Source organism: Nocardia sp. NPDC058666 (genome assembly GCF_042714895.1).
Classification (GTDB): domain Bacteria; phylum Actinomycetota; class Actinomycetes; order Mycobacteriales; family Mycobacteriaceae; genus Nocardia.
Genome location: NZ_JBHXRY010000014.1, coordinates 45568 through 102108 on the forward strand (window position 1 = coordinate 45568; position 56541 = coordinate 102108).

Below are 56541 nucleotides of genomic sequence, written 5' to 3' on the forward strand. Positions count from 1 at the left end.
CCCGGCGGTCGCTAACGCTCCCAGTCAGTCCCCGGCGGTCGCTAACGCTCCCAGTCAGTCCCCGGCGGTCGCTAACGCTCCCAGTCAGTCCCCGGCGGTCGCTAACGCTCCCAGTCAGTCCCCGGTCGGTCGCTGACGCTCCCAGTCGGTCGCCGTACTGGGGGTGCGAACGCCCGGCCCACCCGTTTGCCGTGTGCTCACCCGGACTTCACCTGCCGCTGGCAGGCTGGCGGCGTGGAGCATCAGGCGAGTGTCACCGAGTCGCCGGCCGACCGATTCACCCGATGGTGCGAGGCGGTCGTCGCGCGCCTGCCGTGGGGGCTGGACCGGTATGTGCCCGCGACGTTTCTCGGTTTCGCGCTGATCAACAGCTTCACCTTCGCTGTCGACCTGCTGTTGCTCACGTTTCTGCGCAGTGGCCTCGGGCTGGCCGTCTGGTTGTCGATCACCCTCGCCTACATCGTCGCGTTCGGCCTGGCCTTCGTGCTCAACCGGACCTTCAACTTTCACTCGCACGCCCCGATGGGCAGACAGGCCGCGGTGTACGCGGTCGTGGTGCTGGTGAACTATCTCGCGTTCATCCTCGGCGTCGGCTCGGGCCTCGCCGCGCTCGGACTGCAGTATCACGTGGCCAGGCTGGTCGCGGGCGCGTGTGAGGCTGTCTACATGTACAGCGCGATGCGCTGGATCGTCTTCCGCCGCAAGTCTTCCGTCGCGGCGTGACGTCAGGACCGCAGCACCTCGGTGTGATCACCGTCGACCAGCACCACATCGTTGTCGGTGAGTGCCCAGTGTGGGACGCCTTCGGCCACACAGTGCGCCAGCATCTCAGCGGCGTCACCCTCGGGGTCGGTGGGGGAGTCGAGGTGGACTACCAGTCGACGATCGACCAATCCCAGTCCGTCCCACTGGGGTTCGATGCCGGTGGCGGGTAATACCTCGGCGGGGTCGTCCATGGTTTCCAGCCCGTGTAGGTCGGGTCCGAGCAGACACGCGCCGGCGCTGTACCCGGCGTAGACCAGCGCGTCCTCGCGCAACAAAGCCGACAGCACGGAATCTGCACCACTGCGGGCGAATTGGGCCCGCAGGACGAAAGTGTTGCCGCCACGCACCCAGACCATCGGGAACTGGCGCAGGTGCCGTTCCAGTCGCGCAGGCTGTCCGACGTACTCGCGCAGATCGAGAACCTCCGGCGAATAACCCTGCTGTTCAAGGGGTTTCACATCGCTGATCACCGCCGAAGACCAAGCATCAGGCCACGCGTCGCAAGCGTTGGGAATCACCGCGACCCGCCCCGGCGCACCCACGAGCCTCGCTAGCCGATCCGCGAAACCCCCGAACCTGTACGACGCCAGGAAAAGCCGCATCAGATGGTGAACGCCAAATTACGCACGAGCCGCTCCCCGAGCGCCGCATCGCCCTCGACAACCACCTCGCCGGGGTGCGCGTCGGGAGTGGTCCGCCCACCGCGCAGTCGCGCGAAAAGCCCGGAGTCCAAACGGATTACAGCGGTAGCCTCACGGTCTGCGGTTTCCAGCACCGATCCACGTCCACCGTCCACCGCCAGGTGAACCTGCCTGGTCACCGGCCCGATCAGGTCGAGGGTGATCAGCGAACCGTCCGGCGCCTTCGCCCCCTTCACGACCGCACGACCCAGTCCCAGCGTCAACTCGGTGAACGCCGCCTCGGCCCGCGCCCCGCCTTCGGTCACACTGCGCCCGATCCCGTCGGCGAGGTCCAGTTCGTGCATCCAGCAGTCGAACAGCCGCACCCGCATGAACCGCCCGTAGGGCACCTGGCCGACCGGCGACACGGTCGAGGCCTGCCAGGCGTCGTCGTCCATCGCGGCCAGGGCGGCCCGGCGGCGCTCGGTGGTCTCGTCGAACAGCGCGAGCAGCCGCTTGCCCGACAGCGGCCGCAACCGGTCGACCCAGATCTCGTTCAGCACCGCGACTTCGTTGCGCACATGCGGCAGCGTGCGGACATCGGCCTTGGGGCGCAACGGATCATGCGGCGGCGGTGTCTGACCCAGCAGCCAGGACTCGGTGCCGATCACGTGCGCGACCACGTCGAACAGGGTCCAGCCGGGCAGCGGAGACGGTCGGCGCCAAGCCTTTTCGTCGAGGTCGGCCACCAGCAGGCCGATCATCTCCCACTGCTGGGCCAACAGATCGGTGAGTTGTTCGCGGCCCGGCGTCGGGGTCATCCCTGTGCTCCTTCTGCTGTATTGAATGGCGGGACGGCCGAAGGCCCTGCGTGGTCACGCTTCGCTACCGCCTCCGGGCCCGCCGGCCGCCCCGCTGTATTCGATTGTGGCCCCGCCTGATCCAACGCGGACAGGCCCGCACGGATCGCCGCCGCGGTCGACGTCGGTTCGTGTGGACGACGCAACAGGAACCCCCTGGCGAAGGCGAGCTTGTCCCCGTGTTTGCGCGGAACCACGTGCAAGTGGACGTGCCCCACCGTCTGGAAGGCCGCGGTGCCGTCGTTGAGAATGAGATTGGCGCCGTCACTGGCGAGTCCGCTCACCCGTAGGGCGCGCGCGAGGCGGTGGCCGGTGCGGAACAGTCGCGCGCCCAGGTCGGGGTCGAGATCGTCGAGCTCGGTCGCGTGGACCTTGGGCACGATCAGGGTATGGCCGCGGGTGATGGGGCGGATGTCGAGGAACGCGCAGACGGCGTCATCGGAGTAGATCATGGTCGCCGGAGCGGCACCCGCCACGATCAGACAGAAGGCGCAGTCGTTCACAGCGTCGACCCTACGGTGTGAGCTGGGTCGCGCAATAGCCCGACGGTGCGGGCTTCATGAGGCACATCACGTATCGTCCGATTCGGCGGAGCCCGACCAGGAGTCGGACGTCGAGGTAAGTAACCGACGATGATGTGCGGTCTTGTGCGCCCCTACCAGCGGCGACGAATCTTCAGCGCGGGTGCCGATCGGTGCCCGCCGAGTCGGGAGGCCGTTGTCACGGCTGATCAGGGCAGGGTGTCCGTTTTGTGGTCCTGCGTCCAGTTCTCCGTTGTGACGGGCATCTCGACTAGGCTCACCGCGAGCCGAGTACAGTTGCCGGGATTTCAGTTGAACTTACTCACGGGTAACGTCGGCTGACCTGTTGTTCCCAGGCTCGAAGCCAGCACGAGAAGGAAGTCTGACTAGTGGAGACAACGCAAAACGTGGGCGAGGGTTCGCCGCGCGGAGCGCGTGTCGGAGTCGTTCGCGAGTCCGGCCCGGGTGAGCGGCGAGTCGCCTTGGTGCCCAAGATCATCCCCGCCCTGTCCAAGCAGGGTGTGCAGGTGATCGTGGAAGCCGGTGCGGGTCTCGGCGCGCTCATTCCCGACGCTGCCTATGTAGAGGCGGGCGCGACCATCGGTGACCCGTGGTCGGCCGAAGTCGTGGTCAAGGTCGCCCCGCCCAGCGACGCCGAGGTGGCCAAGCTGTCGTCCGGGCAGACCATGATCGGTTTCCTCGCCCCGCGCAATGCCGAGAACCAGATCGGTGCGCTCAAGGCCGCCGGTGTGCAGGCTTTCGCGGTCGAGGCGATTCCGCGCATCTCGCGCGCGCAGGTGATGGACGCCCTGTCCTCGCAGGCGAACGTGGCCGGTTACAAGGCCGTGCTGCTCGCCGCGTCGGAGTCGACCCGCTTCTTCCCGATGCTCACCACCGCCGCGGGCACCGTGAAGCCGGCCACCGTGCTGGTGCTCGGTGTCGGTGTCGCCGGTCTGCAGGCGCTGGCAACAGCCAAGCGTCTCGGCGGCCGGACCACCGGTTACGACGTGCGTCCCGAGGTCGCCGATCAGGTGCGCTCGGTCGGTGCGCAGTGGCTTGACCTTGGCATCGACGCCGCCGGTGAGGGTGGGTACGCCCGCGAACTCACCGAGGACGAGAAGGCCCAGCAGCAGAAGGCACTCGAAGACGCCATCAAGGGTTTCGATGTCGTGATCACCACCGCGCTGGTGCCGGGTCGTCCCGCGCCGCGCCTGGTCACCGCCGCCGCTGTCGAGGGCATGAAGCCCGGCAGCGTGATCATCGACCTGGCCGGTGAGACCGGCGGTAACTGCGAACTCACCGAGCCCGGCGAGACCGTGGTCAAGCACGAGGTCACCATCGCCTCGCCGCTGAACCTGCCCGCCACGATGCCCGAGCACGCGTCCGAGCTGTACTCGAAGAACATCTCGGCGCTGCTGGAACTGATGCTGGTCGACGGCAAGCTGGCGCCCGATTTCGAAGATCAGGTGCTCGCCGATTCCTGTGTCACCCGTGAGGTGGAAGCCTGATGTACACCGAACTTCTCGCCAATATCGCGATCCTCGTGCTCTCCGGCTTCGTCGGCTTCGCGGTGATCTCCAAGGTCCCCAACACCCTGCACACCCCGCTCATGTCGGGCACCAACGCCATTCACGGCATCGTCGTGCTCGGCGCATTGGTGACCCTGGGCAATGTGAAGGACCCCTCGCTGCTGGTGCAGGTGATCCTGTTCGTCGCCGTGGTGTTCGGAACACTGAACGTCATCGGTGGCTTCGTGGTCACCGACCGCATGCTCGGCATGTTCAAGGGTAAGAAGAAGGCGGCCGAGTGATGCACGCAGTCGACAACATGACCTACCTGGTCAACGGCCTCTACATCGTGGCCTTCTCCATGTTCATCTACGGCCTGATGGGTCTCACCGGCCCGAAGACCGCCGTGCGCGGCAACCAGATCGCCGCTGTCGGTATGGCTTTGGCCGTTGCCGCCACCTTGATCTCGGTGCGCCATGCCGCCCTGCTCAACTGGATTCTGATCGCCGCCGGTCTGATTGTCGGTGTGGCACTGGGTGTTCCGCCCGCCATCCGCACCAAGATGACCGAGATGCCGCAGCTGGTCGCGGCCTTCAACGGTGTCGGTGGTGGCACCGTCGCGTTGATCGCGTGGGCCGAATTCGTCGACAGCGCAGGGTTTTCCGACCTGCACTCCGAGCCCACGATCCACATCATCATCGGTTCGCTGTTCGCCGCGGTGATCGGTTCGATCTCCTTCTGGGGTTCGATCATCGCCTTCGCGAAGCTGCAGGAGATCCTGTCGGGCAAGCCGATCACCGTCGGTCGTTTGCAGCAGCCGCTGAACCTGCTGCTGCTCGTGGGTGCGGTCGTGTGCGCCGTGGTGATCGGCCTGGGCGCCGACAACGGTGGTGTGTCGCAGCTGTGGATGATCGCGCTGTTGCTGTTCGCCGGTGTGCTGGGCCTGATGGTCGTGCTGCCCATCGGTGGCGCGGACATGCCGGTCGTGATCTCGCTGCTCAACGCCCTGACCGGTCTGTCGGCCGCGGCCGCCGGTCTGGCGCTGAACAACACCGCGATGATCGTGGCGGGCATGATCGTCGGCGCGTCCGGCACCATTCTCACCAACCTGATGGCCAAGGCCATGAACCGCTCCATCCCCGCGATCGTGGCCGGTGGCTTCGGTGGCGGCGGCGCGGTCGCGTCCTCGGGTGACGGCGAAGCCAAGACCGCCAAGGCGACCTCGGCCGCCGACGCCGCGATCCAGATGGCCTACGCCAACCAGGTGATCGTGGTCCCCGGCTACGGCATGGCCGTGGCCCAGGCCCAGCACGCGGTCAAGGAGATGGCCCTGCTGCTCGAGGCCAAGGGCGTCGAGGTCAAGTACGCGATCCACCCGGTCGCCGGTCGCATGCCCGGTCACATGAACGTGCTGCTGGCCGAGGCCGAGGTCTCGTACGACGCGATGAAGGAAATGGACGACATCAACGGTGAATTCAACCGCACCGACGTGGTCCTGGTCATCGGCGCCAACGACGTCACCAACCCGGCCGCCCGCGACGACAAGTCCAGCCCGATCTACGGCATGCCGGTCCTGAACGTCGACCAGGCCAAGAGCGTCATCGTGCTCAAGCGCTCGATGAACTCCGGCTTCGCCGGCATCGACAACCCGCTGTTCTACGCCGACCACACCTCGATGCTGTTCGGCGATGCGAAGAAGTCCGTCGGTGCTGTCACCGAGGAACTGAAAGCGCTGTAAGGCAAGGCAATACAGACGAGGCCCTACCGTTCACTCGAACGGTAGGGCCTCGCTGTATTCGCGACTACCGGAATCGCTGCTCGAGCAGATCGAGAGTCGCCATGGCGCCCCGGTAGTCGGGACGCTTGCTTTCCGACGGCAGTTCGTAGAGCTGGCCCGTCCGGAACGCGGGCAGACCGGCCAGCATCGGATCTTGTTTCAGCCCGGCGATGTCGCGGCCACCGTCGAGTTTGATCACGAACACCACCGGGGCATCGACCACGGTGCTCAGCAGTTCAGGGCTGAAGCTCACCCAGTCGGCGGCCGCGGGTCGGGTCGGGTTGCCCGCCTTGGCGAGGATGTCGTTGTCGATGGTGATGCCGACCTCGGCGAGCAGCGTGGTCAACGGGGTGTTGGGGGCGAGCAGGATGGGCTTGCCGTCGGCTTGCGACTGCATCACCGCCGCAGCGCCCTGCGGCGGTTTCAGCCCGGAGCGCACCTTCGCGACCTTGTCGTTGTAGGCGGTGATCATGCCGCCGACCTGCTCCGAGCGGTTCACGATGTCGGCCACCGACTTCAACTGGTCCTGCCAATTGATCGCGTCGGACGGCACCAACGCGGTGGGCGCGATGGCGGTGAGCTTGTCGTAGTCGTTGATCGTCTGCTGGCCGGGGTAGCCGGGTCCGCCGCCGATGATCAGGTCCGGGCGCTGGGCGGCGATGAACTCGAGGTTCAGGGCATCACCGGAGGGCACGGCTTCGGTGCCCTGTGCCTTGGCATCCGCGGCCCAGGACGGCGGGAACTCGCCGGGCTTCAACGTGACACCGAGCAGGCGTGGGTCCGCGGCTGTCACGTCCGCGTCCAGGTCGAACAGGTATCCGGCGAGGGCGCCATTGAGGACCACGACGCGCTGCGGGTCGGCGGGGACGGTGACGAGGCCCTTGGCGGTGTGCACGTCGCGGGTGCCGGAGTTCGCAGGTTGGTCGGTGGTGGTGCTGCCGCAGGCGACTGCCGTCGCGGCGATCGCCACGGCCAGGAGGGTGGCACGCAAACGCGCCGTGATCGGGTGAACTGACATGAAACTGTGTTTCCTTCTTCTAGGGGGTAGCTGATGTCTCAATCCGCGTGGTCGAAGTCGGCGACGCCGCGCTTCCAGTAGCCCGCGATGAGTGAGTCCTCGGGGCCGATGCCCAGGTCGTTGCGGATGATCTTGCGCACCCCGCGCAGGCAGCCCGCCTCACCGGCCGCCCACGCGTAGACACGGTGTCCCGCAGCGACTTTCACCTCGCGTAGGGCCTGTTCGAGGATGTCGCTGGTACCCGGCGGGAGATCGCCACGGTGCAGCCAGCGCACGCTCACACCATCGGGCGGGTCGAGCGGGATCTGCTCGCTCGGTCCGGCCACCTCGATGAACGCCCACCCGGTGGTGTCGCGCGGCATGCGTTCGAGCCAGCGGGCGATGGCCGGTAGCGCGGTGATGTCACCGGCGAGCAGATAGTCGTCGTAGGTCTCCGGAATGACCACGCCACCGGGCGGACCGGCGATGTGCACCGTGGTGCCCGGGGTGACCGCGGCGGCCCAGTCCGAGGCGAGACCGCCGGGATGGAGGACGAAGTCGATGTCGAGTTCGCCGTCTTCGATGCTGTGCCGGCGCACCGTGTACTCGCGCGAGACCGGTCGCGGGTTGCCCCACTCGAGCATCGAACCGTCGCGCTTCGGCAGTCGGAGCACGCCGTCGTCGCTCGGAAAGATCAGGCGCACATGCTCATCGGGCACATAGCTGTGGAACTGCGCGATCTCGGGCCCGCCGAAGGTGACCCGCAGCAGCGCCGAGCCGACGGGCACGACCCGCGACACCCGCACTTCCTGCAGGCCGATCGGGTACGGCACCTTGGCGTAGTGATCCCCGGCGAGCACCTCGGCGATGGTCGCGGCGTAGGCGGTGCGATCCTTCATCCTTGTTCCTTTCTGCGCAGCGGCCCGGCGGCGAGTGCCATCAGGCCGGTGAGTACCAGGACCGCGACGCCGTAGTACACGAGCGCGAGTCCGGGAGCGAAGAGTTGGCCGACGAATCCGGCCACCATGGAGCCGACGGCGGTGCCGGTGACCGACTGCACCATCAGCAGTCCCGACATCCGTCCCCGCATGTCGTCGGGCGCGGCCCGCTGCAGCATCGCGTAGCGCAGCACCATGTTCACCGCTCTGGCCAGGCCGAACCCGGCAAGTCCGAGGAACACCGGCGCCGCGTGCGACCACAACCCGGCCGCGATCACGCCGATCGGCATGATCGCCAGCGAAACCAGCAATGCCCGACCGGTATTCACGCGACTCATCCACCCGCTGGTGAGCGTGCCGAGCACCGCACCGGCACCGGGTGCCGCGTAGAGCAGGCCGAGCGTGCCCGGCCCCGCGTCGAGTTCGACATCGGCGAAGGCAGGCAGCAGCACCAGCGGCCCGCTCACGAGCATCCCGATCAGACCGGTCGCCAGGATGAGCCGGATCGACTCGTGGCGCACCGCGAACGAGATCCCGGAAGCCAACTCGCGCAACGGATTCTGCAAGTCACGCCGCGGTGGTGGCGAGGGCCCGATCGCGGTGATCAACCCGACCGTCGCGGTGGTGGCCAGCGCGCACAGGAAATAGGCCGAGGCCACACCGGTTTTCGCGACGAGCAGACCGGCGATCGCGGGGGTGATCATCGTGCCGAGATCGGTGGTCAGCGAGACCAGCGCGCCCGCGGCGGCCACCTTCTCCCGGCCGACCAGCGCGGGCACCATGGCCATCAGCGCCGAACCGCTCACCCCGCCCGCGAGGCCGTCGACGACACCGGCGAGATAGATCGCGGGCAGCATCGGATCCGGCAGCACGGCGTTCACCCCGAGCATCAAGAAACCGATGCCCGCGGCACTGCGTGCCCACTGGATCACCCCGCGGCGGTCGTACCGGTCGGCGACCACGCCGCCCGCGAGACTGCCGACGAACAACGCCGCCGCGGTCGTGGTGGCCACCCCGGCGACCTGCAGGCTCGAACCGGTCAGCTGATAGCCCTGCAGCGGTAGGGCCACCATGAGCAGGCCGATGCCGAGCACCGACACCAGCCGGGCGGCGAACGCATACCGGAACGGACGCGACGCCCGCAGCGGGCTGAGGTCGATCAGCAGGCCGGATGCGGTCATCGGAGGCGCTCGACGAGTAGGTCGCCCGTGACCGGCGCGACGATCACGGGCGCGGCGTTGTCCGCCAGCGGAATCACCAGTGGGGTACCGGTTTCGGGGTCATCGATGATGCGGCACCGCAGCGAGAACACCTCGTGCACCAGCTCGGCGGTGACGATCTCGGCGGGCCGCCCGGAGGCCACGATTCGCCCGTCGCGCATGGCGATGAGGTGGTCGGCGTAGCGGAAGGCGTGGTTGAGGTCGTGCAGAACCGCCACGACCGTGCGTCCCGAATCGCGCTGCAGCGAGCGGCACAGATCCAGCAGCTGGATCTGATAGGCGATATCGAGAAAGGTCGTCGGCTCGTCGAGCGCGATGATGGGCGTGCACTGAGCCAGCACCATCGAAATCCACACGCGCTGACGCTGACCACCTGACAATTCCTCGACCGGGCGCGCCGACAGGTCGGTGACACCGGTGGCCGCCATCGCCGCCGCGACCGCCTCCTCGTCGGCGCGCGACCACTGTCGCAGCAGCGTCTGATGCGGATAGCGGCCGCGCGCGACCAGATCCGCCACCCGGATGCCGTCGGGCGCGGTCGAGGTCTGGGGCAGCAGGCCGATCTGCCGGGCCAGTTCCTTGGCCGGATAGTCGGTCACCGGCTTGTCGTCGAGCAGCACCTTCCCGGATTGTGGGGTGAGCAGTCGGGCCAGCGCACGCAGCAGCGTGGACTTGCCGCAGGCGTTCGGCCCGATGATCACGGTGAACTTGCCGTCCGGAATATCGACGGACAGTTGATCGCTGACCGTGGTGCCCTGGTAACCGAGCCGGACCTGGTCGGCGCGCAACCGCGCGGAGTGGGAGTTCATGTCGCCCTTCTATTTCCGTCGCGCGTCGACGACGAGCAGATACGCCAGATACAGGCCGCCGATCGAACCGGTGACGAGGCCGACCGGGATGGTGGTCGGCGCGAAAGCATGCTGGGCGATCCAGTCGCAGGTGATCAGCAAGGTCGCACCCAGCACCGCGGCGGGGACCAGCGCGATCGAGGGGGTGCGGGTGAGTGTGCGCGCCAGGTGCGGTGCGGCCAGCGCGACGAAGGCGATCGGCCCGGCGACAGCTGTTGCCACAGAAGTGAATCCGACGCTGAGCGCGATCAGCCAACCGGTCGCCTTACTCGCGTCCAGGCCGAGGGCGCGCGCGGTGTCGTCACCGAGTTCGAGGACGCGCAAGCGGGGCGCGGCCGGGATCACCGCCAGGACCAGCACGGCCAGGATGATCATGGTCGGTGCGACCCGCGGCCACGACAGTCCGTTGAGCGAGCCCGCACCCCAGGCCGCCGCCGACATCGCCGCGTCCAGATCGGCCCGCATGATCAGCCAGGTGTTGACCGAGGCGAGCATGGCACTCACGCCGATGCCGACGATGATCAGTCGGAAGCCGGATACGTTGTGCCGCAGGGCAAGTAGGTGAATCACCAGTGCGGCACCGAGACCACCGATCATCGCGCCCGCCGCGGTCTGGAAGTTCCCGCCGCCCAGCATGAGGATCACCAGCAGCGCGCCGGTGTAGGCGCCGGTGCTGAACCCGATGATGTCGGGACTGCCCAGCGGATTGCGGGTGACCGACTGCAGGATCGCGCCGCTGACACCGAGCGCCGCACCCAGGGCCAGCGCCAACAGGATGCGCGGCAAACGCCAGTCCCACACCACCAGTCGGTCGAAACGCTCGTCACCGATGAACAGCGCGCGCACCACCCGCGTGGCGGGAATCGGAAATTCGCCACTGCCCAGGGCGAATACGGCGGTGGCGACGGCGACGATCAGCGCAATCGCGCACACCACCACGGTGCGCACGCCGATTCTGGCGGTGAGGTTCGGACGGCGCAGTCGTAGCAGGACCGTGGTGCGTCCGAAGTCGATACTTCGCTGACCGCTCATTGCTGTGTCCATTCGGGATGCTCGGGCGCCCTGCGTGGTTACGCAGGCTGCCTCCTCCGGGCGCTGACCGCTCATCCCTGGACCCCCACTCGCGAACGCCGCGCCAGCCAGATCAGCATCGGCGCACCGAGAAACGCCGTGACCAGCCCGGCCGGAACCTCGTCAGGTCGAATGATGATGCGGCCCAACACATCCGCGGTGAGCACCAGAAGTGGCGCCAGCACCAGCGAATACGCGAAGATCCAGCGCTGATCGGTACCGGCCAGCCAGCGCGCGATGTGCGGCACCGCCAGACCCACGAACGCGATCGGGCCGACCGCGGCGGTCGCGGTGCCACACAACAACACCAGCGCCGACGCCGTGAGCAACCGCGTACGCGTGACATGCACCCCCAGCGAACGAGCCAGATCATCGCCGAGGGCAACAGTATTCAGCGATCGCGCGCACACCGCGGCGATCAACAGCCCGACCACGATGAACGGCGCGGCCCCCGCGATGATGTCGAACCCGCGGCCGGACAGCGATCCCGCGTCCCAGTGCCGCATCTGGTCGAAAGCCTTAGGGTCCAGCAACATCAGCCCGCGGGTGAGTCCGCCCAGCACCGCGGTGGCGGCGACCCCGGCCAGCGTCAGGCGGATCGGATCGGTGCCGGTGTTCCCCGCGGTGCCCAGCCGGTACACCACCACCGAAACCGCTGCGGCACCGAAGAATCCGAACCACACATACGACGTGATCTCACTCACCCCGAGCAACCCCACCGCGACTGTGATCGCGAAGGCCGCGCCCGCGTTCACGCCGAGCAGTCCGGGGTCGGCGAGCGGGTTGCGGGTCAGGCCCTGCATCAGGCAGCCCGCGACGCCGAGGGCCAGCCCGGCGAGCAGTCCGAGAACGGTTCGCGGCAGCCGGTATTCGGTGATGGTGACCTGGTCGGGCGTGGTCACCGGCCCGGTCAGCGCAAGCCAGACCTCGCCGAGCGCAATCGATTTCGTGCCGACCAGCAGGCTGAGCACACCGGCCGCAACCAGCAGGAACAGGGCAAGCAGCCACCCGCACCAACGCGGATTTCTCATCAGGGTTCTCTCTCACGGCGAAACTGTGTCGAAAAGTGAGGTTAGCCTAAGCAAGGTCTTGATAGGTAAGGCTCACCTAGCTAGGGTTCGCATCTCATCGAAGAACACGAAAGGTTCACCCCGTGAAAATCACCAAGTTCGCCCTGCTGGCCTCCACCGTCAGCGTCGCCCTCGGCATCGCCGCCGGAACCGGCCACGCTGCCCCCGCCGCGGACGAGCCGATCAACTTCACCGCCGAGACCACCGAGACCGCCACGATCATCGGTACCGACGCGGGCTCGATGGTGGTCGAAGACGGTGTGTTCAAGATCAAGGCGGCCAACGGTGCCACCGTCGCCGGTAGCGAATTGTCCTTCCGTGTCGATGAATTCGTCTTCCCGGTCGCCGCCGACATCTCCGGTCGCACCGCGACGTTGACCCCGCAGTTCGACCTGGCGCACGCCACCTACAAGCCCGTCGCGCTGCCGTACGAGGACAAGGCGCCGTGGAAGAGCGAATATGACCGTGAGCAGGCGGCCTGGAGTCGGCTGGGCAGCACCATCTCGCTCGGTGCGGGTGTCGGCGCCCTGGTCGGTGGCCTCGGCGGCGGCGCTGTCGGTTGTGTGCTGGGCGGCATCGCCGGCGCGACCATCGCCGCGGCGACCATCGTCGGCATGTTCGGCCCGTTCATCCCCGCCGCCGCGGTCGGCTGCCTCGGCGGCATCATGGCCATCGGCTCGCTGGGTGCGCTGGCGGGTCAGCTGTTCATCGCCGCGCCGGTAGCGATCATGGCCGCAGCGCAGTACTTCACCACCATCAACTCGCCGATGCCGAACAACCCGGCTCCGGCTGCCAAGTAGGCCACCGCATTTCGGCCGAGGCCGCCGAAACCGGGTCGCGTGGAGGGGACAACTCGCGCGCGAGGTGCTTCCCGTCCGATTTCGTATCGGGCGGGAATCGCCATGTCCGCGGCCGCACGGTCAGTCCGCGTCGGCGACAGCGTCGGGTTCTTTGGCGTCGGGTGCGGGGATGTGTCGCAGCAGGCCCATCACCAAGGCGGCGGCGATGGCGGTCAGGCCGATGCCGACGACCGAATTCACCTGCAGCGCATGGGTATAGGCCTCGCGGGCGATCGTGGTCAACTCGGCGCCGAGAGCTTCCGGCAGCGCAGCCGCGACGTGCAGGGCGCCTGCCAGGGTGTCCTCGGCGGTGTGCGCGATCTCCGGTGGCAGTCCGGCGGGCAGCTGGTCCGTCATCTGTCCGCGATAGACCGCGGTGCCGATGCTGCCGATCACCGCGACACCCAATGCGGCCGAAAGCTCTTGTCCCGTTTCGGAAATGGCGGAGGCTGCGCCGGCGCGGGCCGGGTCGACCGCGCCCACGATCAGGTCGAGGCCGAGCACGAACATCGGGCTCAAACCCAGCGAGAACACCACCATGCCGGTGACGATCAGCGCGAGGTCGTCGTGGCCGGACAGCTGCGTGAAGATCGCGTACCCGATCATTGCGATCACCAGGCCGACGGCCATCAGGTAGGCGGGCCGGATCTTGGGCGCGAGCGCGCTCACCACACCGGCCGCCACGACCATCGCCAGCGCCTGCGGCACCGTCCACAGCCCGGCCTGGAACGCGGAAAGACCCAGGACCAACTGCAGATACTGCGACAGCAGCAGGAACAGCCCGCCCATCGCGAGCATGGCGACCATCAACGCGACCAGCGACCCACTGAACCGCACATTGCCGAACAGGCGCAGGTCGATCAGCGGATCGGTCAGCCGCTGCTGCCGCAGCACGAACACCGTGCCCAACGCCAGACCGGCGGCCAGGACACCGACGGATTCGATCGAAATGCCGTCCTTGGCCAGTTCCTTGATCCCGTAGATCACCGCCATCACCGACAGCAGCGACAGCAACGCGCTGAGAATGTCGAGCTTGCCCGGGTTGGGGTCCTTGTATTCGGGCAGCAGGAACGGGCCCGTGCCCAGCAGCAACACCATCGCGGGCACGGCGACCAGGAACACCGAACCCCACCAGAAGTTCTCCAGCATCGCGCCACCGACCAGCGGTCCGATCACCATGCCGACCATGAAACTGGTCATCCATACGCTGATCGCGGTGGTGCGCTGGCGGTCGTCGTGGAACATATTGCGGATCAACGCCAGGGTGGACGGCATCAGCGTGGCGCCCGCGATACCGAGCAGCGCGCGGGTGCCGATCAGCATGTTCGCGCTGGTGGAGTACGCGGCGATCACCGATGCCACGCCGAACGCGAGTGCGCCGATCATCAGCAGTTTGCGGCGGCCGATGCGGTCACCGAGGGTGCCCATCGTGATCAGGAAGCCGGCCACCAGGAAGCCGTAGATGTCCAGGATCCACAGCAGCTGCGAACTGCTGGGTTCCAGCGCTTCGCTGATGCGGGGGATGGCCAGGTAGAGCACGCTCAAATCCATCGAGATGAGCAGCGTGGGTAGGGCGAGAACGGCTAGGCCGACCCATTCCTTGAGCCCTGCCTTCGCGTAGGAATCCGGCGGGGTCTGGTCGTGCGCGGTGGACGTCACACTACGACGTTACCGACGAATCGGACCACCGTGCCAGCGAGTTTTCCGACCGGGGGTGTCGCATGGGTCACCGTAAGTCATTGGACATTCCCCGCGGCCGACCACGATGATGGGCGCGGTGTCCACACGTAATGAACAGCTGCGCCTCGTCGACTCCCCGCGCCCGGGGCCGGACCAGGGCGAGTCGTTTCCGTGGTCGGCGACCATCGACTCCACCTATTCCACCCGCGACGCGATCGACGCCCTGGCGCTGGCACCGTTCCTGCGCGGCGATCAGCCGTTCGCCCGTCAGGCACACCTGGACCGGGTGCGTCCGGAGGCGTTGCTGCGTCCCGCCGACTCGCGGATCGTGCGTTCGGTGGTCGACGACGACAGCAGTGCGCTGCTCGCTGCGGGCGAGGGCTGGGCGTTGCGGGCGGTGCGGTGGGCCAGCGGGTCGGCCACCGTCGAAGTGACGGCGGTCAGTGATTCGCTGGCAGTGGAGGTGCTGGCCGCGGCTACCGAGGGGGCGGCGCTGTCACGTGACAGCGAGGCGACGGTGGAGATGGGCTTCTGGCACATGGACGTTCGGCGTCCCGCGCGTCGACGCCGGCAGATCGTGGCACCCGCGTGGGCGGAGATTCGGGGGAACTACACGGCGTCGGTGGCTGCGGGGATGGAACGGTTGATGGGGCTGGGGGTCGACGACATCAAGGGGCGGTTGGTGTTGCTGCACGGTGAGCCGGGGACCGGGAAGACGACGGCGCTTCGCGCTCTGGCGCGGTCGTGGTCGCCGTGGTGTCAGGTCGACTGCGTGGTCGATCCGGAGGAATTGTTCAGCAACCCCGGGTATCTGATGGAGGTCGCGGCGGGGGCTGATGGGGACGACGAGGACGGTCGGTGGCGGCTGCTCGTGCTCGAGGATTGTGATGAGTTGATCCGGGGTGAGGCTAAAGAGGCTGCGGGGCAGAAGCTTTCGCGGTTGCTGAATCTCACCGACGGGATGCTGGGGCAGGGGCGGAAGGTGTTGATCGCGATCACCACCAATGAGGATCTTTCGCGGTTGCATCCTGCCGTCGTTCGGCCGGGGCGTTGTCTGGCTCAGCTCGAGGTCGGGCGATTGTCGGCGACGGAAGCCCACGAGTGGTTGGCCCGCCAGGAGAGTGTCTCGGCTGCGTCGAGTTTCCCGGACGGTGCGACACTCGCCGAACTGGTTGCCCACCGCGATGGCGGAATTCAGATCCGGTCGACGATCGAGCACTCGACCGAGGTGGGGATGTATCTCTGATCGTGTGAATTCGGTTGTGGGAGTTATTTTTTAGGCGTGACCGTGTTGGCTGCGGCAGCGCAGGCCAGGGTGAGAATCAGCGGGATGATCAGGGTGGCGGTGAGCGGGATTATGGCGGCCAGCCAGCCGATTACCGTGGGGCCTGCGAGCAGACCCAGGTAGCCGATCGTGAAGACCCTGGACATATCGGTGGCGGCCTTGCTTCCGCCGAGATTGCCTGCGGTGGTGAAGATTTGAGGGACTCCGCCAGCTAGGCCCAGACCGCACATCGCCCAGCCGAGCAGCGTCAGTGGCAGCCAAGGGGAGGCGATGACTACGACGAATCCTGCTGCGGCGAGCAGACTTCCGTAGCGGACGATAGCTACGGGACCCAGCGCCGCGCTGACTCGGTCGGCGAGGAATCTGCCCAGGGTCATGGTGGCCGAGAAGGCGCCGAAGGCGAGGGCGGCACCGGCCTCGGAGGTGCCGAGGCGTTCGCGAACCTGCAGTGCGCTCCAGTCGGCGGCGACGCCTTCCGCGAGCAGGAGCACGAACGCGATACCCCCGAGTGTCAGCACTGTGCGGGTCCGATCGTGTCGTTCTGTGCGCAGCCGTGATGAGGCGTCAGTCTCGTAATGTTCTGTAGGCGAGGGCGATTCGCTGACAAGCTGCGGCACCAGTGCTGCGGTAATGAGCAACCCGCCGATAGTGGCACAGGTCAGCGTCAGTTCCGGCGCCCACCCCGCGTGCTGGGCAGCCGCGCCCAACAGTGAACCGAGAAACCCACCCGCGGAGAACATCGCGTGGAACGCGGACATGATCGGTCGCCGATACGCCCGTTCCACCTGCACCGCTTGGGCATTCATCGACACGTCCAGCGCGCCGTTGCCGAACCCGAAGCACACCAGCGCGATCGCCAAGGTCACCGGATCGGTCGCCAACCCGGGCCCGAGCACCGTCACCGAAATGACCGTCGCGGCCACCGCGACCAGAGTGCGGCTGCCGAACCGGTCCGCGGCAGGGCCCGCCAACCGCATCCCGACCAGCGCGCCCGCCGCCATCAGCAGCACCAACACGCTGAGCATGGACACCGACACCCCGGTCCGGCCGATGATCGCCGGAATGTGGACCACCCAGAGAGCCAGCAGCACCCCGCTCAGCGTGAAAGCCGCGAACACCGCCGCCCTGGCCCGGCGAAGACGGTGGTCGATCTGCGCTGAACTCACCGCTTCGACGGTACCGGGCGTGCGGTGACCCCAGGTCGGCTCGGAAATTTCAAGATCACCAGGCTTTGGTGCAGATTCCTTCTCGGGCGATGTTTGCGTGAAAGCCTGGTGATCAACGGTCCAACTCGGTTATCGGGGTGTCCAGGCTCCGGTGGCGGCGGTTTCCTTGGCGTAGTCGGTGAAATCGCGTGCCTCGCGGCCCAACGCGCGGCGCACGCCGTCGGCGGTGGCGGTGTTGCGGCCGTCGAGGATGGTGCCGAACAGGTAGTCCAGCAGGCTGATCACGTCGTCGGGGACCTGGTAATCGCTCAGTGTCGCAACGAATTCCGGGCGGGTGACGGGGATGAACGCGATCTCGCGACCGGTGGCCGCGGCGATCTCGCCTACCGCGTCGGCGAAGGACAGGGCGCGTGGGCCGGTGAGTTCGTAGAGTTGGCCTTCGTGGCGGGGGTCGGTGAGGGCGGCGGTCGCCACCTCGGCGATGTCGTCGACGTGCACGAACGGTTCCGGCACATCCCCATTGGGCAGTGCCACCGCGCCGGCGAGAACATCGTCGACGAAGGCGCCTTCGCTGAAGTTGTGGGCGAAGAAGGAGCAGCGCACGATGGTCCAGCGCAGGCCCGAATTCCGCACGATCTCTTCGCATTCCAGCGCTTCGGGTTCGCCGCGACCCGACAGCAACACCACCGAGCGCACGCCCGCGGACCGGGCCGCGGCGGTGAACGCGCGGATGACGTCGGGGGCGCCGGGCACCGCGAGGTCGGGCTGGAAGGCGAGGTAGACCGAGTCGACGCCGGTCAGAGCGGGCGCCCAGGTGCCGCGGTCGGTCCAGTCGAAGGGGATTTCGGCGGTGCGCGAACCACGGCGGACCGGGTGCCCGTCGGCTTCGAGGAGCGCCGCGACCCGGCTACCGGTTTTGCCCGTCGCGCCGGTGATGAGGGAAAGCTGCTGGTGAGAGGCTGTGTTCGTCATGAGATAAGTACACCGCCGCGCGGGCGTCGGCGACATCGCTGTGCCGCTCACGAACATGCGCTGCCGTCTCCGGGTTTCGTCTACTGTGGAACAGGTGGATGCGTTAGCCGGTCTGCTCGAGGGTCCTCGCGCCCGTGGTGCGTTTCTCATGTGTTCGCTGTTGAACCCGCCGTGGTCATTGCGTGTGCAGGACGAGGCGCCGCTCACGGTACTTGCGACGATTCGCGGAAAGGCTTGGGTCAGTACCGATTCCGCGCCGCCGCGGCAGCTCGTTGCGGGCGATGTCGCGGTTTTTCGTGGGCCGCAGCCGTATACGGTGGCTGATGATCCGGGCACCGAACCGCAGATCGTCATCCAGCCGGGGCAGGTGACCACCACACCCGATGGCGAAATCCTGTGCGAGACACTGAATCTCGGGGTTCGGCAATGGGGCACCGATCCCGACGGTGAGACGGTGATGATCACCGGCACCTACGAATCGGCGGGCGCGGTCAGCAGGCGGTTGCTGCGCGCGCTCCCGCAGGTCGCGGTGCTGCCACGCGGTGAGCTCGACGCGCGGCTGCTCGACCTGCTCGTCGACGAGGCGACCAAGGACCTGCCCGCCCAAACCGCCGTCCTCGATCGCCTGCTGGACCTGCTGCTCATCGCCGCACTGCGCGCCTGGTTCGCCCGTGACGACGCCCCCGCCTGGTACCACGCCTACAGCGACCCCCTGGTCGGCAAGGCTTTGCGTCTGCTGCAACACAATCCGGCGCACCCGTGGACGGTGGTCGCGCTGGCCGACGCGGTCGGCATGTCGCGCGCGGCGCTGGCCCGCCGGTTCACCGAACTCGTCGGCGAACCGCCGATGACGTTCCTGACCGAATGGCGGCTGTCGTTGGCCGCAGATCTGCTATCGGAGTCCGATGCGACCGTGGAATCCATCGCCCACCAGGTCGGATACGGCAGCGCCTTCGCCCTGAGCACCGCCTTCAAACGGCACTTCGGGGTGAGCCCGCGCGACCACCGGCACCGCAGCGCGGCATGATGGCCTAGTGAGCGAGCGAAGCGAGAGAACCATGTGGCAGCGCGCGGAGCGCATGCCGCAGCCGAGCGCCAGCGAGGCGGAGGCATGAGCTATCCCGTCCTGTGGCCGATGCCGACCCGGTGGGCCGACAACGACCAATACGGCCACGTGAACAACGTGACCTACTACTCCTACTTCGACACCGCCGTGAACGCCTGGCTGATGCGCGCCACCGGCACCGACATCACCGCGCTGCCCGCGCTGGGCGTGGTCGCGCAGACCTCGTGCAAGTTCGTCGGGTCGATCAGTTTCCCCGATCAGCTGCAGGTGGGCCTGCGCATCGCCCGCCTCGGCAACTCGAGCATCACCTACGACCTCGCGATCTTCCGCGAAGGCGAGGCCGGTCTCGAGCTCGCGGCGACGGGCGAATTCGTCCACGTCTATGTCGACGCCGACACCCGCAAACCGGTGGCGATCCCCGATGTGGTGCGCGCCGCCGCGGCGGAACTTACGAGGTAATAACTCCGACTTCGGGCCAGTCGCTCCCGCGGCGCGCACGCAGGATGATCTGCCCCGCGGGGGAGTACCCGGGCGGGCCGGGGAGTGCGGCGAAAGTGGTTTTGTCGATCACCAGCGACGAGTCGAGTTGTTCTCGACTCGGTCCCCAGACGTATTCGACCTCGGTGAGGTCGTCACGAATCTTCTTGAAGTACATCAGTTGCGCCATCGCCGGATCTCCGCGTAGAACTCCACCGGTCAGCGGGTCGTGACCGATGGCTTCCGACCATGGTGGCAGGAATCGAGCGATCTCGCCGCTACCTCGCCGAACTTTTTCGAGCAAACCGACCGGTTCTCATGTATGCAACCTCCGCTGAACTCGGCGAACGCCGGAATTCCGCCGGTTCTTTACAGGTTGATGAAGAACCGGCGGTCGACGTCGGAATCAGGCGGTCGCCGGCGAGACGGGCTGGGCAGAAGCCGATTCGACCTCGACGGGCGCGGAGGTCTTGGACGCGCGGGCCATGGTGCCCAGACGGGTGTGGTTGAAGACCAGGTTCAGCAGGAAAGCAGTAGCCGCGCCGAGCGTGACGCCGCTGTCGAGCAGGATCTGCGCCGACGTGGGGAACTTGTCGAACATGTCCTTGGTGAACACCGGCAGCAGCCCGACACCGATGGCGGTTGCGGCCACGGTCGCGTTCACCTTGTCCGTCAGATCGGCTTTGAGCAACGTGGTCACACCCACGACCGCGACCGTGGCGAACAGCACCAGCCCCACACCGCCGACCACCGGCTTCGGAATCACCGCCACCACTTCACCGATGCGCGGCACCAGCCCCAACACCACCAGGATCGCGCCACTGACCGCGGTCACATACCGGCTGTACACCCTGGTCGTGGAGACCGCGCCGACGTTCTGGTTGAAGATCGTGTCCACGAACGCGGTGAAGATGCCGCCGAGCACACCCGACAGCCCGTCGCCGACCAGGCCGCGCGCGAGATCGCCTCTGCTGAGCTGCTTTCCGGTGATCTCACTGATCGCCAACATGCTCGCGGTCGACTCGGCGAACACCACCGCCATCACGATGCTCATCGCCACCACGGCGGTCACCGGGAACTGCGGCGACCCGAAGTGGAACGGCTGCGGAATCCCGATCCAGCTGGCGCTACCGACGCCCGCGGTGGTGATCAGACCCATCGGCAGCGCGATCGCAATGCCGGCGACCAGCGCGATCAGCACACCGAGCTGCGAGAACACACCGCGTCCCAGGCACACGAACCCGACCGCGATCAGCACGACCACCGCGGCCAGCGCGATATTCGACGGTGACGCGAAGCTCGGCGACTTCGGGTTGGTCCCGATGATCAGCCCCCCGGCGACCCCGATCAGCGACACACCCACCACGGTCAGCACGGTCCCGGTCACCAGCGGTGGGAAGAACCGCACCACCCGCGCGAACGGCCACGCCAACGCCACACCGACCACACCACCGATCAGCATCGACCCGTACACCGCGTCCAGACCGTATTCCTTGGCGATCAGAATCATCGGATTCAACCCGACGAACGTGGCCCCACACACGATCGGCAACCGCGCACCCGCCAGCTTGCCCACCCCGAGGCTCTGCACCAGCGTGATAATGCCCGCGACCAGCAGATCAGCACTGATCAACAGCCCGATCGTCGCCCGATCCAGCCCCGCGGCCGCACCGAAAACCAGCGGCACGGTGATGCAACCGGTGTACATGATCAGGACGTGCTGAATGCCGAAGGCCAACTGCCGCGCGAACGGCAGCCGGGTGTCGACGGGATGTGCCTCACTCATACAACGAGTTGTAGACCCCGTTTTTTACAGCGCATGAGCATTATGTTTCGTCGCGGTTGCGGGTCGGATATATCACTCAGATGCGGCTGAGCAGGGTCAATGGGTCCTCGAGGAAACCGGCGGTGGTGGCTAGGAAGCGGGCGGCCAGTTCGCCGTCGATCATGCGGTGGTCGAAGCTCAGGCCGAGGGTGGTGATCCAGCGGATGGCGAGTTCGTCGCGGAATATCCAGGGGCGCTTGCGGATCGAGCCGAGGCACAGGATGGCGGCTTCGCCGGGGTTTACCAGGGGGACGCCGGTGTCCACGCCGAAGACGCCGATGTTGGTGAGGGTGAAGGTGCCGCCGCGTAGGTCGTGGGGGGTGGCGTTGCCGGAGCGGGCGGTGTCGGCGGCCCAGCTGATTTCGCGGCACAGTTCGCGCAGGCTCAATGCTTGCGCCTCTTTGATATTGGGGACCATCAGGCCGCGGTCCGAGGCGACCGCGATGCCCAGATTCACAAAGTGTTTGGTGACGATTTCCTGGTTCTGTTCATCCCAGGCGGTGTTGATTCCCGGGAATTCCGCGATCGCCGCGAGTGTCGCCTTGGCGACCAGGGCCAGCGGGGTGAGGGTGAGGTCCTCGAAGGATTTGGTGGTGCGCAGGTGGTCGAGCAGTTCCATCGACGCGGTGCAGTCGACGGTGACGAACGTGCTGGCCTGCGGGATCGTGCGCGCACTGGCCAGCATCGCGGCGGCGGTGCGTTTGCGGATGCCGGTGATGGGGGTGCGTTCTTCGCGGGCGGTCGGTTCGATGAGGCCGTCGGCGTCGGTGACGTGGCCGTTCGAGGGCGCCGGGGCGATCGCGCCGAGGCGGGCGGGGGTGCGCGGTTGTGTCACCGGGACAGCGGACCGCACGTCTTCGACGGTGACCGCTCCTTCGGGACCCGAACCCGCGACGAACCACAGGTCGATGCCCAGTTCCTTGGCCAGTTTGCGGGCTGCGGGAGTCGCGGCGGCGCGGTGGGTGCTCGGTGTGTTCGATGCCATCGACGGCACGGATTTCCTTCTGCGCGAAGTCGTTTCGGCTTCGGGGCCGTAGCCGACCAGCACATCGGTGCGCGGCGCGGTCACCTCGAGGTCGTTGCGCACCCGGATCAGCGGCGCCCCGACCGGCACCGTGTCGCCGGGCTGGGCCAGCAGCTCCACCACCACCCCGGAGAACGGCGACGGCAGCGCGACCACCGCCTTCGCGGTCTCCACCTCGGCGATGGTCTGGTTCAGTTCCACCGTGTCACCGACCGCGACGGCCCAGGACACCAGGTCGCCGTCGGCCAGGCCTTCGCCCAGGTCGGGAAGGCGGAATTCGAGAACGTGACCGTCGTCGGTGGCGGCTGGTTCCTCCGGCACAGGGGCACCTTTCATGCGGCTAGGCAGCGGTCGACCGCCGCCAGAATGCGGTCGGGGTCGGGCAGGTGGTGCTTTTCGAGCTTAGCCGGGGGATAGGGGATGTCGTAGCCGCCCACGCGCAGCACCGGCGCTTCCAGGTGATAGAAGCAGCGCTCGGTGATCCGCGCGGCGATCTCGGCGCCAAGCCCCGCGAATACCGGCGCCTCGTGCACGATGACCAGCCTGCCGGTCTTGTCCACCGACTCCGCGATCGTGTCGACATCGAGAGGGGACAGACTGCGCAGGTCGATCACCTCGAGCGAATGTCCTTCCTCGGCAGCGATTTTGGCCGCAGTGAGCGCGGTGGCGACGGTGCCCCCGTAGGCGACGACAGTGGCGTCGGCACCGCGGGTGCAGACCCTGGCCTTGTGTAATGGCAGATCCGGTTCGCCTTCGAAATCTACGTCGGCTCTGTCCCAATAGCGACGTTTCGGTTCGAAGAAAATAACCGGGTCGTCTAGTGAAATAGCCTGACGGATCATCGAATACGCGTCGGCGGGCGTACTCGGTGATACAACGCGAAGGCCCGCGGTGTGCGCGAAATACACCTCCGGCGATTCCGAATGGTGTTCCACCGCGCCGATCCCGCCGCCGAATGGAATTCGAATGGTCAATGGGGCTTTCACCTTTCCGCCGGTGCGGTAGTGGATCTTGGCGACCTGGGACACGATCTGGTCGAACGCGGGATACACGAATCCGTCGAACTGGATCTCCACCACCGGCCGATACCCGCGTAAGGCCATGCCGAAAGCTGTTCCGACGATGCCGGATTCGGCCAGCGGTGTGTCGATGACCCGGTTGTCGCCGAAATCCTTTTGCAGAGTGTCGGTTACGCGGAAGACGCCACCGAGTCGGCCGATGTCCTCGCCCAGCAGCACGACTTTGGCGTCGTCCTCCATGCTGCGGCGCAGGCCGGTGTTGAGGGCGGCGGCGAAGGTGGTGATCATGACTGCGCTCCTTCGGCGAGGTAGTCCGAAAGCTGTTGCCGCTGTTCGGTCATCAGGGAGTGCTCGGTCGCGTAGACGTTGTCGAACATCCGTTGCGGGTCGGGGTCGGGCATGGATACGGTCGCGGCGCGCAGGCGGGCGGCGACGTCGTCGGCCTGCGCGGTCACCTGCTGGACGAACTCGGGGGACAGGTCGCCTTCGCGTTCGAGCAGCAGGCGCACGCGTTCGATCGGGTCGCGTTGCGCCCAGTACTCGGTGTCGGCGGCGGTGCGATAGCGGGTCGGGTCGTCGGCGGTGGTGTGCGGGCCCATCCGGTAGGTCATCGCCTCGATGAAGGTGGGGCCGCCGCCGGTGCGTGCGCGTTCGACGGCCTGGCGGGTCACGGCCAACACGGCCAGCACATCGTTGCCGTCGACCTGCACGCCCGGAATGCCGTACCCGTCGGCGCGGCGGACCAGCGGGATATGGCTTTGGACGGCGACCGGTTCGCTGATCGCCCACTGGTTGTTCTGGCAGAAGAACACCACCGGCGCGCTCCAGGCCGCGGCGAATCCGAGCGCCTCGGCGATGTCACCCTGGCTGGTCGCGCCGTCGCCGAAGTAGGCGATGGTGGCGATGTCAGCGCCGTCCAAGTGCGCGGCGAAGGCGTAGCCGGTGGCGTGCAAACCCTGCGAGCCCACGACGATGTTGGCATTGGTCATGTTGAACTCGTCGGGGTCCCAGCAGTGGTGGGAAACGCCGCGCCACAGGGCCGTGAGCTGCTCGGGTGGCACGCCGCGGCAGAAGGCGACGGCGGTTTCGCGGTAGGAACAGAAGGCGTAGTCGTCGGGGTGCAAAGCGTGCGCCGAGCCGACCTGCGCGGCCTCCTGCCCCAGCAGCGGCGGCCACAATCCGAGCTGGCCCTGACGTTGCAGGGCGGTGGCCTCGACGTCGATGCGGCGGGTGATCACCATGTCCCGATACAGCTGCCGCAACCGCGGCGCATCGATATCGGCGACCAGGGCGCCGTGCTCTCTGTCGAACACCCGACGACCGTCGGGCTGAACCAGCTGGACCGGGTAGGTCTGCTTCTGCGACATCGTGATCGCCTCCTCGCCACCGTGCCTTGTGAGCCGATGCAGGTACGCCACTCGCTGATGCGACGTGTATCACTCAGCATCCACGATTACGCGAGGTGCGCAAGTGAGGCGCGCGCAGGTGAGCAGAATGCATGGTCTGAAGGGGTGCGGCGCTGGCATACTGCGTTGTATGACCAGTCGCGAACCCGAGGTCACCCTGGACGCCACCGACGCGCGACTGCTGCGTGAGTTGATCGCCAACCCCCGCGCCACCGGGGTGGAACTGGCCGCGCGGCTGGGTTTGTCGCGCAACACGGTGCAGGCGCGCTTGGCCCGCTGGGACACCGGTGGTGTGCTCGGCAGCTTCGAACGTCGAGTGGAACCCCGCGCGCTGGGTTACCCCCTTGCTGCGTTCGTCGCGGTCGTGGTCGATCAACACCAACTCGATGCGGTGGTCGAGCATCTGGCCGACGTTCCCGAGGTCACCGAGGTGTGTGGCATGACCGGCGCCACCGATCTCACCGTCCGGATAGTCGCCCGCGACGCCGACGACCTCTACCGCATCGCGGGCGCGATTTTGAAGATCCCCGGCGTCGAACGCACGAACATGGCCCTGGTCATGCGCGAGTTGGTGGGCCCGCGTACGGGTCCGCTACTGGACAGGTTGGCGGGTCCGAGTTGAGGTAGTCGGGGCGAACTCGACGCCCGCTGCATCGCGCTGAGAGCTGGCACGCGTTGTGCTTCACCGGCCCTTCTCCACAGTGTTGATCGGGTCGATCACCTTGTCGTCTGGAGTCGGATGGTCAGGTGCCGGTGGGAGGACGCGGCGGACGACCAGGCCTGCGATCAGGGCCCAGAAGGCGCCGCCGATGCCGAAGAGGGTGGTGCCTGCGGCGGCTACGAGGAAGGTGACCAGGGCGGCCATGCGGTGGGTGGGGTCGGTGAGAGCGCCGGTCAGGGCCGCGGCGAGGGTGGCCAGTAGCGCCAGACCTGCGACGGTTTCGATGGTGCCCGCGGGGGCGGCCGCGATGAGGGTGACCAGGGCGGCGGAAGCCAGACCCAGGATCAGGTAGGCGGCACCCGCGGTGGCTGCGGCGATCCAGCGACGTTTCGGGTCGGGGCTGGCGGTGGGGGCGGCGGCCAGGGCGGCGCTGATGGCGGCGAGGTTGATCGCGTGCCCGCCCGCTGCCGCGCCCACGATGGTGCCGACGCCAGTGACAAGCATGGCTGGGCGCCAAGGGATCTGGAAGTCGAACGAGCGCATCACCGCCACGCCAGGGATGTTCTGCGAGGCCATGGTGACGATGTAGAGCGGGATGGCGATGCCGATGATGGCTTGCCAATGCCATTGGGGCACAGTCAATTCGACCGTGGGGACCATGGCGGACAGATCCAAGTACTTGCTGTTGACGGCGATATCGATCCCGGTGCCGACAGCTGCGGTCGCGAAGGCGACGAGCACCGCCCATTTGGGTGCGAATCGTTGCAGCACCAGCCACACCAGGATCACCGGAACGACCACCGCCGGCGAGGTGCGCAGTGCCTGAACCGGAGCCAGACAGAGCGGGAGCAGCACGCCCGCCAACATCGCCTGCGCGATCGGCACGGGAATCGCGGCGACCAGCGAACCGAGCCGCTGCCACAGCCCGGTGATCACGATCAGCACGCCGGTCACCGCGAAGGCCGCGACCGCACCGGGCCAACCACCCGCGACCAGTCCGGTGCTGGCGAGCAGGGCGGCACCGGGCGTCGACCAGGCCAGCGTGATCGGGATCCGGTACCGGAAACTCAGCAGCAGAATGCCGATGCCCTGCGTGAAACACAGCACCAGCAACCCCGACGCGGCCTGCGCGGGGGTTGCGCCGACCGCGCGTAAACCGCTCAGCACCACCGCGAACGAACTCGTGAAGCCGACCAGTGCGGTGATCGCGCCCGCGCCCAGCGGCTGCGCGATGCCCGCCGGTTTGTCGGCGACAGCGGGGGAGGGGGTGGAGACCTGCGACATTATGTCGATATTGCCGCACGCGAGGGTGGTCGTCGCCTGCCAGTCGCGCGAAAGTGGACTGATCGGTGGGGGTGCTGAACGGTCCAGTTATCGCACTGGCGGCGCGTAGGGTGTCGGGAACGGTTTCGCAGGTGGGGCAGGCTGGGAGGATGGGTAGTGGGCGAGGTGTTGATTTCTTCGGCGCAGCTGCGAGAAGAGCTGGTGGACAACGATATTCATCTGCTCGATGTGCGGTGGGCGCTGGGTGACCCCAACGGTCCCCAGCACTACCTCGACGGCCACATTCCGGGCGCGGTGTTCGTCGACCTGGAAACCGAGCTGGCCGCCGCGCCCTCGCCCGCTCGTGGCAGGCACCCACTGCCCGACCCTGGCACCTTCGAGAAGTGTGCGCGCAGTTGGGGATTGGGTGATGGACAGCCCGTGGTGGTGTACGACGCGACCGGCGGTATGGCCGCGGCACGAGCATGGTGGCTGTTGCGCTGGGCGGGCGTGGAAAACGTCCGCATCCTCGACGGTGGCCTTCCCGGCTGGATCGCGAAGGGTGGCGAACTCGCGACCGGCGCCGAACCGGACCCGGTGGGTGGCGACCTGGTGGTGCGTCCCGGTGGCCTGCCGGTGATCGACGCGGACGCCGCCGCGAAATGGTCGGGCGTGCTGCTGGACGCGCGGGCCGGGGAGCGGTACCGCGGCGAGGTCGAGCCGATCGACCCGCGTCCCGGACACATCCCCGGCGCGGTCAGTGCACCAACCGCCGAAAACCTCGACGGCACAGGGTATTTCCGCAGTGTCGAAGAACTGCGTGATCGGTTCGCGGGATTCGGCGAAGGCCCGGTCGCGGTGTATTGCGGCTCCGGCGTCACCGCTGCCCATCAAATCGCTGCCCTGGCTGTCGCAGGCATCGATGCCGCCCTCTATCCGGGTTCGTATTCGCAGTGGTCGAACGACCCCAAACGGGCGGTGGCAACCGGGGCATAGCGGGCACTCACGGGCAGCCGCGGGCGATCTCGTGCAGGGTCGCGTTGTCGGCGGCCGTGATAGGTAAGTCGTAGTCGACGGCGACGGTGAGGTACTTGGCCGCGTAGAAGCAGTGGTTGGGGCGGGCGGGCGGCAACCATTCGGAGGGGGTGTCGTCGCCTTTGGATTGGTTGGTGCTGCCGCTGGTGGCCAGCAGATTCACCGAGAGGTCGTTGGCGAGGCGGCGGCGTTTGTCGGGCGTCCAGGTGGCGGCGCCCATGTCCCAGGCGGCAGCCAGGGGGTAGACGTGGTCGATCTGGATGCGGCCCGCGTCGGATTTGGTGAAGGGGATCTCGGTTCCCGTGTACGGGTCGGCCAGGATTCCCTCGACGACCACGCAGCGCCCGCGATGCACCACGTCTCGCAGCTGCATCGCCAGGACGTTGTTGCGGGTGTCGCAACCGTCATGACCGCCTGGGGCGTCGGAATCGTCGGACCAAGCAGGCCCGAACACGCATCCCTGGCCCGGTTTGCACCCTCGTTCGTAGCCGCCTGGCCGGGGGCGTGAGGCGACCACGCGAACCTTGTCGAGCAGCGCGGTCACCTCGACGCGCGTGGGACTACCCGGCGCCGGCGTCACCGGCTCGTCGGCGCGCAGCACCCCGCAACCGGCAAGCGCGAGCACCGCGACCAGCAACAACGCGAGTTTCCCCATACCCGTAGGTGTAGTCGCCGGCACCGACAAGTTCCGCCGGAGATCAAGGTAGGGGCGGTGAGCAGCCCTACAACCAGGCGCGCGCCAGCAGATCGTCGGCCTCCACGTCCGCGGTGCGGGGCGGGAAGCGGGTGGCGGCGATCGAGGACACGTGCGTGCCGTCGTGGCCGATCAGCCAGGACCCGCCGCGGTCTTCGCACTCGGCGATCTTCGCGAACACGGTGAGCAGGAAGGTGATGGATTCTCGGGGATCGATGGTGTTGGCCAGGCGCTGGGATTCGCCGGGCCGCGCGGAATCCAGCCACACGCCGGCTTGGCCGTCCAGGCGCATACCGAGGACCTTGGTGGTGTCGATGAAGGTGAATTTGCGTCGCTCCCACGGGGTCGTGGGTGTGTAGCTCTGCTCGAGAACCTGGAGCAGAATCGTCATGCTGTCCTCCGTGCGAAGACGAGGGTGTCATCGGCCGTATGGAGTTGTCGCCGGTGGGTGTCCCGGCCCGTGACCAGGGGATATTCAAGTATGTTCCGGCAGCGCGCAGAAATCTAGGGGCAATCAAGGGGCCTGAGCGACTTGTCGGTGGCACCTGCTTGGATGGTGTTCATGCTGCACGGTCTGTGGTCCCCCGAATCGGGCCTGCTGCTGTGGCATGACGGGGACCCGGTCGCGGTGGGGTCGGCGCTGGGCGACATCTTGGATCGCGCCAGGTTCCGGCACCGCGCCCAGGTGCTGGTTGTCGATGCCGCGGGGCAGTCCGGCACCGCCGAGGTTCGCGCGCACGCGCTCGCGCCACCGACGGCGGCCGTTGTGCTGCGCAGTCGGCTCCCGCGCGACCACATCTCCGGCGATCTGCGGTTCCTGGCGCACGTCGCGCGGGGGATCGAACGGTGGGTGCGCGCGGGGCGGGTGGTGCCGCAGATCGAGCGGGCCGACGGGCAGTGGTGGGTGCGCTGGCGGCTTGTGGGCGGGCAACGTCAGCGGGCGTGGCTGGCCGAACTGGCCACCGCGATGCCGCCCGCGCTACGAGTCGCGGGTTCGCCCGCCGCCGTGCTCGAGGACCTGTGCACCCATCTCACCGACCCGATCGCGCGCGAATACCTCGCGCACCGCACCCTGACCCACCCGCTGCTGTCCGCGCTGGTCGGTGACACCCCGCTCGACGAGGGCTCCTACCGGCTGTCGGAAACGTTGACGCAGTGGCGCGAAGGCTATGCCGCCGACGAGCCAGAACTCGTGCTGCGCCTGTGCGAACCCGACGGCGAGTTCGGCGCCGTCGACGAATCGGTGGCGCTGTGGCGGTTGCAGGTGTGCTTGCGCCCCGTCGACGACGCACCCAAACCCGTTGCGTTCGACGATGATCCGGTCCTGGTGCGCACGGCGGCGGAAAAGCTGGGCCAGGCGCGAAAAGCTTATCCGCGACTGCGTGACCTGCCCACCGACCCGCGCGGTCTCGACCTGCTACTGCCCACCGAAGTGGTGGCCGACCTGGTCGCGCATGGCGCACATGCGTTGCAGGAGGCGGGAATTCGACTGTTGTTGCCGCGTGCGTGGAATATCGCCGAGCCGAGTATGCGGTTGCGGGTGAGCAGCCCGGCCGCCGCGGAGTCCACCGTCGGTTTGAGTGGATTGCTGTCCTACCGTTGGGAATTGGCGCTGGGTGACCTGGTGCTCACGCAGGCCGAGATGGAACGGCTGATCAGCAGCAAGTCCGATCTGGTGCAGTTGCGCGGCGAGTGGGTGCAGGCCGACCATCGCGCGCTGGCCGCGGCCGCCCGCTATGTCGCCCAGCACGCCGACGACAGCCCGATCACCCTGGCCGACATGATCGGTGAACTCGCGGCCGAGCGGGTCGACAATGTGCCGGTCACCGAGGTCACGGCCGACGGGTGGGCGGCCGAACTGTTCGCCAGGGACATCGAAGCAGAGCCGGTCCCGGTGCCGGTCGGGCTGAAAGCCCAGTTGCGGCCGTATCAGGAACGCGGTCTGAGCTGGTTGGCCACGATGAGCAGGCTGAACTGCGGCGCGATCCTGGCCGACGACATGGGTCTGGGAAAGACCGTTCAAGTGCTGGCACTGCTCGTGCACGAGCGTGAAGCCGATCTGGTCGGCGTGCGGTCCGCACCGCCGGTGCAGTCGCCGCAGCTCGACGCGCCCCCGACTAGTGAGGAACTGCTGACAGCCCCCAGCGGGGCAACGGTCAGCACGGAATCGGTGGCCGACTCTGGAATCGGTCCCACCTTGCTCGTCTGCCCGATGTCGGTGGTCGGCAACTGGCAGCGCGAGACCCAACGCTTCGCCCCCGACCTGCGTGTACTCGTCCATCACGGACCGAACCGCCTCACCGGCACGGAATTCGCTGCCGCGGTAGCGGATTCGGATCTGGTGATCACCACCTACGCATTGCTCGCCCGCGACATCACCCTGCTGAACGAGCAACTGTGGGAACGCATCGTCCTCGACGAAGCCCAGCACATCAAGAACGCGGTGACTCGGCAGGCCCGCGCGGCCAGGGCACTCAAGGCCCGACATCGGTTGGCGCTCACCGGAACTCCGGTGGAGAACCGGCTGGAAGAACTACGTGCCCTGTTCGACTTCGCCATGCCCAAACTGCTCGGCAGCCCGCAATCGTTCCGCGCCAAGTTCGCGGTGCCGATCGAACGCGAACGCGACCAGCAGGCTATCGACCGACTGCGCCTGATCACCGACCCGTTCGTGCTGCGCAGACTCAAAACCGATCCGACCGTCATCAGCGACCTGCCCGAAAAACTGGAGATGACGGTGCGGGCCAACCTCACCGTCGAACAGGCAGCCCTGTACCAGGCGGTCGTGGACGACATGCTCGAGAAACTCAAAGACGCGAAAGGCATGGCCCGCAAGGGCGCGGTGCTCGGCGCGCTGACCCGGCTCAAACAGGTCTGCAATCACCCCGCCCACTACCTCGGCGACGGTTCGCCGATCCTGCGCCGCGGCGGTCACCGCTCCGGCAAACTCGCCCTGGTCGAGGACGTGCTCGACTCGGTCGTCGCCGACGGCGAGAAAGCCCTGCTGTTCACCCAGTTCCGTGAATTCGGCGACTTGATCCTGCCGTATCTCACCGAACGTTTCGGCACCCCGATCCCGTTCCTGCACGGCGGGGTCAGCAAGCAGCGCCGCGACGACATGGTCACCGGTTTTCAGGGCGACAACGGCCCGCCGCTGATGCTGCTGTCGCTCAAAGCGGGCGGCACCGGCCTCAACCTCACTGCCGCCAATCACGTGATCCATCTGGACCGCTGGTGGAATCCGGCCGTGGAGAACCAGGCCACCGACCGCGCGTTCCGGATCGGTCAGCAGCGTGCGGTGCAGGTCCGCAAGCTGGTGTGCGTGGACACGATCGAGGAGCGGATCGACGAGATGATCAACGGCAAGAAGGCATTGGCGGATCTGGCCGTGGGCGCGGGGGAGAACTGGATCACCGAGCTGAGCACCGACGAACTGCGCGAACTGTTCACCCTGGGCGCCGAGGCGGTGGGTGACTGATGGCCGATTTCAGCCAGTTCGGTCCGCGGAAACCGGTGCGCGGCGGTGCGCAGGCGCGCGGCGGATTCGGTCGGACCTGGTGGGGCAAGGCGCTGCTGGACTCGGTGGAGCAGGTGGCCGACGCGGGCAGACTTTCGCGCGGGCGCACCTATGCCAGGGCCGGGCAGGTGGTGAACTACCGGATCGAACGCGGCGCGGTGACCGCGGAGGTGCAGGGCAGTCAACCCAGCCCGTTCACCTCGGTGCTGGCGATCCGGCCCCTGCGCGACGACGAGATCGAACTGCTGCTCGCCCAGATCCGCGAAGCGCCCGGCATGCTCGCCGAAATCGCCTCCGGCGCACTACCTCCGGCGCTGGGCCCGCACCTGCTGCCGACCACCGCCTCGGAACTGGACTTCACCTGCAGTTGCCCGGATATGGGTTGGCCGTGCAAACACGTCGCCGCGGTCTGCTACCTGCTCGCCGAACGCCTCGACGAACAGCCCAGCGACATCCTCACCCTGCGCGGACTGGACCTGGACACGCTCATCGGCGGCGTCGAGAAGTCCGCGCACACCACCGATTCCGATGACCCCTACGGCGACGAACTGGTCCTGCCCGACCTGCCCCGTATCGAATTCCACGCCGTCATCGAGGATCTAGACCCGATCCCGCTACGCCGCGCACTGCGTATGTCCGCCGAAGACGAGCAGACCGCCGCCACTGGCCTTCGCGAATTACGTTCGCTGTACACCGAATTCGACAGCTGAGCGACTGAACTCAGTTCTACAGTGGAGCCGAGCGGCTCAGCCCAGTTCGTATTCGAACCAAATATGGTGCACCCCTTCCGGATCCACATTCAGCGCACCGGTGCCCGTGAGCCCGGCCAGTTCGCCGGTACCGCTACCCGGCACGATATGGAAGAACTCGGCCGTGCGATCAGTGCCCCCGGTGGTGGCCGAGTGGACGAAGTTGAACGCGCCCGACTTCCCGTTGAGCGCCCCCTCGAACGACTCCATCGCGAAATAGGTGCCCGCCCCGGTACTCATATCGAACGCGGCGGTGAACAGGGTGGCCGACACCCCCTCGATCTCGCCCGCGAAGGACTTGGTCATGGTCGAGACGCCCACCGGCATCCCGGTGACGATGGGCGGCTGCGGCGTCAGATCGGTGGGATCGAACGCGGTGACTTCGAATGTGCCGATTGCTTTCATGCGCCGATGCTAAACCCGCCCACCGACAAAAACCGGCGACCCACTCAGTCCGCGGTGTCGATCCGATAGACGCGGGCCGCGTTGCCGCCGAACACCTTCCGCAGATCATCGCGGTCGGCGCCCGCGTCACTCAACCCGGTCGCCACGGCCTCCACCGCTCCGCCCAGGCTGGTGATCGGCTTGTCGATCGGAAAGTTGGATCCCCAGATCAGCCGGTCGGCGCCGAACACCGCCAGCGCGTGCGCCAGCAGGGGACCCACCCGCGAGATCAGTTCGGGCACCGGCGTGACCATGCCGCGCGGCGGCACCGGATGGCCCAGCACCGGCATCATCAGCCCGCTGACCTTGGCCACCACGTTCGGTTGCGCGGCCAGATCGGTGAGATCGTCGCGCCACCGATGAAACAGCACCTCGCGCTGCCGGGCGGTGTGTCCGGTGTCCTTGCCGACCGGGCCGAAGATCCCGGCCGGGGTCCCGAGATGGTCGAGCACGATCGGCACCTCGGGGAACCGCTCGGCAAGCGCGGTCACCTCGGGCAGCTGGCCCGAATACACCCACGCGTCGTACGAGAGTCCCCGCTGCGCGAGCTGCCCGAAACCGTTCAGGAAGGCAGGGGAGGTGAGCACGCCGTCATGGGCGGCGAAGGACTTCACGCCCCGGTCGGGATGGTGCGCGACCATGCTCCTGACGCCGTGGAACAGCGGCGACGCGGACTGATGCGCATCCAGCACCGCCCCGAAGTCGGCGGCGGACGGGTCGGCCGAGCCGACGATGCAGGCCAGCGCGGGGGTGTCCACACCGAACGGCAGGCTCGCCACCCACCGCGTCTCGTCGGGCTGCCAGCCTGCCCATTGCACCTCGATGTGCACCACCGATTCCACCGGCGAACCGCCGCGGTCCGCGCGGTAATCCGCCGGCAGGTAGGGGTGCAGATAGGCGGTCGGATCGCCGACGAATTCACGGTCCGCGCGCGGGGCCAGCTTCGACGCGATATCCACCGGTAAAGGCAGATAGCGCATCAGGCGCGCCAGCTTGCTGAACTCGCGTGGCGTGCCGTGCGGGTCCCACTGGTGCATATGGGCGTCGATGATGTCGAAATCGGTCAGATCCATGCTGTGCGTCCCGTCGCCGCCGCTGGCATTACTCCCGGCGATTGTCACACGCGTACAGCGTCGACGGTCGGATTACGCCGCTCACACCGTGCGCCGATATTGCCCGCCCACCGCGAAGAACGCATCGGTGACCTGCTGCAAGGTGCACACCCGCGCCGCGTCCATGAGCACATCGAAAATGTTGCCGTCGGTATGGGCCACCTCGGCCAGGCGGGCCAGTGCTGCGTGCGATTGTTCGGCGTGCTCGGTCTGGAAACTGTGCAGGCGATCCAGTTGCGAGCGGCGTTCGGTTTCGGTGCCGCGGGCCAATTCCATCGGGGCGCGCTCGGTGTCGTCCTCGCGGCCACGGAAGGTGTTCACGCCCACGATCGGCAGCGAGCCGTCGTGTTTGCGCTGCTCATAGCGCATGGACTCGTCCTGGATGCGACCACGCTGGTAGCCGGTCTCCATCGCGCCAAGCACCCCGCCGCGTTCGCTGATCCGCTCGAATTCCAGCAGCACAGCCTCTTCGACCAGATCGGTCAGTTCGTCGATGATGAAACTGCCCTGCAGCGGATTCTCGTTCACCGCCAGACCCCATTCCTTGGCGATGATCAACTGAATCGCCAGCGCGCGACGCACCGAATCCTCGGTGGGCGTGGTCACCGCTTCGTCGAAAGCGTTGGTGTGCAGACTGTTGCAATTGTCGTAGACCGCGATCAGCGCCTGCAGGGTGGTGCGAATGTCGTTGAACTGCATTTCCTGGGCATGCAGCGAACGGCCCGAGGTCTGCACGTGGTACTTGAGTTTCTGGGCCCGTTCGCCCGCGCCATAGCGGTCGCGCATCGCGATCGCCCAGATCCGTCGCGCCACCCGGCCGATCACCGTGTATTCGGGATCCATCCCATTGGAGAAGAAGAACGACAGGTTGGGGGCGAAATCGTCGATCGCCAGACCGCGCGCGAGATAGGTTTCCACATAGGTGAACCCATTGGACAGCGTGAACGCGAGCTGACTGATCGGGTTCGCGCCCGCTTCGGCGATGTGATATCCCGAAATCGAGACCGAATAGAAATTGCGGACATCGTTGCGCACGAACCATTCCTGCACATCGGCCATCATCCGCAGACTGAACTCGGTGGAGAACAGACAGGTGTTCTGCCCCTGATCCTCCTTGAGAATGTCGGCCTGGACGGTGCCACGCACGGTCGACAGGGTGCGCGCGCGGATCCCGGCGGCCTCCTCGGGTGTCGCGGCACGGCCTTCGGAATCCGAGAAACGGTGCAGTGCTTGGTCGATCGCGGTGTTGAGGAAGAACGCGAGAATGGTAGGAGCCGGGCCGTTGATGGTCATGGAGACCGAGGTGGTCGGGGCGCCGAGGTCGAAACCGTCGAACAGGGTGCGCATGTCGTCGATGGTGGCCACCGACACGCCCGAGGTGCCGACCTTGCCGTAGATGTCGGGGCGTGGGGCCGGATCGTGGCCGTAGAGAGTCACGGAGTCGAAGGCGGTGGACAGGCGGGTGGCTTCGGCATGGGCGGACAGGACTTTGAAGCGACGATTGGTGCGGGCCGGGTCGCCTTCGCCGGCGAACATGCGGGCCGGGTCCTCGTTCTCGCGTTTGAAGGGGAAAACGCCTGCGGTGAACGGGAATCGGCCGGGCAGATTCTCCGCGCGTAGGAAGCGCAGGAGTTCGCCGTCGTCGGTGTAGCGAGGGAGGGCTACGCGGGGAATCATTGTGCCGGACAGGGATTCGCGGCGAAGGACTGTGCGTAGGTCGCGGTCGTGGATCTGGACCACCTGTTCGTCGCCGCGGTAGCTTTCGGCGACGGTGGGCCACTCGGCCAATGCCGTCGTCGAACCCGGGGACAGGGTGGGGCGCGCCTGGGTGAGCAGGTCGGCGACGGCGGTGTCGTCCGGTAGCTCTTCATGAACCAGGGTCAGACGCTGAACGCGTTGGGCAGCAGCGACTTCGCGTGCGGTGTCCGCGTGATAGCCGCGAACCGTGTCGGCGATATCGGCCAGGTAGCGAACTCGTGCGGGCGGCACGAGTTGGGCGAACCGGGTGGAGACCTTCGTATCCACTCGGGGCAGTACGCCCGGCTCCAAGGCTAGGCCGTGCTCGGTGAGCAGGCCCGTCAAGTGCTGGTACAGCGCAGTGACGCCGTCATCGTCGAAAGTGGCTGCGCTGGTGCCGAATACGGGCATATCGGCGGGACTCGCCCCGAATTCCGCACGGTTGCGGATCAATTGGCGGGCCACATCGCGCGCCGCATCGGCCGCACCACGGCGCTCGTACTTGTTGATCGCGACCACATCGGCGTAATCGAGCATGTCGATCTTCTCGAGCTGGGAGGCGGCGCCGAACTCCGGCGTCATCACATACAGCGCCACATCGACGTGGTCGACGATGCCCGCGTCACCCTGGCCGATGCCGGGCGTCTCGAGAATCACCAGGTCGAAGCCCGCGGCCCGGCAGGCGGCGATCATCGTGTCGATGTCGTCGGGCAGTTCGTGATTGCCGCGCGTGGCCAGCGACCGGAAGTAGACGTGGTCGCCGTCCAGCGCGTTCATCCGAATCCGGTCACCCAGCAGTGCCCCGCCCGCACGTCGGCGGGTCGGGTCCACTGCGAGCACGGCGATGCGCAGCTTGTCCTGCTGGTCGGTACGCAACCTGCGCACCAATTCGTCTGTGAGAGAAGACTTTCCGGATCCACCCGTGCCGGTGATGCCCAACACCGGGACCTGCCGTTTGTTCGCCGCCGCCAGGATCGCGGAGCGGTCCGCTTCGGGCAGTGCGCCCTGCTGCAGGCAGGTGATGGTGCGCGCCAACGCATTTCGATCGCCGGTGTAGAGGGCGTCGAGATCGGGGGCGTTGCGGGTGGGGTCGACATCGCACAGCTGGATCAGCTCGTTGATCATTCCGGGCAGGCCGAGGCGCTGACCGTCCTCGGGCGAGAAGATCCGCACCCCGCTCGCCGCCAGGCGCTCGATCTCCTCGGCGACGATCACCCCACCGCCCCCGCCGAAGATCCGCACGTCACCCGCGCCCGCCTCGCGCAACGACTGCGCCAGATATTCGAAGAACTCCAGGTGCCCGCCCTGATACGAGCTGACCGCCACCCCCTGCACGTCCTCCTCGATCACCGCGTCGACGATCTCGCGCACCGACCGGTTGTGCCCGAGATGGATCACCTCCGCACCCTGCGCCTGCAGGATCCTTCGCATGATGTTGATCGCCGCGTCGTGCCCGTCGAACAGGGCCGCCGAGGTCACGAACCGTACGGGATTCGTAGGAACATGCAGGCTCACGACTGCCTCCGCCATTTAGTAGATAGCCCGATACTAGGACATCAAACTAATTCTAGTGTGAACGGCGTCACTCTGCTGCGAAACGGGCCCCTCGGTGCGGGTTCAGCGGATGAGCGTGGTTTCCTGCGCGCGGATCGTGCGGAAGAACCTCGGGCCCACGTCCGCGCCGTCGTGGTTGTAACTGTCGATGATGTCGGCGAGTTCGTCGGCGAGTCGGCGCAGGTCCCTGGTGGCGGTGATGCGGTCGAACTCGTCGGACTCCCAGCCCCAACTGGGCGGGATCTCGGTGATGGTGACCACGATCTGGTCGGCGAACGGGGTGGTGACCGCGACCGCGAGCTCGGCGGGGGCGGCGGCCAGCGGGCTGTGGATTGTGACCTCGCCGGGTGCGCCCGCCGGGGCGAAAGTGCGCGCGAACGCGATGTCCTCGCGCACGAATTCCACGATCGACGCGGTGGTCGCGTGCCTGCCCGCGCGGTGGTGGCGCGACCCGTACACGCGATCCGCGGCAGCGTGAGAAGGGTTGTGGTCCATGGTTTTTCGCAGCAACCGTTGCAGCATCCGCTCGGCGGTGGCGCGTTCGCCCGCGCCGGTGTTCTCATGGTCGATCAGTGCGCGTAGGCGCGTGATGCGCACGAAGTGGTCGCTGCCCATGACCTGATTGTGCCGCACATCGCGCGCCGTGGAATGCGTCACATCCGGCGTGCCACAGTTTCAGATACTCGGACATCCAACTTTATCGTGACGGGCATGAGTGAAGCGGAAGTGCTGTTCGAGGTGCGCGACGCGCTGGGTCTGATCACGTTGAACCGGCCGCGCGCGATCAACGCGCTCAACCACTCGATGAGCCTGGCGATCACCGAGAAACTGCGCGCGTGGGCCCTCGACCCGGCGATTCGGACCGTCGCGGTCGTCGGCGCGGGCGAGCGTGGGCTGTGCGCGGGCGGCGACATCGTGGCCATCCACCGCGACGCGAAGGCGATCAACGACGGCGGCCCCGACGCGCCCGCGCCGCTGGACACCGCGGCGGCCGCGTTCTGGCGCGACGAATACCTGCTCAACGACCTGATCGGCAGTTATCCCAAGCCGTATGTGGCGGTGATGGACGGGATCGTGATGGGCGGCGGGGTCGGGGTGTCCGCGCACGGCAGCCATCGCGTCGTCACCGAGCGGTCGCAGATCGGGATGCCCGAGGCGGGCATCGGCTTCGTGCCCGATGTCGGCGGCACCTACCTGCTGTCGCACACGCCCGGTGAGCTGGGCACGCACGTGGCGTTGACCACCGCGCGGATGGGTGCGGGCGATGCGATCGTGGCGGGGTTCGCCGATTCGTTCGTGCCGTCCGAAGATCTGCCAGCCCTGCTCGACGCGCTGCGGACCGCCTCCGCTGACGAGGCCATCGCCCGATTCTCCACTGCCGCACCGGAATCCGAGCTGAACGCACAACGCGAGTGGATCGACACCTGCTACTCCGCCGACACCGTCGAACAGATCGTGGAAGCTCTGCGCGCCGCCGACTCCCCGGAAGCGACCAAGGCGTGCGAGGACCTGCTGTCCAAATCGCCGATCGCGCTGAAAGCGACCCTGCGCGCGCTGCGCAACGCCCGCGAGCTCACCCTCGCCGGGGCGCTGAACGTCGAATTCCGGATCACCGTGGCCGCGCTGAGCACGCACGATCTGGCCGAGGGCATTCGCGCGCAGGTGATCGACAAGGACCGCACCCCACGCTGGTCGCCCGCGACTCTCGCCGACGTCACCGACGCGCAGGTCGACGCCTACTTCGCCCCGCTCGGCGAGCACGAACTGGGTTTGCCCGCCTAATAGGAAGTCCGCGTGGCTCGGTATCGTCTGCACCATCCATAAACCGTTGATCGACAAGAGGGTGGCCGTGACCGAATTCGAGACGATTCTGCTGGAGCGCAAGGGTGGCACCGACGGTAAAGGTGGGGTCGGCTGGATCACCCTGAACCGGCCGAAGGCGCTCAACGCCCTCAACGCCCAGGTCCTCGACGACGTCATCGCCGCGCTCGACGAACTCGACCGCGACGACTCCATCGGCGCCGTGGTGATCACCGGCTCGGAAAAGGCCTTCGCCGCGGGCGCCGACATCAAGGAGATGGCGCCCAAGTCGTACATGGACATGTTCCTGGCCGACTTCTTCGCCCGCTGGGACCGCCTGGCCAACTTCCGTAAGCCCACCATCGCCGCCGTGTCCGGCTACGCGTTGGGCGGCGGCTGTGAGCTGGCGATGCTGTGCGACATCCTGATCGCCGCCGACACCGCCAAATTCGGGCAGCCCGAGATCACCCTCGGTGTGATCCCCGGCATCGGCGGCTCGCAGCGCCTGACCCGCGCGATCGGCAAGGCCAAGGCCATGGACCTGATCCTGACCGGCCGCATGATGGGTGCCGAGGAAGCCGAACGCTCCGGGCTGGTCTCGCGCGTCGTGCCCGCCGCCGAACTGCTGGACACCGCGCTCGAGGCCGCGCAGACCATCGCGTCGATGTCGCTGCCCGCCGCGATGATCGCCAAGGAAGCGGTGAACCGCTCGTTCGAATCCACGCTGGCCGAGGGTCTGCTGTTCGAACGCCGGGTGTTCCACTCGCTGTTCGCCACCGAGGATCAGAAGGAAGGCATGGCGGCGTTCATGGAGAAGCGTCCGCCGAACTTCACCAACCGCTGATTCGCTTGCGCTAGTTGGGTTTCCAGCTCGGCGCACCATCGATGAACTGCGCGGTACTCGGCGCGGTCCCCGGTTCGGGAGGCCGCGCCGAGTCGTTGCTGAGCAGGCCGGCGATCGTGCCGCCCAGGGTGGCTGTGATCGCGACCGCGATGAGTAGTCTTCGCTGGCCGATGCGCGGTGCGACCGGCGTGGCTCCCGCGCGACGACGCGGCATTCGCAACCGCGCCGAAGGTTTGCGTTCGCACAGCAACACCGCCCCACGTGCCGAAACATATTCCGGCTCAGGGTCATACACGATCGGCAGGCCGATCAGCCGGGCCAGGTCGGCGCGCAGGCTCGGGTTGCGGGTGCAGCCGCCCAGCAGTGCCAGCGCGCCGGGCTGCACGCCGGTTTCCGCGATGATCTGACGCACGAATTCCGCCGAATCACGCAGTCCCGCTTCGCATAACTCGGCCAGGTCGCTGCGGGTCAGCACCGCGCGTCCGCCGGTATCGGCATCGGACGCGGTGACAACGGCGGTGCGGCTCAACGACTCTCGGTGTTCTCGGCTGGTGTGCGCGTCGGTGGAGATACCGCCGCGGGCGAGCTGCCAGCGCAGGAGCGCGTCGTAGCCGTTGCCGCTCAGTGCGGTGCTTCGCCTGCTCGCGAGGATGGTGTCCGTGCGGCAATCCGCGTGTGTGACAGTCAAACCCGAGCAGCCCAGGTCGTAGAGCAGGACCGAATCGGTGGCGGGCAACATGCCGGTGAAGCGCAGGTAGCGCAGCTGGGCCAGTGGTTCGTCGACGATCGCGAAATCGGCCTGCCCCGCGGCCGCCCGGATCGCGTCGGCCTGCAGTTCGCTGCGGCAGGTGACGGCGGTGCCGGAGATGTACTCGTCGCGTTGTGCCGCCGCCGCGCGCATTCGCTCGATCGCGAGGATTACCGATTCCTCCACCGAGCCGCCCGCCCGGCGCGGTACCTGAATCCGGTCGATGGGCGGCATATGCGGCTGATCGGAATGGGTCAGCACCGCTCGGGCACCACCCGCGCCCGCCGACACCCCCAGAATCAGCACCATCGCTTCATCGTGGACCTTTTTCGGCTACCTGCCAAGAGATTCGGTCGAAGATTCCCCGGTCGGTTGCCAGGTCGCGTGGAATGCGAGGTTTTCCGGGTCGTCGGCCTCGAAGTCGCCGGCGTCGTGTCGGAACTGGGCCAGCAGGGCTACCAGGTCGCGGCCCTGGTCCGGCGGTAGGCCGGGCTCGGCGAACACCTCGGTGTTCAACGCCTCCGTCGCCTCGGCAACGGATTTCCTTCCCGCGCTGGTGATTTCGATCAGCGTTGCCCGTCGGTCACTGGGATGCGGGACGCGAACCACCAGACCGGCGGCCTCGAGTCGATCGACGGTATTGGTCACGCTCGTGGGATGCACCTGCAGCCGCGCGCTCGCCTTCGCCATCGGCAGCGCGCCGGTCCGGCTGAAACTGAGCAACTGCAGCAGTTCGTACCGGGAAAACGTCAGCCCCGACGGTTTGAGCGCCTCGTCGACCCGCGCCATCACGATCTGCTGCGCACGCACCAGCGACGTCACCAACGCCATCCCGTCGGCCACCGACTCCCACCCGTGCCCCACCCACTGACGGTAGGCCTCGGCGATGGGGTCCTGGGAAAGCGGTCTGGGCCGTGACATGAAAACGATCATTCCACGACCCAGCCGCTTTCCCACAGAGCGAGCGGCGGGAATTGAACCCGCGTAACCGGCTTTGCAGACCGGTGCCTCAACCACTCAGCCACGCCCGCCTCGCCATTGATACTGCCGAGTTCGGACGGTCGCGGCCAGGGTTGCGATCAGCGTGATCGCAACCGGTCAGTGCTTGTTGGCCGGTGCCGAGCAGATCTTCCAGGTGCCGTCTTCCTTGGCCAGATGCTCCTCGGTGCTGGACTCGGTAGCGGGCTGTTCGCCCTGCACCGACAGCGTCAGCTGGCCGACCACCGTCGCCTTGGCATCGTCGCCGGTGATCACGATGTCCTTCACCTCGTCGATGCTCACCTGCACCGTGGCCTTGTCGAACTGCTCGCGCTGCTCGGTGGTGAGATTGTCGATCTCGGTGCGATCGGCCTGGCAGGCCAGCTGCGCGGCGGCGATGAAACCGTCCGAATCGAGGGTGTCGTAGAAATCGCGCACCGCGACATCGATCTGCTTCTCATCCGACGACAACGGCGTACGCCCCTGCATCGTGAGCACCACACCCGTGACCAACACGCCGATCACCACCAGTGCGACGACACCGAGCGCGACGAACAAACCGGTCCGCTTCTTCTTCGGCGCCTGATCCGAAAACCCTTGCGCCCCATCCGGATACCCCGCCTGCGGATACCCCGGCGGCGGACCTTGGGGCGGCACCCCCTGCGGCGGTGTCCCCTGCGGGAACGGCGGCTGCTCACCGAAAGGAGGCTGTTGCCCCTGCGGCGGATTCGTCATGGCAACGCTCCTGATGTCATCGGGGACAACGCCCCCCAAAACCAGTGGAACCGTGCGAGATCAAACCAGAACACGAAGCTTTCGGCGTACCGTAACGTGCTGCTTCGCCCCAGCGAAATCTGGGGCCGCCCGAGGAGTTGAAAATGCCCCCACGCCTGGACCTCGTCGCAATAACCCTCGATTGCGCCGACCCTCAGAAGCTGGCCGAGTTCTACCACCTGGCAACCGGTTTCGAACCGCACCCCGAGTCCGGCGCCGACTTCGCCGGCCTGAACCGTGCCGACGGACTATTCCTCGGATTCCAGCGAGTAGAGAACTACCGCGCGCCGCAATGGCCCGAACAAACTGTGCCCCAACAGATCCACCTCGACTTCAAGGTAGAAGACCTCGATCCCGCCGAGACCATGCTGCTGAACCTGGGAGCAACCAAACCCGAACACCAGCCCGCCGGCACCAAAGCCCGCGTCCTCCTCGACCCCGCCGGACACCCCTTCTGCATCACCCTCGTCTGAGCTACGAGAACGGCAGCCGGAGAGCTTGGCGGGAACGCCGGTCGCCGTCGCTTCGTATCCGTCAGGACTACGCTCGCCGCCATGACATCAGCTGATGATCCGAACGGCGAAATGACGGCCATGTCGTTGAGCGATGAGGACCAGGAGCTCGTAGACCTCGAAGAGCCTGTGGTCGATGGTCCGACTCCCATGACAGCGAGGGACTTCGTGGCTGACTCCATGGACGGCCAAGCGCAGGACTCGGAGTGGACGGTATCGGGTGAACCTTCGGTCAGCGGTTCCGGGTGGACAGTCGAGCTGCCCGACGACTGAGGGCGTTCAGCACTTCCGACGAGCCTGCTGCAGTGCCGACCACGCGTTCGGTCGCGGGAGCTGGAAGATTCGTTCGCCCGTCGAGAACAAGGTCGGGTGCCGGAAGTGTTTGGGGTGCAAAAGGTTCCGGGTGGGTTTGCCTGAAGTACGCTGGGATCACCTCCAGCTCAGGGGCGGTGCGGACGAAGTTGGTCCGATCCGTATCGCGCCGAGAAAGGAGGTGGTGGGTATGGCGAGACATCGCCGGGGAAAGAGCAAGGCCCCGGTCGATTACGGCATCATCTTGACCTGTGCTGCCGTGATCGCCGGGGCGCTCCTGTTGGTCCGCCGAGTTCGGTTGGCTAGCTGATCCCACCAGGGTAGGGCGTCGTTCCCGCGGCGTCCTACCCGCTCGGCATCACTCACGTGATGGGTCCGATGATACTGCGCCCCTCGGAATGGGTCTAGTGGATCAGTGCGCATCGGCCGGTCGTGTTGTCTGCGGTTGTGACGATCTCGTGTCATCGACGCCAGTTGATCGCCAAACAAAAAAGGCCCCGCCAGCTGAAGTGCTGGTCAGGGGCCTTCTTCGTACTGTGCCCTCGGCAGGAATCGAACCTGCGGCCTTCTGCTCCGGAGGCAGACGCTCTATCCCCTGAGCTACGAGGGCGGGATAGTGGCCGGTCGCGGTGAGGCGATCGGGCGTCGACAGCGTATCGCATGGGGGGCGGTGTGCCAAAAACGGTGGTGGGGTGGTCAGCTCAGGGGGAGGGGGGTGGCGCCTCGGGTGGCCAGCATGGTGGTCATCAACTGGGATTCGCTGGACTGGGTTTTGGACATCGTCGCGGCCAGGGTGCGCACGGCGGTGGTGTCGGCGTGTTCGGCGGCGTAGTCGAGCATGGGGGTGCCGCCCTGGTGGTGGCGCAGCATCAACTGCAGGAACATCGTGTCCAGGGCGGGGCCGGTGGATTGGCGCAGGGCGGTCATTTCCTCCTGGCTGGCCATGCCGGGCATCTGCTGCATCGGGCCGGACATCGCGGGACTGCCGGAGCCGTGGTGGCCGGCACTGCCGTGGTCGTCGGCCATCCAGCCCATGTAACCGTCGACGTTCTGGTTGGACTCGCCCCACAGCTGCAACCAGGCCTGCATGCGGCCGATCTGGTTCTGCTGGGTGGTCAGGATGTCGTAGGCCAGGCGGCGCACGTCGTTGTCGGTGGAGGCGATCAGCGCCACGCCCGCCATGTCGACGGCCTGGGCGTGATGCGCGGACATGTCCTGCGCGAAACCGATGTCGACCGCGCTGGGTGCGGGCTCGGACGCCTTTTCCAGCGGCATCCGCAACAGCACTCCCGCGACCGCGCCCAACAGCAGCAGGCCGATCGCGCCGAGCACGAGCACCGCACCGGCCGGGCGACGCGCGCCCGGCTCGGTGGTGGTGTCGTCGGGTTCGATGGTGCTCACTACTGGCCCGAGGGCAGGCCGCCCGGAACCGGGATGTTCGGCAGGCCGGGGATGCCAGAGCCGGTGCCGCCGCCGCCGAGTTCGGTCGGGTCCTGGGTCAGGCCCTTACCGTCCATCGGGACCGCTTCGGGACCGTAGGGCGAGGAGTCGAACGGCGGCGGGTTGTTCGCGTCGAAGATCGGGTTCGAGCAGCTCGCGCCGACCTCGGGGTAGGCGTACGGGTTCTCGCGCAGCGCGGAGATGAACTGCTTGATCCGCGGGTCGTCAGCGGATTCCAGCTTCAGCTGGTGGCCCCACGACTGCAGCGAGATCGCCGAGTCCAGACCCGGGTACGGCGACATCAGCGAGTACTGACGGCCCTTGACGAAGTTCGCCAGCGTCTCGACACCGGCCGCGTCGACCTTGTCCGGGTTGTAGGCAACCCAGACCGCGCCGTGCTCGAGCGAGTGCACCGCGTTCTCCATGCGGATCGGCTTGGCGTACACGGTGCCCGTGCAGTTGGCCCACGCGCCGTCGTGCGGACCACCGTAGGCGGGGGACTTGTCGTAGGCCACGCGCTGCTGCGGGGTCACGTGCAGCCCGGCCGGGTACTCGGCCTTGACCACACCGTCGATCTTCGACGACGGGTCCTGGTTGTCCTTGGAGGGCACCCATTCCTTCAGATCGGTCTGGGCTTCCCTGATCGCGGCCTGGTCCATGTACTTGGGCACCAGGCTGTAGGCCAGCAGGCCGACCAGCGCGACGATGGCAACGCCCGCGCCGAGAAGGGCCCATGGGGTTTCCCGCTTCTTCCCCGGAAGGTTGCCCTTACCGGGTTTGCGGGACGGAGACGACTTCCCCGCGGCCTTGACGGCCTTGGCTGATGTTGCGCTAGTCCTGCTCGGCATCGCTGCTTGTGCTCTTTCGACGTGTGGATCGGTGGGTTCGTGGCGGGCGGTAGTGGTTGCAAGGGGCCCAGCCAATAGGATAGAGACTCGTGACTCCAGCTGACCTTGCAGATCTCCTTCGTACCACCGCGGCGAAGGTGCTTGTCGAACGCGGACTGGACTCGTCGGTCCTGCCCGAGCAGGTCACAGTAGAGCGTCCGCGCAACCCCGAACACGGCGACTATGCCACGAATGTGGCCATGCAGGTGGCCAAGCGGGTGGGAACCAATCCTCGCGAGCTGGCCGGTTGGCTGGCCGAGGCGCTGTCTGCCAGCGAGGGAATCGATGTGGCGGAGATCGCCGGTCCCGGTTTCTTGAACATCCGACTGGCCGCTTCGGCGCAGGGTGCGATCGTGGGCCAGATCCTGGCCGCGGGCGATGTCTACGGCACCGGCGCCGCGCTGGCCGATACCAAGATCAACCTCGAGTTCGTGTCGGCGAACCCGACCGGTCCGGTGCACCTGGGTGGCACCCGCTGGGCCGCCGTCGGTGACGCGCTGGGGCGCATCCTGGCCGCGCAGGGCGCCGACGTGACCCGCGAGTACTACTTCAACGACCACGGCGCGCAGATCGACCGCTTCGCGAAGTCGCTGGTGGCGGCCGCGCTGGGCGAGCCGACCCCCGAGGACGGGTACGCAGGCGAGTACATCTCGGAGATCAGCGCGGGCATCGTCGCCGCGCATCCCGAGGTGCTCACCCTGTCCGCCGACGAGCGGCACGAGCTGTTCCGCAGCGAGGGCGTGCAGCAGATGTTCGCGCAGATCCGCGCGGATCTGCACGAGTTCGGCACCGACTTCGACGTGTACTTCAACGAGAGCGAACTGTTCGCCTCCGGTGCGGTCGAGCGTGCGGTCGAAGAACTCAAGAACTCGGGCAACCTGTACGAGAAGGACGGTGCCTGGTGGATCGCGTCCACCGAGTACGGCGACGACAAGGACCGCGTGGTCCTCAAGAGCGACGGCAACGCCGCCTACATCGCCGGTGACATCGCCTACTTCCAGAACAAGCGTGGGCGCGGGTTCGACCTGGCCATCTACATGCTGGGCGCGGATCACCACGGCTACATCGGCCGGTTGAAGGCGGCAGCGGCCGCGTTCGGTGACAACCCCGACACCGTCGAGGTGCTGATCGGCCAGATGGTGAACCTGGTCAAGGACGGCGTCGCGGTGAAGATGAGCAAGCGCGCGGGCACCGTGGTCACGCTCAACGACCTGGTCGAGCAGATCGGCGTCGACGCCGCCCGCTACGCGCTGGTGCGGTCCTCGGTGAACTCGAGCATCGACATCGACCTGGACCTGTGGACCAAGGCCAGCAGCGAGAACCCGGTCTACTACGTCCAGTACGCGCACGCCCGGACCAACAACATCATCGGCAATGCCGCGAAGTTCGCCGAATTCGCTTCCATCGCACCGGATTTCGCGTTGATGACGTCCGCGCGCGAAGGCGATCTGATTCGCACGCTCGGTGATTTCCCGCGCGTGGTCGCCACCGCCGCGGACACCCGCGAACCGCACCGCATCGCCCGCTACCTCGAAGAACTGGCCGGTGTCTACCACCCGTTCCAGTCCGACGACGACATGCGCGTGCTGCCCAAGGGCGACGACGTCGTCACCCCGCTCAACGCCGCCCGCCTCGAACTGGTCAAGGCGACCCGTCAGGTGCTGGCCAACGGCCTGGCCCTGCTCGGCGTGACCGCACCGGAGCGCATGTGAACACCGGCAAGCTTTTCAGGAAGGACGCACAACGATGAGTGGTGCACACCCGGCCGGTCCCCGGCACGCAGAAATCGCCCACGCGCCCAGTCTCGCGCAGCGCCCCACCGACCCGCGGGAAATGATCGACCTGCCCGCGAATGTGTGGCCGCGCAACGCTTCTCGCGGTGATGATGGCGTAGTTCGGCTGGCCGGCGTGCCCGTCACCGAGCTCGCGCAGCAGTACGGCACGCCGCTGTTCGTCATCGACGAAGACGACTTCCGGTCGCGCTGCCGCGACATGGTGCAGGCCTTCGGGCCCAATGCTCGCGTGCACTACGCGTCCAAGGCGTTCCTGTGCGGCGAGATCGCGCGCTGGATCCGCGACGAGGGACTGTCGCTCGACGTGTGCTCCGGTGGTGAGCTGGCGGTTGCGTTGAACGCCGGTTTCCCTGCCGAGCGAATTGCCTTGCACGGCAACAACAAATCCGTGATCGAGCTCGAAGCCGCCGTCGCGGCCGGGGTCGGGCACGTGGTGGTGGACTCGCTGTACGAGATCGACCGCCTGGAAGCGGTCGCCGGTGCCGCGGGCGTGGTGCAGGACGTGCTGGTCCGCGTGACCGTCGGCGTCGAAGCCCACACCCACGAGTACATCTCCACCGCCCACGAGGACCAGAAGTTCGGTTTCTCGATCGCCGGTGGCGACGCCATGCAAGCTCTCGCGCGAGTTTTCGAGGCCGACAACCTGCGCCTGGTCGGCCTGCACAGCCACATCGGCTCGCAGATCTTCGAACTGGACGGCTTCGAAATCGCCGCCCGCCGCATGCTCGGCCTGCTGCGCGAGGCCATCGACAAGTTCGGCATCGACCGCACCGCCCAGATCTCGACGCTGGATCTCGGTGGCGGCCTTGGCATTTCATACCTGCCCAGCGACAGCCCGCCCCCGCTGGGCGAGTTCGCCACCAACCTGCGCGCCCTGGTCGCCGCCGAAGCCGCCCGCGCAGGCCTGCCCGAGCCGACCATCGCCGTGGAGCCGGGTCGCGCCATCGCGGGCCCCGGCACGGTCACCCTGTACGAGGTCGGCACCATCAAGGATGTCGAACTCGACGGTGGCGCGCGTCGTCGCTACGTCAGCGTGGACGGCGGGATGAGCGACAATATCCGCCCCGCGCTGTACCAGGCCGACTACGATTGCCGTCTGGTCTCGCGCTCGTCGGACGCCCATGCGGTCGTCGCTCGCGTGGTCGGAAAGCATTGCGAGAGTGGCGATATCGTCATTCGCGACACGTGGATGCCCGCCGACGCGGCACCCGGGGATCTGGTCGCCGTCGCGGCGACCGGCGCCTACTGCTATTCGATGTCCAGTCGCTACAACCTGCTCACTCGACCCGCCGTGGTCGCGGTGCGTGACGGTGCGTCGCGACTGATTCTGCGCCGGGAAACGGTGGCGGACCTGCTCAGCCTGGAGGTGGAACAATGAACGGCACCAAAGACGCGGGACGCCCGCTGGGTGTAGCCGTACTCGGGATGGGCACTGTCGGTACCGAGGTGGTTCGCGTACTGCGCGATCACGCCGACGACCTGGCCTCACGAGTCGGTGCGCCGCTCGTACTGCGCGGCGTGGCCGTGCGCGACATCAGCAAGGACCGCGGTGTGCCCGCCGAATTGCTGACCACCGACGCCGAGGCGTTGCTGGCCCGCGACGATGTCGACCTGGTGGTCGAGGTCATGGGCGGCATCGACCCCGCGCGCAAGCTGATCGGCGACGCACTGGCCGCGGGCAAGTCCGTGGTCACCGCCAACAAGGCGCTGCTGGCCGACTACACCGGTGAACTGGCCGCCGCCGCCGAGGGCAGCCGCGCCGACCTGTACTTCGAAGCCGCCGTCGCCGGTGCGATCCCGGTGGTCCGGCCGCTGATCCAGTCACTGTCGGGTGACCGGGTGAACAAGGTCGTCGGCATCGTCAACGGCACCACCAACTTCATCCTCTCGGCCATGGACGAGACCGGCGCCGCCTACGACGACGTGCTCGCCGAGGCCACCGCGCTCGGCTACGCCGAAGCTGACCCCACCGCCGACGTCGAGGGTTACGACGCCGCCGCCAAGGCCGCGATCCTGGCCTCGCTGGCGTTCCACACGCGGGTGACCGCGGCGGACGTGTACCGCGAAGGCATCACCAAGATCACCGCTGAAGACCTCGAAACCGCCTCGGCGGTGGGCTGCACGGTCAAGCTGCTCGCCATCTGCGAGCGCGTTTCCGCAGGTCCGGGCGAGCCGACCTCGGCGCAGGGCGGCAAGGATCGCGTCTCCGTGCGCGTGTACCCGGCACTCATCCCGCGCAAGCACCCCCTGGCCTCGGTCAACGGCGCGTTCAACGCGGTGGTCGTGGAAGCCGACAACGCCGGTCGCCTGATGTTCTACGGCCAGGGTGCCGGTGGCGCCCCCACCGCGTCGGCCGTGCTCGGCGACCTGGTGATGGCCGCGCGCAACAAGTTCTACGGTGGGCGTGCGCCCGGCGAATCGGTTTATGCTGAACTGCCGATCGCGCCGATCGGCGACACCCCCACCCGCTACCACGTGAACCTGCAGGTAGAGGACCGTCCGGGCGTACTCGCCGCGGTCGCCGACACCTTCGCACAACACGGGGTGAGCATCTCCACGGTGCGTCAGCAGGGCCACGGCGACGGCGCCCGACTCGTGGTCGTCACCCACCATGCGGTGGAATCGTCGCTGGCAGATACTGTCGCAGTACTGGCGGACATGGAATCCGTGACCGCTGTGACCAGCGTTCTAAGACTGGAAGGCACCGAAGAATGAGCTCCACCGGCATCGCCCCCCAGACCGGCGTGCACTCGCGCTGGCCCGGTCTGATCGCTGCCTACCGCGACCGCCTGGCCGGTGCGGCCGACTGGGAGCCGGTGACCCTGTTCGAGGGCGGCACCCCGCTGGTGCCCGCGCCGTACCTGTCCGAACTCACCGGGTGCGAGGTGTACCTCAAGGTCGAGGGCGCCAACCCGACGGGTTCGTTCAAGGACCGCGGCATGACCATGGCCATGACCGACGCCAAGTACCGCGGTCAGAAGGCCGTGCTGTGCGCGTCGACCGGCAACACCTCGGCCTCGGCCGCGGCGTACGCCACCCGCGCCGGCATGGAATGCGCCGTGCTGATCCCGCAGGGCAAGATCGCGATGGGCAAGCTGGCCCAAGCCGTGATGCTGGGCGCCAAGATCATCCAGGTCGAGGGCAACTTCGACGACTGCCTCGAGCTGGCACGCAAGGTCACCGCGGAATTCCCGCAGGTCGGCCTGGTGAACTCGGTGAACCCGGCGCGCATCGAAGGGCAGAAGACCGCCTCGTTCGAGATCTGCGACGTGTTGGGCAAGGCCCCCGATGTGCACGTGCTGCCGGTCGGCAACGCGGGCAACATCACCGCCTACTGGCGCGGCTACCGCGAGTACCACGCCGACGGCATCACCAAGGTGCTGCCGCGCATGCTCGGCGTGCAGGCCGCCGGTGCCGCGCCGCTGGTCCACGGTGCTCCGGTGAAGGACCCCGAGACCATCGCCACCGCCATCCGGATCGGCGCCCCGGCGTCGTGGAACGGTGCGATGGAAGCCAAGGAGCAGTCCGGTGGTGCGTTCCGCGCGGCCACCGACGACGAGATCCTGGCCGCCTACCGCCTCGTCGCCGCGAAGGAGGGCGTCTTCGTGGAGCCCGCCTCCGCCGCGAGCGTTGCCGGACTGCTGGCCGCGCGCAAGGAAGGCTGGCTGGATTCGGGCCTGACCGTGGTCTGCACCGTGACCGGCAACGGTCTCAAGGACCCCGACAACGCCCTGGCCGGAATGCCCGAGGTCAAGCCCGTCGCCGTGGACCCGGTCGCTATCGCCCGCGAACTCGAGCTGGCCTGAGTTGAGCCCCGAGCCCACTCTGATGACAGCGACACTGCCCGCCGGTCTCGAAGTGACCGTGCGTGTTCCCGCCTCCACTGCCAACCTCGGACCCGGATTCGATTGTCTGGGAATGGCATTGGGCATCTACGACGAAATCGTGGTGCGCACAACCGAATCGGGTCTGAACATCCGGGTCGAGGGTGAAGGCGCCGACGACGTGCCATGGGGCCCGACCCATCTGGTGGTCCGCGCGATCGAGCGCGGACTGGAATCGCTGGGTGTGTGGGCCGACGGCCTGGACGTGGTGTGCCGCAACGTGATTCCGCACTCGCGGGGTCTGGGTTCCAGTGCGTCCGCGGTGGTCGGTGGGCTGGCCGCCGGTGCGGGGCTTGCCGCGAAGTTCGATCCCGCGCTGCGCCTGGACGGTGACCGTCTGGTGCAGCTGGCCTCGGAATTCGAAGGCCATCCCGACAATGCCGCGGCCAGCGTGCTCGGCGCAATCGTGGTGTCGTGGACCGAAACCGATGCGGTGTCGGGGCGTGACTACCGGGCCGTGCGGCTGACGCCGTCGCCCGCGTTGCGTCCGGTGGTGCTGATCCCGCAGGAGCGCTCGTCCACCGCGCACACCCGCGGGCTGCTGCCCGAGCAGGTGCCGCACGGCGACGCCGCGTTCAACGTCAGCCGGGCGGCGCTGGCCGTGGTCGCGCTGACCGAACGCCCCGATCTGCTGATGTCGGCCACGCAGGACCGGCTGCACCAGACCCAGCGTGCGCCCGCGCTACCGCTGACCACAAAGTGGATCGCGCGGTTGCGTGACGCGGGAATCGCGGCGACCGTTTCGGGCGCCGGACCGACAATTCTGGCGTTGACCACCGAAGAATTCCCCGATGACCTGCGCGAACAAGCCGAATCGGACGGTTTGCGCGTGCTCGAACCCGGCATTGCCGACGGGGTCGAAACGCACTGACGGCGTGCCTGCCTTGCCGTTGTTCGCAATGGGCAGCTATTCTGGGCAAGTCCGTACATCGTGCGCATCAGACGCCGGTGCTTCATCAGGGCAATCGCTCCCCATCACCACTGTCTTCTGGTGGCGAAGCCTCCGGTCTTCCGCGGCGGGTAGTACGGCACAGGCGTCGAACATGGACGCATAATCCGAGCTCGGCATATGTTGCCGGGTCTACGGAACGGAACCCTCGAATCAGCGCAAGGCATTCGAGGGAAGGAAAGGACTTCCGTGACAGAAACGGACCTGCTCGCGACACCCGGGGTGGATTCCAACCCTACGAACTCGGGCAGCCGCGAAAGTGAATCCGGACAGATTTCGAAAATGAGCGAACACACCGACGTCGCACGATCGGGGCTGACTGGAATGCTGTTGCCGCAGTTGCGCGCACTGGCGGGGGAGCTCGGTATCCGAGGCACCTCCGGAATGCGTAAGGGCGATCTCATCGCCGCTATCAAGGAAAATCAGGCCGGTGCGCCCGCTCGCGGCGACAAGCGCACCGAGACCGCCGCGCCTGTCGTGAACGACGCGCCCGCCAAGTCCGAAGCGCCCAAGGCCGCCAAGGCTGACAAGCCGGTCGAGGCCGTCGAGGTCAAGGCCGCGCAGGCTCCGGTCGAGCAGGTCAAGGCCGAGCCGGCCAAGGCCGAGCCGGCCAAGACCGAGCCTGCCAAGACCGAGCAGGTCAAGACCGATGCCCCCGCCGAAGCCGGTGAGGATTCCGGTCGCGAGAGCGGTCAGCGTGGTCGTGGCAGGCAGCGTCGTGGGCGTGACCAGGGCCGTTCCGGTGGTGGCGACAACGCTTCCGCCGAGAACCGCAACGCGTCCGCCGACAACCGCAACGCGGGCGGCGACAACCGGGCCGACAATCGCGCCGAGGAGCCCAAGCAGGCAGACAAGGCCGAGGGTGGCGACTCCGGCGATCGTCGACGCGAGCGTGGCGACCGCAATGGTGCCGAGCGTGGCGAGCGCAACGACCGTAATGGCAACGATCGCGGCGGCAACAACCGTGGCGAGCGTAATCAGAACGAGCGCAACCAGAATCAGGGCTCCAACGGCAACAACGCCGGCGGCAATCGCGGACCCCGCGACGACCGTGGTGACGACGACGAGGAAGGCGGCCGCGGTCGCCGGGGACGTCGGTTCCGTGAGCGTCGTCGTGGTCGCGACCGCGACGGTGGTCCGGTGGGCAACGGCCCGACCGAGGCCCGCGATTACGACATTCGCGAGGACGACGTCCTGCAGCCGGTCGCCGGCATCCTCGATGTCCTCGACAACTACGCGTTCGTGCGGACGTCGGGCTACCTCGCAGGCCCCAACGACGTGTACGTGTCGATGAACCTGGTGCGCAAGAACGGCCTTCGCCGCGGTGACGCGATCACCGGTGCGGTGCGTGCCCCGCGCGACGGCGAGCAGAACAACCAGCGTCAGAAATTCGACCCGCTGGTTCGACTGGACACCGTCAACGGTGGCGATCTGGATGCGGCGCGTCGACGTCCGGACTTCCAGAAGCTCACCCCGCTGTACCCGAACGAGCGCCTGCGCCTGGAAACCGCGCAGAACAAGCTCACCACGCGCGTGATCGACCTGATCATGCCGATCGGTAAGGGTCAGCGTGCGCTGATCGTGTCCCCGCCCAAGGCGGGTAAGACCACGATCATGCAGGACATCGCCAACGCGATCTCGATCAACAACCCCGAGTGCTACCTCATGGTCGTGCTGGTCGACGAGCGTCCCGAAGAGGTCACCGATATGCAGCGTTCGGTGAAGGGTGAGGTCATCGCCTCCACCTTCGACCGCCCGCCGGGTGACCACACCTCCGTCGCCGAGCTCGCCATCGAGCGCGCCAAGCGTCTGGTGGAAATGGGCAAAGACGTTGTGGTGCTGCTGGATTCGATCACTCGATTGGGTCGTGCGTACAACAACTCGTCGCCTGCCTCGGGCCGCATCCTGTCCGGTGGTGTCGACTCGACCGCGCTGTACCCGCCCAAGCGGTTCCTGGGCGCGGCACGCAACATCGAGAACGGTGGCTCGCTCACCATCATCGCCACGGCGATGGTGGAGACCGGTTCCACCGGCGACACGGTGATCTTCGAGGAGTTCAAGGGCACCGGCAACGCCGAGCTCAAGCTCGACCGCAAGATCGCCGAACGTCGCGTGTTCCCCGCGGTGGACATCAACCCGTCGAGCACCCGGCACGATGAACTGCTGCTGTCGCCCGACGAGATGGCCGTGGTGCACAAGCTGCGTCGCGTGCTGTCGGGTCTGGATTCGCACCAGGCGATCGATCTGCTGATGGATCGTCTGCGCAAGTCCAAGAACAACCTCGAGTTCTTGATGACGGTCTCCAAGACCGCACCGAGCGCTCTGGACGAGTGATCGTCTAGAACTACGACAAGGGCTCCGCTTCGGCGGGGCCCTTGCTGTATTTCGGGGAACAAAGCTGAGGTGGGGGGTGTTCTCAGTGGGTGCGGCCTGATCTGGCATACTGGACCGCTGTGTGTCTGCGAGGTTTCGCAGACTCCCGCCTAGTCGGTTCCGGTTCACGTACCCCACTTCTTGGGGATACGACCCGGCGACCATTATCGAGAGGACGCCCATGAAGGCAGGAATCCACCCCACGTATGTCGAGACCACCGTTGTGTGTGGTTGCGGCAACACCTTCCAGACGCACTCCACCAAGGAGTCCGGCCAGATCTCGGTCGAGGTCTGCTCGCAGTGCCACCCGTTCTACACGGGCAAGCAGAAGATCCTCGACACCGGCGGCCGCGTTGCTCGCTTCGAGGCTCGCTACGGCAAGCGCCCCGGTGCCAAGAAGACCGAAGACGCTTCCTAGTTACCTCCCCCGACGCCCGGTACTGCTTCTGCAGGCCGGGCGTCGGTGGTTTCTCTGCCCGAGGTCATTCGCTTTTTCGCACAAAATAAGGAACTTCACGTGACGCAGCCGTCTGCCATCGACGACATCCTCGCCGAATACGCGGGTCTGGAGATGCAGCTCGCCGATCCGTCGTTGCACAACGACACCGGAGCGGCGCGGCGTGTTGGTAAGCGGTTTGCCGAGTTGGCGCCCGTGATGTCGACCTATCGCAAGCTCGAGGCCGTCCGCGATGATCTCGAGGCCGCTCGTGAGCTGGCTTCCGATGATTCTTCTTTCGCCGCCGAAGTGCCCGGACTCGAGGCGCAACAGGTCGAACTCGAGCAGGCGCTGGCCGATCTGCTCGCCCCGCGTGACCCGCACGACGGTGACGACGTGGTGCTCGAGGTGAAGTCCGGCGAAGGTGGCGAGGAATCGGCGTTGTTCGCCGCCGATCTGGCGCGCATGTACATCCGGTACGCCGAGCGGCACGGGTGGAAGGTGGAGACGCTGGATGTCACCTATTCCGACCTGGGCGGATACAAGGACGCGACGCTGTCGATCAAGAGCAAGGACGCCGCGCGCGACGGTGTGTGGTCGCGATTCAAGTTCGAGGGCGGGGTGCACCGGGTGCAGCGCGTGCCGGTGACCGAATCGCAGGGCCGCATCCATACCTCCGCCGCCGGCGTGCTGATCTACCCGGAGCCCGACGAGGTCGAGCAGGTGCAGATCGACGAAACCGACCTGCGCATCGACGTCTACCGGTCGTCGGGCAAGGGCGGCCAGGGCGTCAACACCACCGACTCCGCCGTTCGCATCACCCACCTGCCCTCGGGCATCGTGGTGACCTGCCAGAACGAGCGTTCGCAGCTGCAGAACAAGGCGCGCGCGATGCAGGTGCTGGCCGCGCGACTGCAGGCGCTGGCCGAGGAACAGGCCGACCAGGAAGCCGCCGCCGGGCGCGCGAGCCAGATCCGCACGGTCGACCGTTCCGAACGCATCCGCACCTACAACTTCCCGGAGAACCGGATCGCCGACCACCGCATCGGCTTCAAATCGCACAATCTCGACGCCGTGCTCGACGGCGAGCT

Annotated in this window: 53 protein-coding genes and 2 tRNA genes (1 of these 55 only partly in view); 24 read left to right on the plus strand and 31 right to left on the minus strand. The window is 67.1% G+C overall.

Annotation, left to right across the window (positions count from 1 at the left end; genetic code table 11):
- Positions 1–234: 234 nt before the first annotated feature.
- Positions 235–723 carry a GtrA family protein gene (locus ACFWVD_RS24275; protein WP_379246451.1) on the plus strand — a complete coding sequence of 163 codons (489 nt, stop codon included), beginning with the start codon at positions 235–237 and terminating at the stop codon, positions 721–723.
- Positions 724–725: 2 nt separating this feature from the next.
- On the opposite strand, the gene ACFWVD_RS24280 is transcribed toward ACFWVD_RS24275, so the two are convergent.
- Genes ACFWVD_RS24280 through ACFWVD_RS24290 form a run of 3 tightly spaced genes read right to left on the minus strand, consistent with a single transcriptional unit; the run spans position 726 to position 2748 of the window.
- Positions 726–1367 carry a Type 1 glutamine amidotransferase-like domain-containing protein gene (locus tag ACFWVD_RS24280; protein WP_379246453.1) on the minus strand — a complete coding sequence of 214 codons (642 nt, stop codon included), beginning with the start codon at positions 1365–1367 and terminating at the stop codon, positions 726–728.
- Entirely contained in the window at positions 1367–2206 is an 840-nt protein-coding gene (locus tag ACFWVD_RS24285) for a maleylpyruvate isomerase N-terminal domain-containing protein (protein ID WP_379246455.1), read from the minus strand. Before ACFWVD_RS24285 ends, ACFWVD_RS24280 begins: the two co-directional genes overlap by 1 nt.
- A complete protein-coding gene (locus tag ACFWVD_RS24290) occupies positions 2203–2748 on the minus strand; it encodes an HIT family protein (RefSeq protein ID WP_379246457.1) in 546 nt (181 codons plus the stop codon). The genes ACFWVD_RS24285 and ACFWVD_RS24290 overlap by 4 nt, the downstream gene beginning before the upstream one ends.
- Before the next feature lie 407 nt (positions 2749–3155).
- Here ACFWVD_RS24290 and ACFWVD_RS24295 point away from each other — a divergent pair, with 407 nt between their 5' ends.
- From ACFWVD_RS24295 to ACFWVD_RS24305, 3 genes are read left to right on the plus strand one after another with little or no spacing between them, the layout of a single operon-like run.
- Positions 3156–4274, plus strand: coding sequence for a Re/Si-specific NAD(P)(+) transhydrogenase subunit alpha (locus tag ACFWVD_RS24295; RefSeq protein WP_379246459.1), 1119 nt, complete (start codon positions 3156–3158; stop codon positions 4272–4274).
- Positions 4274–4576 carry an NAD(P) transhydrogenase subunit alpha gene (locus ACFWVD_RS24300; protein ID WP_056818017.1) on the plus strand — a complete coding sequence of 101 codons (303 nt, stop codon included), beginning with the start codon at positions 4274–4276 and terminating at the stop codon, positions 4574–4576. The genes ACFWVD_RS24295 and ACFWVD_RS24300 overlap by 1 nt, the downstream gene beginning before the upstream one ends.
- A 17-nt stretch (positions 4577–4593) precedes the next feature.
- A complete protein-coding gene (locus ACFWVD_RS24305) occupies positions 4594–6012 on the plus strand; it encodes an NAD(P)(+) transhydrogenase (Re/Si-specific) subunit beta (protein ID WP_379246578.1) in 1419 nt (472 codons plus the stop codon).
- 64 nt (positions 6013–6076) lie between these two features.
- Here ACFWVD_RS24305 and ACFWVD_RS24310 read toward each other — a convergent pair whose 3' ends face one another.
- From ACFWVD_RS24310 to ACFWVD_RS24335, 6 genes are all read right to left on the minus strand, one after another.
- Positions 6077–7069 carry an ABC transporter substrate-binding protein gene (locus ACFWVD_RS24310; protein ID WP_379246461.1) on the minus strand — a complete coding sequence of 331 codons (993 nt, stop codon included), beginning with the start codon at positions 7067–7069 and terminating at the stop codon, positions 6077–6079.
- Between the two features lie 38 nt (positions 7070–7107).
- Positions 7108–7947: a siderophore-interacting protein gene (locus ACFWVD_RS24315; RefSeq protein ID WP_379246463.1), complete on the minus strand. Its 840-nt coding sequence runs from the start codon at positions 7945–7947 to the stop codon at positions 7108–7110.
- Positions 7944–9167 (minus strand): enterobactin transporter EntS, encoded by a 1224-nt coding sequence (gene entS, locus ACFWVD_RS24320; RefSeq protein WP_379246465.1) that lies wholly within the window; start codon positions 9165–9167, stop codon positions 7944–7946. The genes ACFWVD_RS24315 and entS overlap by 4 nt, the downstream gene beginning before the upstream one ends.
- Complete coding sequence (locus tag ACFWVD_RS24325) at positions 9164–10015, minus strand: ABC transporter ATP-binding protein (RefSeq protein ID WP_379246467.1); 852 nt, start codon at positions 10013–10015, stop codon at positions 9164–9166. Before ACFWVD_RS24325 ends, entS begins: the two co-directional genes overlap by 4 nt.
- Positions 10016–10024: 9 nt before the next feature.
- The gene (locus ACFWVD_RS24330) at positions 10025–11086 is read right to left on the minus strand and encodes a FecCD family ABC transporter permease (protein ID WP_379246469.1); all 1062 of its coding nucleotides are present in this window, start codon (positions 11084–11086) and stop codon (positions 10025–10027) included.
- 71 nt (positions 11087–11157) lie between these two features.
- Positions 11158–12156 carry a FecCD family ABC transporter permease gene (locus ACFWVD_RS24335; RefSeq protein WP_379246471.1) on the minus strand — a complete coding sequence of 333 codons (999 nt, stop codon included), beginning with the start codon at positions 12154–12156 and terminating at the stop codon, positions 11158–11160.
- A 122-nt stretch (positions 12157–12278) separates the two neighbouring features.
- On the opposite strand from ACFWVD_RS24335, the gene ACFWVD_RS24340 reads away from it, so the two are divergent.
- Positions 12279–12995: a hypothetical protein gene (locus tag ACFWVD_RS24340; protein WP_379246473.1), complete on the plus strand. Its 717-nt coding sequence runs from the start codon at positions 12279–12281 to the stop codon at positions 12993–12995.
- A 120-nt stretch (positions 12996–13115) separates the two neighbouring features.
- Here the strand turns inward: ACFWVD_RS24340 and ACFWVD_RS24345 are convergent, their stop codons facing one another.
- Positions 13116–14693 carry an MFS transporter gene (locus tag ACFWVD_RS24345; protein WP_379246475.1) on the minus strand — a complete coding sequence of 526 codons (1578 nt, stop codon included), beginning with the start codon at positions 14691–14693 and terminating at the stop codon, positions 13116–13118.
- Positions 14694–14802: 109 nt separating this feature from the next.
- On the opposite strand from ACFWVD_RS24345, the gene ACFWVD_RS24350 reads away from it, so the two are divergent.
- The gene (locus ACFWVD_RS24350) at positions 14803–15960 is read left to right on the plus strand and encodes a DUF5925 domain-containing protein (RefSeq protein WP_379246477.1); all 1158 of its coding nucleotides are present in this window, start codon (positions 14803–14805) and stop codon (positions 15958–15960) included.
- A gap of 23 nt (positions 15961–15983) precedes the next feature.
- Here the strand turns inward: ACFWVD_RS24350 and ACFWVD_RS24355 are convergent, their stop codons facing one another.
- A complete protein-coding gene (locus ACFWVD_RS24355; protein ID WP_379246479.1) occupies positions 15984–17165 on the minus strand; it encodes an MFS transporter in 1182 nt (393 codons plus the stop codon).
- 129 nt (positions 17166–17294) lie between these two features.
- The gene (locus ACFWVD_RS24360; protein WP_379246481.1) at positions 17295–18137 is read right to left on the minus strand and encodes an NAD(P)H-binding protein; all 843 of its coding nucleotides are present in this window, start codon (positions 18135–18137) and stop codon (positions 17295–17297) included.
- Positions 18138–18231: 94 nt separating this feature from the next.
- Between ACFWVD_RS24360 and ACFWVD_RS24365 the strand changes: the two genes are divergently transcribed.
- A complete protein-coding gene (locus ACFWVD_RS24365) occupies positions 18232–19164 on the plus strand; it encodes an AraC family transcriptional regulator (protein ID WP_379246483.1) in 933 nt (310 codons plus the stop codon).
- Between the two features lie 84 nt (positions 19165–19248).
- Positions 19249–19662: an acyl-CoA thioesterase gene (locus ACFWVD_RS24370; RefSeq protein WP_379246485.1), complete on the plus strand. Its 414-nt coding sequence runs from the start codon at positions 19249–19251 to the stop codon at positions 19660–19662.
- On the opposite strand, the gene ACFWVD_RS24375 is transcribed toward ACFWVD_RS24370, so the two are convergent.
- The 5 genes from ACFWVD_RS24375 to pdhA form a co-directional block, all read right to left on the minus strand.
- Entirely contained in the window at positions 19652–19870 is a 219-nt protein-coding gene (locus tag ACFWVD_RS24375) for a hypothetical protein (RefSeq protein ID WP_379246487.1), read from the minus strand. The genes ACFWVD_RS24370 and ACFWVD_RS24375 overlap by 11 nt on opposite strands.
- Positions 19871–20086: 216 nt before the next feature.
- Positions 20087–21466 carry a uracil-xanthine permease family protein gene (locus ACFWVD_RS24380; protein WP_379246489.1) on the minus strand — a complete coding sequence of 460 codons (1380 nt, stop codon included), beginning with the start codon at positions 21464–21466 and terminating at the stop codon, positions 20087–20089.
- Between the two features lie 76 nt (positions 21467–21542).
- The gene (locus ACFWVD_RS24385; RefSeq protein WP_379246490.1) at positions 21543–22850 is read right to left on the minus strand and encodes a dihydrolipoamide acetyltransferase family protein; all 1308 of its coding nucleotides are present in this window, start codon (positions 22848–22850) and stop codon (positions 21543–21545) included.
- Positions 22851–22861: 11 nt separating this feature from the next.
- On the minus strand, positions 22862–23836 hold the full coding sequence (locus ACFWVD_RS24390; protein WP_379246492.1) for an alpha-ketoacid dehydrogenase subunit beta: 975 nt from the start codon (positions 23834–23836) through the stop codon (positions 22862–22864).
- The gene (gene pdhA, locus ACFWVD_RS24395; protein WP_379246494.1) at positions 23833–24915 is read right to left on the minus strand and encodes a pyruvate dehydrogenase (acetyl-transferring) E1 component subunit alpha; all 1083 of its coding nucleotides are present in this window, start codon (positions 24913–24915) and stop codon (positions 23833–23835) included. The genes ACFWVD_RS24390 and pdhA overlap by 4 nt, the downstream gene beginning before the upstream one ends.
- Before the next feature lie 169 nt (positions 24916–25084).
- Between pdhA and ACFWVD_RS24400 the strand changes: the two genes are divergently transcribed.
- Entirely contained in the window at positions 25085–25576 is a 492-nt protein-coding gene (locus ACFWVD_RS24400; RefSeq protein ID WP_379246496.1) for an Lrp/AsnC family transcriptional regulator, read from the plus strand.
- A 60-nt stretch (positions 25577–25636) separates the two neighbouring features.
- Here ACFWVD_RS24400 and ACFWVD_RS24405 read toward each other — a convergent pair whose 3' ends face one another.
- Positions 25637–26899: a benzoate/H(+) symporter BenE family transporter gene (locus ACFWVD_RS24405; RefSeq protein ID WP_379246498.1), complete on the minus strand. Its 1263-nt coding sequence runs from the start codon at positions 26897–26899 to the stop codon at positions 25637–25639.
- A gap of 156 nt (positions 26900–27055) precedes the next feature.
- Between ACFWVD_RS24405 and ACFWVD_RS24410 the strand changes: the two genes are divergently transcribed.
- Complete coding sequence (locus tag ACFWVD_RS24410) at positions 27056–27874, plus strand: sulfurtransferase (protein ID WP_379246500.1); 819 nt, start codon at positions 27056–27058, stop codon at positions 27872–27874.
- 7 nt (positions 27875–27881) lie between these two features.
- Here the strand turns inward: ACFWVD_RS24410 and ACFWVD_RS24415 are convergent, their stop codons facing one another.
- Both ACFWVD_RS24415 and ACFWVD_RS24420 read right to left on the minus strand, forming a co-directional pair.
- The gene (locus tag ACFWVD_RS24415) at positions 27882–28568 is read right to left on the minus strand and encodes an HNH endonuclease family protein (protein ID WP_379246502.1); all 687 of its coding nucleotides are present in this window, start codon (positions 28566–28568) and stop codon (positions 27882–27884) included.
- 67 nt (positions 28569–28635) lie between these two features.
- The gene (locus ACFWVD_RS24420; protein WP_379246504.1) at positions 28636–28998 is read right to left on the minus strand and encodes a hypothetical protein; all 363 of its coding nucleotides are present in this window, start codon (positions 28996–28998) and stop codon (positions 28636–28638) included.
- A 171-nt stretch (positions 28999–29169) separates the two neighbouring features.
- Here ACFWVD_RS24420 and ACFWVD_RS24425 point away from each other — a divergent pair, with 171 nt between their 5' ends.
- A complete protein-coding gene (locus ACFWVD_RS24425) occupies positions 29170–32085 on the plus strand; it encodes a DEAD/DEAH box helicase (RefSeq protein WP_379246506.1) in 2916 nt (971 codons plus the stop codon).
- Positions 32085–32834, plus strand: a complete 750-nt coding sequence (locus tag ACFWVD_RS24430; RefSeq protein WP_379246508.1) for an SWIM zinc finger family protein — start codon at positions 32085–32087, stop codon at positions 32832–32834. The genes ACFWVD_RS24425 and ACFWVD_RS24430 overlap by 1 nt, the downstream gene beginning before the upstream one ends.
- A 36-nt stretch (positions 32835–32870) precedes the next feature.
- On the opposite strand, the gene ACFWVD_RS24435 is transcribed toward ACFWVD_RS24430, so the two are convergent.
- The 4 genes from ACFWVD_RS24435 to ACFWVD_RS24450 form a co-directional block, all read right to left on the minus strand.
- Positions 32871–33278 carry a DUF3224 domain-containing protein gene (locus ACFWVD_RS24435; protein ID WP_379246510.1) on the minus strand — a complete coding sequence of 136 codons (408 nt, stop codon included), beginning with the start codon at positions 33276–33278 and terminating at the stop codon, positions 32871–32873.
- Positions 33279–33322: 44 nt separating this feature from the next.
- The gene (locus ACFWVD_RS24440; protein ID WP_379246512.1) at positions 33323–34438 is read right to left on the minus strand and encodes an amidohydrolase family protein; all 1116 of its coding nucleotides are present in this window, start codon (positions 34436–34438) and stop codon (positions 33323–33325) included.
- Between the two features lie 33 nt (positions 34439–34471).
- Positions 34472–37696, minus strand: a complete 3225-nt coding sequence (icmF, locus tag ACFWVD_RS24445; protein WP_379246514.1) for a fused isobutyryl-CoA mutase/GTPase IcmF — start codon at positions 37694–37696, stop codon at positions 34472–34474.
- Between the two features lie 87 nt (positions 37697–37783).
- Complete coding sequence (locus tag ACFWVD_RS24450; protein WP_379246516.1) at positions 37784–38335, minus strand: hypothetical protein; 552 nt, start codon at positions 38333–38335, stop codon at positions 37784–37786.
- Between the two features lie 96 nt (positions 38336–38431).
- Between ACFWVD_RS24450 and ACFWVD_RS24455 the strand changes: the two genes are divergently transcribed.
- Together ACFWVD_RS24455 and ACFWVD_RS24460 are read left to right on the plus strand one after the other, a co-directional pair.
- Positions 38432–39502: an enoyl-CoA hydratase/isomerase family protein gene (locus ACFWVD_RS24455; RefSeq protein ID WP_379246518.1), complete on the plus strand. Its 1071-nt coding sequence runs from the start codon at positions 38432–38434 to the stop codon at positions 39500–39502.
- Positions 39503–39569: 67 nt separating this feature from the next.
- Positions 39570–40364, plus strand: coding sequence for an enoyl-CoA hydratase (locus ACFWVD_RS24460; protein ID WP_379246520.1), 795 nt, complete (start codon positions 39570–39572; stop codon positions 40362–40364).
- A gap of 10 nt (positions 40365–40374) precedes the next feature.
- Here the strand turns inward: ACFWVD_RS24460 and ACFWVD_RS24465 are convergent, their stop codons facing one another.
- The 4 genes from ACFWVD_RS24465 to ACFWVD_RS24480 all read right to left on the minus strand — a co-directional run bounded on the left by ACFWVD_RS24465 (position 40375) and on the right by ACFWVD_RS24480 (position 42825).
- Complete coding sequence (locus tag ACFWVD_RS24465) at positions 40375–41421, minus strand: hypothetical protein (protein ID WP_379246522.1); 1047 nt, start codon at positions 41419–41421, stop codon at positions 40375–40377.
- A 24-nt stretch (positions 41422–41445) separates the two neighbouring features.
- Positions 41446–42033 (minus strand): MarR family winged helix-turn-helix transcriptional regulator, encoded by a 588-nt coding sequence (locus ACFWVD_RS24470; RefSeq protein WP_379246524.1) that lies wholly within the window; start codon positions 42031–42033, stop codon positions 41446–41448.
- 38 nt (positions 42034–42071) lie between these two features.
- Positions 42072–42143 (minus strand) — tRNA-Cys (locus ACFWVD_RS24475).
- A 67-nt stretch (positions 42144–42210) separates the two neighbouring features.
- Positions 42211–42825, minus strand: coding sequence for a hypothetical protein (locus ACFWVD_RS24480; protein WP_379246526.1), 615 nt, complete (start codon positions 42823–42825; stop codon positions 42211–42213).
- A 143-nt stretch (positions 42826–42968) separates the two neighbouring features.
- Here ACFWVD_RS24480 and ACFWVD_RS24485 point away from each other — a divergent pair, with 143 nt between their 5' ends.
- Positions 42969–43337, plus strand: a complete 369-nt coding sequence (locus ACFWVD_RS24485) for a VOC family protein (protein WP_379246528.1) — start codon at positions 42969–42971, stop codon at positions 43335–43337.
- Positions 43338–43418: 81 nt separating this feature from the next.
- Positions 43419–43649: a hypothetical protein gene (locus ACFWVD_RS24490; RefSeq protein WP_379246530.1), complete on the plus strand. Its 231-nt coding sequence runs from the start codon at positions 43419–43421 to the stop codon at positions 43647–43649.
- 576 nt (positions 43650–44225) lie between these two features.
- Here ACFWVD_RS24490 and ACFWVD_RS24495 read toward each other — a convergent pair.
- The 3 genes from ACFWVD_RS24495 to ACFWVD_RS24505 all read right to left on the minus strand — a co-directional run bounded on the left by ACFWVD_RS24495 (position 44226) and on the right by ACFWVD_RS24505 (position 45976).
- Positions 44226–44298 (minus strand) — tRNA-Arg (locus ACFWVD_RS24495).
- A gap of 86 nt (positions 44299–44384) precedes the next feature.
- Positions 44385–45089, minus strand: a complete 705-nt coding sequence (locus ACFWVD_RS24500) for a DUF305 domain-containing protein (protein WP_379246532.1) — start codon at positions 45087–45089, stop codon at positions 44385–44387.
- Positions 45089–45976: a DUF3105 domain-containing protein gene (locus ACFWVD_RS24505; protein ID WP_379246534.1), complete on the minus strand. Its 888-nt coding sequence runs from the start codon at positions 45974–45976 to the stop codon at positions 45089–45091. The genes ACFWVD_RS24500 and ACFWVD_RS24505 overlap by 1 nt, the downstream gene beginning before the upstream one ends.
- An 89-nt stretch (positions 45977–46065) precedes the next feature.
- On the opposite strand from ACFWVD_RS24505, the gene argS reads away from it, so the two are divergent.
- The 8 genes from argS to prfA form a co-directional block, all read left to right on the plus strand.
- Positions 46066–47727 (plus strand): arginine--tRNA ligase, encoded by a 1662-nt coding sequence (argS, locus tag ACFWVD_RS24510; protein ID WP_379246536.1) that lies wholly within the window; start codon positions 46066–46068, stop codon positions 47725–47727.
- Positions 47728–47761: 34 nt separating this feature from the next.
- The gene (lysA, locus tag ACFWVD_RS24515; RefSeq protein ID WP_379246538.1) at positions 47762–49186 is read left to right on the plus strand and encodes a diaminopimelate decarboxylase; all 1425 of its coding nucleotides are present in this window, start codon (positions 47762–47764) and stop codon (positions 49184–49186) included.
- Entirely contained in the window at positions 49183–50523 is a 1341-nt protein-coding gene (locus ACFWVD_RS24520; RefSeq protein ID WP_379246540.1) for a homoserine dehydrogenase, read from the plus strand. Before lysA ends, ACFWVD_RS24520 begins: the two co-directional genes overlap by 4 nt.
- A complete protein-coding gene (gene thrC / locus ACFWVD_RS24525; RefSeq protein WP_379246542.1) occupies positions 50520–51614 on the plus strand; it encodes a threonine synthase in 1095 nt (364 codons plus the stop codon). The genes ACFWVD_RS24520 and thrC overlap by 4 nt, the downstream gene beginning before the upstream one ends.
- A gap of 22 nt (positions 51615–51636) precedes the next feature.
- Positions 51637–52563 carry a homoserine kinase gene (thrB, locus tag ACFWVD_RS24530; RefSeq protein ID WP_379246544.1) on the plus strand — a complete coding sequence of 309 codons (927 nt, stop codon included), beginning with the start codon at positions 51637–51639 and terminating at the stop codon, positions 52561–52563.
- 360 nt (positions 52564–52923) lie between these two features.
- Entirely contained in the window at positions 52924–54975 is a 2052-nt protein-coding gene (gene rho / locus ACFWVD_RS24535; RefSeq protein WP_379246546.1) for a transcription termination factor Rho, read from the plus strand.
- A 220-nt stretch (positions 54976–55195) separates the two neighbouring features.
- The gene (gene rpmE, locus ACFWVD_RS24540; RefSeq protein WP_379246548.1) at positions 55196–55432 is read left to right on the plus strand and encodes a 50S ribosomal protein L31; all 237 of its coding nucleotides are present in this window, start codon (positions 55196–55198) and stop codon (positions 55430–55432) included.
- Positions 55433–55531: 99 nt separating this feature from the next.
- On the plus strand, positions 55532–56541 hold the 5' portion of the coding sequence (gene prfA / locus ACFWVD_RS24545; protein WP_379246550.1) for a peptide chain release factor 1. Its footprint extends 61 nt past the window's final position; 1010 of the gene's 1071 nt are visible here — the first part of the coding sequence; its start codon is at positions 55532–55534; the stop codon falls past the right edge of the window.

Coding starts and splice junctions, on each gene's coding strand:
- ACFWVD_RS24420 (WP_379246504.1), bottom strand. CDS start 28,998: ATGACGATTCTGCTCCAGGTTCTCGAGCAGAGCTACACACCCACGACC.
- ACFWVD_RS24375 (WP_379246487.1), bottom strand. CDS start 19,870: ATGGCGCAACTGATGTACTTCAAGAAGATTCGTGACGACCTCACCGAG.
- thrC (WP_379246542.1), top strand. CDS start 50,520: ATGAGCTCCACCGGCATCGCCCCCCAGACCGGCGTGCACTCGCGCTGG.
- ACFWVD_RS24370 (WP_379246485.1), top strand. CDS start 19,249: ATGAGCTATCCCGTCCTGTGGCCGATGCCGACCCGGTGGGCCGACAAC.
- ACFWVD_RS24480 (WP_379246526.1), bottom strand. CDS start 42,825: ATGACGAATCCGCCGCAGGGGCAACAGCCTCCTTTCGGTGAGCAGCCG.
- thrB (WP_379246544.1), top strand. CDS start 51,637: ATGACAGCGACACTGCCCGCCGGTCTCGAAGTGACCGTGCGTGTTCCC.
- ACFWVD_RS24390 (WP_379246492.1), bottom strand. CDS start 23,836: ATGATCACCACCTTCGCCGCCGCCCTCAACACCGGCCTGCGCCGCAGC.
- ACFWVD_RS24520 (WP_379246540.1), top strand. CDS start 49,183: ATGAACGGCACCAAAGACGCGGGACGCCCGCTGGGTGTAGCCGTACTC.
- ACFWVD_RS24485 (WP_379246528.1), top strand. CDS start 42,969: ATGCCCCCACGCCTGGACCTCGTCGCAATAACCCTCGATTGCGCCGAC.
- ACFWVD_RS24490 (WP_379246530.1), top strand. CDS start 43,419: ATGACATCAGCTGATGATCCGAACGGCGAAATGACGGCCATGTCGTTG.
- icmF (WP_379246514.1), bottom strand. CDS start 37,696: ATGGCGGAGGCAGTCGTGAGCCTGCATGTTCCTACGAATCCCGTACGG.
- ACFWVD_RS24505 (WP_379246534.1), bottom strand. CDS start 45,976: ATGCCGAGCAGGACTAGCGCAACATCAGCCAAGGCCGTCAAGGCCGCG.
- rho (WP_379246546.1), top strand. CDS start 52,924: ATGAGCGAACACACCGACGTCGCACGATCGGGGCTGACTGGAATGCTG.
- ACFWVD_RS24380 (WP_379246489.1), bottom strand. CDS start 21,466: ATGAGTGAGGCACATCCCGTCGACACCCGGCTGCCGTTCGCGCGGCAG.
- entS (WP_379246465.1), bottom strand. CDS start 9,167: ATGACCGCATCCGGCCTGCTGATCGACCTCAGCCCGCTGCGGGCGTCG.
- ACFWVD_RS24315 (WP_379246463.1), bottom strand. CDS start 7,947: ATGAAGGATCGCACCGCCTACGCCGCGACCATCGCCGAGGTGCTCGCC.
- ACFWVD_RS24360 (WP_379246481.1), bottom strand. CDS start 18,137: ATGACGAACACAGCCTCTCACCAGCAGCTTTCCCTCATCACCGGCGCG.
- ACFWVD_RS24435 (WP_379246510.1), bottom strand. CDS start 33,278: ATGAAAGCAATCGGCACATTCGAAGTCACCGCGTTCGATCCCACCGAT.
- ACFWVD_RS24455 (WP_379246518.1), top strand. CDS start 38,432: ATGAGTGAAGCGGAAGTGCTGTTCGAGGTGCGCGACGCGCTGGGTCTG.
- ACFWVD_RS24470 (WP_379246524.1), bottom strand. CDS start 42,033: ATGTCACGGCCCAGACCGCTTTCCCAGGACCCCATCGCCGAGGCCTAC.
- ACFWVD_RS24300 (WP_056818017.1), top strand. CDS start 4,274: ATGTACACCGAACTTCTCGCCAATATCGCGATCCTCGTGCTCTCCGGC.
- pdhA (WP_379246494.1), bottom strand. CDS start 24,915: ATGTCGCAGAAGCAGACCTACCCGGTCCAGCTGGTTCAGCCCGACGGT.
- ACFWVD_RS24450 (WP_379246516.1), bottom strand. CDS start 38,335: ATGGGCAGCGACCACTTCGTGCGCATCACGCGCCTACGCGCACTGATC.
- ACFWVD_RS24280 (WP_379246453.1), bottom strand. CDS start 1,367: ATGCGGCTTTTCCTGGCGTCGTACAGGTTCGGGGGTTTCGCGGATCGG.
- ACFWVD_RS24415 (WP_379246502.1), bottom strand. CDS start 28,568: ATGGGGAAACTCGCGTTGTTGCTGGTCGCGGTGCTCGCGCTTGCCGGT.
- ACFWVD_RS24425 (WP_379246506.1), top strand. CDS start 29,170: ATGCTGCACGGTCTGTGGTCCCCCGAATCGGGCCTGCTGCTGTGGCAT.
- ACFWVD_RS24325 (WP_379246467.1), bottom strand. CDS start 10,015: ATGAACTCCCACTCCGCGCGGTTGCGCGCCGACCAGGTCCGGCTCGGT.
- lysA (WP_379246538.1), top strand. CDS start 47,762: ATGAGTGGTGCACACCCGGCCGGTCCCCGGCACGCAGAAATCGCCCAC.
- ACFWVD_RS24335 (WP_379246471.1), bottom strand. CDS start 12,156: ATGAGAAATCCGCGTTGGTGCGGGTGGCTGCTTGCCCTGTTCCTGCTG.
- ACFWVD_RS24400 (WP_379246496.1), top strand. CDS start 25,085: ATGACCAGTCGCGAACCCGAGGTCACCCTGGACGCCACCGACGCGCGA.
- ACFWVD_RS24465 (WP_379246522.1), bottom strand. CDS start 41,421: ATGGTGCTGATTCTGGGGGTGTCGGCGGGCGCGGGTGGTGCCCGAGCG.
- ACFWVD_RS24350 (WP_379246477.1), top strand. CDS start 14,803: ATGGGCGCGGTGTCCACACGTAATGAACAGCTGCGCCTCGTCGACTCC.
- ACFWVD_RS24430 (WP_379246508.1), top strand. CDS start 32,085: ATGGCCGATTTCAGCCAGTTCGGTCCGCGGAAACCGGTGCGCGGCGGT.
- ACFWVD_RS24285 (WP_379246455.1), bottom strand. CDS start 2,206: ATGACCCCGACGCCGGGCCGCGAACAACTCACCGATCTGTTGGCCCAG.
- ACFWVD_RS24405 (WP_379246498.1), bottom strand. CDS start 26,899: ATGTCGCAGGTCTCCACCCCCTCCCCCGCTGTCGCCGACAAACCGGCG.
- ACFWVD_RS24305 (WP_379246578.1), top strand. CDS start 4,594: ATGACCTACCTGGTCAACGGCCTCTACATCGTGGCCTTCTCCATGTTC.
- rpmE (WP_379246548.1), top strand. CDS start 55,196: ATGAAGGCAGGAATCCACCCCACGTATGTCGAGACCACCGTTGTGTGT.
- ACFWVD_RS24330 (WP_379246469.1), bottom strand. CDS start 11,086: ATGAGCGGTCAGCGAAGTATCGACTTCGGACGCACCACGGTCCTGCTA.
- ACFWVD_RS24310 (WP_379246461.1), bottom strand. CDS start 7,069: ATGTCAGTTCACCCGATCACGGCGCGTTTGCGTGCCACCCTCCTGGCC.